The organism is Citrobacter sp. RHBSTW-00524 (assembly GCF_013747755.1).
Taxonomy (GTDB): Bacteria; Pseudomonadota; Gammaproteobacteria; order Enterobacterales; family Enterobacteriaceae; genus Citrobacter; species Citrobacter braakii.
In genome coordinates this window covers 4,254,526-4,312,196 of record NZ_CP056421.1, presented here as the reverse complement: position 1 = coordinate 4,312,196, position 57,671 = coordinate 4,254,526, and the positions used below count along the sequence as shown (strand labels likewise).

Annotated in this window: 52 protein-coding genes and 1 pseudogene (2 of these 53 only partly in view); 34 read left to right on the top strand and 19 right to left on the bottom strand. The window is 53.0% G+C overall.

What is annotated here, in order from left to right; genetic code table 11:
* Positions 1-617 carry the 3' end of a multicopper oxidase CueO gene (cueO, locus tag HV229_RS20815; protein ID WP_181546282.1) on the top strand. Its footprint begins 1,000 nt before the window's first position, so 617 of the gene's 1,617 nt are visible here — the last part of the coding sequence; the start codon falls outside the window, past its left edge; it ends in the stop codon at positions 615-617.
* A 121-nt stretch (positions 618-738) separates the two neighbouring features.
* On the top strand, positions 739-1,260 hold the full coding sequence (locus HV229_RS20810) for a hypothetical protein (RefSeq protein WP_016155709.1): 522 nt from the start codon (positions 739-741) through the stop codon (positions 1,258-1,260).
* Positions 1,261-1,294: 34 nt separating this feature from the next.
* Here the strand turns inward: HV229_RS20810 and HV229_RS20805 are convergent, their stop codons facing one another.
* The gene (locus HV229_RS20805; RefSeq protein ID WP_032931273.1) at positions 1,295-3,685 is read right to left on the bottom strand and encodes a glucose/quinate/shikimate family membrane-bound PQQ-dependent dehydrogenase; all 2,391 of its coding nucleotides are present in this window, start codon (positions 3,683-3,685) and stop codon (positions 1,295-1,297) included.
* 203 nt (positions 3,686-3,888) lie between these two features.
* Here HV229_RS20805 and hpt point away from each other — a divergent pair, with 203 nt between their 5' ends.
* Positions 3,889-4,425, top strand: coding sequence for a hypoxanthine phosphoribosyltransferase (hpt, locus tag HV229_RS20800; RefSeq protein ID WP_016151732.1), 537 nt, complete (start codon positions 3,889-3,891; stop codon positions 4,423-4,425).
* A gap of 70 nt (positions 4,426-4,495) precedes the next feature.
* Here the strand turns inward: hpt and can are convergent, their stop codons facing one another.
* Positions 4,496-5,185, bottom strand: a complete 690-nt coding sequence (gene can / locus HV229_RS20795) for a carbonate dehydratase (RefSeq protein WP_016151733.1) — start codon at positions 5,183-5,185, stop codon at positions 4,496-4,498.
* Between the two features lie 101 nt (positions 5,186-5,286).
* On the opposite strand from can, the gene HV229_RS20790 reads away from it, so the two are divergent.
* From HV229_RS20790 to HV229_RS20775, 4 genes are all read left to right on the top strand, one after another.
* On the top strand, positions 5,287-6,213 hold the full coding sequence (locus HV229_RS20790; RefSeq protein ID WP_046275357.1) for an ABC transporter ATP-binding protein: 927 nt from the start codon (positions 5,287-5,289) through the stop codon (positions 6,211-6,213).
* Positions 6,210-6,980 carry an ABC transporter permease gene (locus HV229_RS20785; protein ID WP_003829467.1) on the top strand — a complete coding sequence of 257 codons (771 nt, stop codon included), beginning with the start codon at positions 6,210-6,212 and terminating at the stop codon, positions 6,978-6,980. The genes HV229_RS20790 and HV229_RS20785 overlap by 4 nt, the downstream gene beginning before the upstream one ends.
* A gap of 103 nt (positions 6,981-7,083) precedes the next feature.
* The gene (locus tag HV229_RS20780) at positions 7,084-7,524 is read left to right on the top strand and encodes a PTS sugar transporter subunit IIA (RefSeq protein WP_016151735.1); all 441 of its coding nucleotides are present in this window, start codon (positions 7,084-7,086) and stop codon (positions 7,522-7,524) included.
* A gap of 61 nt (positions 7,525-7,585) precedes the next feature.
* Positions 7,586-8,815 (top strand): polysaccharide deacetylase family protein, encoded by a 1,230-nt coding sequence (locus HV229_RS20775; RefSeq protein ID WP_181546280.1) that lies wholly within the window; start codon positions 7,586-7,588, stop codon positions 8,813-8,815.
* Between the two features lie 6 nt (positions 8,816-8,821).
* Here HV229_RS20775 and panD read toward each other — a convergent pair whose 3' ends face one another.
* The 9 genes from panD to thpR form a co-directional block, all read right to left on the bottom strand.
* Positions 8,822-9,202 (bottom strand): aspartate 1-decarboxylase, encoded by a 381-nt coding sequence (gene panD, locus HV229_RS20770; RefSeq protein WP_000621526.1) that lies wholly within the window; start codon positions 9,200-9,202, stop codon positions 8,822-8,824.
* A gap of 95 nt (positions 9,203-9,297) precedes the next feature.
* Positions 9,298-10,152 (bottom strand): pantoate--beta-alanine ligase, encoded by an 855-nt coding sequence (gene panC / locus HV229_RS20765; RefSeq protein ID WP_016151737.1) that lies wholly within the window; start codon positions 10,150-10,152, stop codon positions 9,298-9,300.
* Positions 10,153-10,277: 125 nt separating this feature from the next.
* Positions 10,278-11,069: a 3-methyl-2-oxobutanoate hydroxymethyltransferase gene (panB, locus tag HV229_RS20760; RefSeq protein WP_003829230.1), complete on the bottom strand. Its 792-nt coding sequence runs from the start codon at positions 11,067-11,069 to the stop codon at positions 10,278-10,280.
* Between the two features lie 120 nt (positions 11,070-11,189).
* On the bottom strand, positions 11,190-11,669 hold the full coding sequence (folK, locus tag HV229_RS20755; protein WP_016151739.1) for a 2-amino-4-hydroxy-6-hydroxymethyldihydropteridine diphosphokinase: 480 nt from the start codon (positions 11,667-11,669) through the stop codon (positions 11,190-11,192).
* Positions 11,666-13,060, bottom strand: coding sequence for a polynucleotide adenylyltransferase PcnB (gene pcnB / locus HV229_RS20750; RefSeq protein ID WP_203457720.1), 1,395 nt, complete (start codon positions 13,058-13,060; stop codon positions 11,666-11,668). The genes folK and pcnB overlap by 4 nt, the downstream gene beginning before the upstream one ends.
* A gap of 71 nt (positions 13,061-13,131) precedes the next feature.
* Complete coding sequence (gene gluQRS, locus HV229_RS20745) at positions 13,132-14,028, bottom strand: tRNA glutamyl-Q(34) synthetase GluQRS (protein ID WP_181546278.1); 897 nt, start codon at positions 14,026-14,028, stop codon at positions 13,132-13,134.
* A gap of 70 nt (positions 14,029-14,098) precedes the next feature.
* The gene (gene dksA, locus HV229_RS20740) at positions 14,099-14,554 is read right to left on the bottom strand and encodes an RNA polymerase-binding protein DksA (RefSeq protein ID WP_003018625.1); all 456 of its coding nucleotides are present in this window, start codon (positions 14,552-14,554) and stop codon (positions 14,099-14,101) included.
* A 177-nt stretch (positions 14,555-14,731) separates the two neighbouring features.
* The gene (gene sfsA, locus HV229_RS20735; RefSeq protein WP_046275355.1) at positions 14,732-15,436 is read right to left on the bottom strand and encodes a DNA/RNA nuclease SfsA; all 705 of its coding nucleotides are present in this window, start codon (positions 15,434-15,436) and stop codon (positions 14,732-14,734) included.
* Positions 15,437-15,451: 15 nt separating this feature from the next.
* Positions 15,452-15,982, bottom strand: a complete 531-nt coding sequence (gene thpR, locus HV229_RS20730; protein ID WP_016151743.1) for an RNA 2',3'-cyclic phosphodiesterase — start codon at positions 15,980-15,982, stop codon at positions 15,452-15,454.
* A gap of 73 nt (positions 15,983-16,055) precedes the next feature.
* Here thpR and hrpB point away from each other — a divergent pair, with 73 nt between their 5' ends.
* The 6 genes from hrpB (at position 16,056) to fhuB (ending at position 27,342) form a co-directional block, all read left to right on the top strand.
* Positions 16,056-18,485 (top strand): ATP-dependent helicase HrpB, encoded by a 2,430-nt coding sequence (gene hrpB / locus HV229_RS20725; RefSeq protein ID WP_181546276.1) that lies wholly within the window; start codon positions 16,056-16,058, stop codon positions 18,483-18,485.
* Positions 18,486-18,620: 135 nt separating this feature from the next.
* Positions 18,621-21,161: a bifunctional glycosyl transferase/transpeptidase gene (gene mrcB, locus HV229_RS20720; protein WP_047358496.1), complete on the top strand. Its 2,541-nt coding sequence runs from the start codon at positions 18,621-18,623 to the stop codon at positions 21,159-21,161.
* Positions 21,162-21,393: 232 nt separating this feature from the next.
* Positions 21,394-23,628 carry a ferrichrome porin FhuA gene (fhuA, locus tag HV229_RS20715; protein ID WP_016155718.1) on the top strand — a complete coding sequence of 745 codons (2,235 nt, stop codon included), beginning with the start codon at positions 21,394-21,396 and terminating at the stop codon, positions 23,626-23,628.
* Positions 23,629-23,675: 47 nt separating this feature from the next.
* Entirely contained in the window at positions 23,676-24,473 is a 798-nt protein-coding gene (gene fhuC / locus HV229_RS20710; protein ID WP_053389224.1) for a Fe3+-hydroxamate ABC transporter ATP-binding protein FhuC, read from the top strand.
* Positions 24,473-25,363 carry a Fe(3+)-hydroxamate ABC transporter substrate-binding protein FhuD gene (gene fhuD / locus HV229_RS20705; RefSeq protein ID WP_049042714.1) on the top strand — a complete coding sequence of 297 codons (891 nt, stop codon included), beginning with the start codon at positions 24,473-24,475 and terminating at the stop codon, positions 25,361-25,363. The genes fhuC and fhuD overlap by 1 nt, the downstream gene beginning before the upstream one ends.
* On the top strand, positions 25,360-27,342 hold the full coding sequence (gene fhuB / locus HV229_RS20700) for a Fe(3+)-hydroxamate ABC transporter permease FhuB (protein WP_181546274.1): 1,983 nt from the start codon (positions 25,360-25,362) through the stop codon (positions 27,340-27,342). The genes fhuD and fhuB overlap by 4 nt, the downstream gene beginning before the upstream one ends.
* Before the next feature lie 100 nt (positions 27,343-27,442).
* Here the strand turns inward: fhuB and hemL are convergent, their stop codons facing one another.
* Positions 27,443-28,723, bottom strand: a complete 1,281-nt coding sequence (gene hemL / locus HV229_RS20695; protein WP_016155721.1) for a glutamate-1-semialdehyde 2,1-aminomutase — start codon at positions 28,721-28,723, stop codon at positions 27,443-27,445.
* A gap of 168 nt (positions 28,724-28,891) precedes the next feature.
* On the opposite strand from hemL, the gene clcA reads away from it, so the two are divergent.
* From clcA to erpA, 3 genes and pseudogenes are all read left to right on the top strand, one after another.
* Positions 28,892-30,313 (top strand): H(+)/Cl(-) exchange transporter ClcA, encoded by a 1,422-nt coding sequence (gene clcA / locus HV229_RS20690; RefSeq protein WP_181546272.1) that lies wholly within the window; start codon positions 28,892-28,894, stop codon positions 30,311-30,313.
* Between the two features lie 23 nt (positions 30,314-30,336).
* A pseudogene (gene yadW / locus HV229_RS26165) lies at positions 30,337-30,402 on the top strand (small protein YadW).
* The gene (erpA, locus tag HV229_RS20685) at positions 30,395-30,739 is read left to right on the top strand and encodes an iron-sulfur cluster insertion protein ErpA (protein ID WP_003018581.1); all 345 of its coding nucleotides are present in this window, start codon (positions 30,395-30,397) and stop codon (positions 30,737-30,739) included. Before yadW ends, erpA begins: the two are co-directional and overlap by 8 nt.
* A 119-nt stretch (positions 30,740-30,858) precedes the next feature.
* Here the strand turns inward: erpA and HV229_RS20680 are convergent, their stop codons facing one another.
* The 3 genes from HV229_RS20680 to mtnN are packed head-to-tail and all read right to left on the bottom strand — an operon-like array spanning position 30,859 to position 33,011.
* Positions 30,859-31,482, bottom strand: coding sequence for a TRIC cation channel family protein (locus tag HV229_RS20680; protein ID WP_006686772.1), 624 nt, complete (start codon positions 31,480-31,482; stop codon positions 30,859-30,861).
* Positions 31,483-31,519: 37 nt separating this feature from the next.
* Positions 31,520-32,320: a vitamin B12 ABC transporter substrate-binding protein BtuF gene (gene btuF / locus HV229_RS20675; protein WP_181546270.1), complete on the bottom strand. Its 801-nt coding sequence runs from the start codon at positions 32,318-32,320 to the stop codon at positions 31,520-31,522.
* Positions 32,313-33,011 carry a 5'-methylthioadenosine/S-adenosylhomocysteine nucleosidase gene (gene mtnN, locus HV229_RS20670; RefSeq protein WP_016151752.1) on the bottom strand — a complete coding sequence of 233 codons (699 nt, stop codon included), beginning with the start codon at positions 33,009-33,011 and terminating at the stop codon, positions 32,313-32,315. The genes btuF and mtnN overlap by 8 nt, the downstream gene beginning before the upstream one ends.
* Before the next feature lie 83 nt (positions 33,012-33,094).
* On the opposite strand from mtnN, the gene dgt reads away from it, so the two are divergent.
* The 3 genes from dgt to cdaR all read left to right on the top strand — a co-directional run bounded on the left by dgt (position 33,095) and on the right by cdaR (position 37,481).
* The gene (gene dgt, locus HV229_RS20665; RefSeq protein ID WP_181546268.1) at positions 33,095-34,612 is read left to right on the top strand and encodes a dGTPase; all 1,518 of its coding nucleotides are present in this window, start codon (positions 33,095-33,097) and stop codon (positions 34,610-34,612) included.
* Positions 34,613-34,741: 129 nt separating this feature from the next.
* Positions 34,742-36,175 (top strand): serine endoprotease DegP, encoded by a 1,434-nt coding sequence (gene degP / locus HV229_RS20660; RefSeq protein WP_016151754.1) that lies wholly within the window; start codon positions 34,742-34,744, stop codon positions 36,173-36,175.
* Between the two features lie 148 nt (positions 36,176-36,323).
* The gene (cdaR, locus tag HV229_RS20655) at positions 36,324-37,481 is read left to right on the top strand and encodes a DNA-binding transcriptional regulator CdaR (RefSeq protein WP_016151755.1); all 1,158 of its coding nucleotides are present in this window, start codon (positions 36,324-36,326) and stop codon (positions 37,479-37,481) included.
* A 42-nt stretch (positions 37,482-37,523) separates the two neighbouring features.
* Here cdaR and HV229_RS20650 read toward each other — a convergent pair whose 3' ends face one another.
* From HV229_RS20650 to map, 4 genes are all read right to left on the bottom strand, one after another.
* Positions 37,524-37,910, bottom strand: coding sequence for a DUF3461 family protein (locus HV229_RS20650; protein WP_003018562.1), 387 nt, complete (start codon positions 37,908-37,910; stop codon positions 37,524-37,526).
* A gap of 109 nt (positions 37,911-38,019) precedes the next feature.
* Positions 38,020-38,844 (bottom strand): 2,3,4,5-tetrahydropyridine-2,6-dicarboxylate N-succinyltransferase, encoded by an 825-nt coding sequence (dapD, locus tag HV229_RS20645; RefSeq protein WP_003829186.1) that lies wholly within the window; start codon positions 38,842-38,844, stop codon positions 38,020-38,022.
* Between the two features lie 31 nt (positions 38,845-38,875).
* The gene (gene glnD, locus HV229_RS20640; protein ID WP_016151756.1) at positions 38,876-41,548 is read right to left on the bottom strand and encodes a bifunctional uridylyltransferase/uridylyl-removing protein GlnD; all 2,673 of its coding nucleotides are present in this window, start codon (positions 41,546-41,548) and stop codon (positions 38,876-38,878) included.
* 114 nt (positions 41,549-41,662) lie between these two features.
* Positions 41,663-42,457, bottom strand: a complete 795-nt coding sequence (map, locus tag HV229_RS20635; RefSeq protein ID WP_181546266.1) for a type I methionyl aminopeptidase — start codon at positions 42,455-42,457, stop codon at positions 41,663-41,665.
* A 449-nt stretch (positions 42,458-42,906) separates the two neighbouring features.
* Between map and rpsB the strand changes: the two genes are divergently transcribed.
* The 15 genes from rpsB to rnhB form a co-directional block, all read left to right on the top strand.
* Positions 42,907-43,632, top strand: coding sequence for a 30S ribosomal protein S2 (gene rpsB / locus HV229_RS20630; protein WP_016151758.1), 726 nt, complete (start codon positions 42,907-42,909; stop codon positions 43,630-43,632).
* Between the two features lie 134 nt (positions 43,633-43,766).
* Positions 43,767-44,618 (top strand): translation elongation factor Ts, encoded by an 852-nt coding sequence (tsf, locus tag HV229_RS20625; protein ID WP_016151759.1) that lies wholly within the window; start codon positions 43,767-43,769, stop codon positions 44,616-44,618.
* Between the two features lie 145 nt (positions 44,619-44,763).
* Positions 44,764-45,489, top strand: a complete 726-nt coding sequence (gene pyrH / locus HV229_RS20620; RefSeq protein WP_005132114.1) for a UMP kinase — start codon at positions 44,764-44,766, stop codon at positions 45,487-45,489.
* A gap of 139 nt (positions 45,490-45,628) precedes the next feature.
* Complete coding sequence (gene frr / locus HV229_RS20615; RefSeq protein WP_016151760.1) at positions 45,629-46,186, top strand: ribosome recycling factor; 558 nt, start codon at positions 45,629-45,631, stop codon at positions 46,184-46,186.
* A gap of 218 nt (positions 46,187-46,404) precedes the next feature.
* On the top strand, positions 46,405-47,601 hold the full coding sequence (gene ispC, locus HV229_RS20610) for a 1-deoxy-D-xylulose-5-phosphate reductoisomerase (RefSeq protein WP_049281543.1): 1,197 nt from the start codon (positions 46,405-46,407) through the stop codon (positions 47,599-47,601).
* 311 nt (positions 47,602-47,912) lie between these two features.
* Positions 47,913-48,671 carry a (2E,6E)-farnesyl-diphosphate-specific ditrans,polycis-undecaprenyl-diphosphate synthase gene (gene ispU, locus HV229_RS20605; protein WP_003018543.1) on the top strand — a complete coding sequence of 253 codons (759 nt, stop codon included), beginning with the start codon at positions 47,913-47,915 and terminating at the stop codon, positions 48,669-48,671.
* 12 nt (positions 48,672-48,683) lie between these two features.
* Positions 48,684-49,541, top strand: coding sequence for a phosphatidate cytidylyltransferase (gene cdsA / locus HV229_RS20600; protein WP_181546264.1), 858 nt, complete (start codon positions 48,684-48,686; stop codon positions 49,539-49,541).
* 11 nt (positions 49,542-49,552) lie between these two features.
* On the top strand, positions 49,553-50,905 hold the full coding sequence (gene rseP, locus HV229_RS20595) for a sigma E protease regulator RseP (protein ID WP_046275344.1): 1,353 nt from the start codon (positions 49,553-49,555) through the stop codon (positions 50,903-50,905).
* Between the two features lie 29 nt (positions 50,906-50,934).
* A complete protein-coding gene (gene bamA, locus HV229_RS20590) occupies positions 50,935-53,349 on the top strand; it encodes an outer membrane protein assembly factor BamA (RefSeq protein ID WP_016151764.1) in 2,415 nt (804 codons plus the stop codon).
* A 122-nt stretch (positions 53,350-53,471) separates the two neighbouring features.
* Positions 53,472-53,957, top strand: coding sequence for a molecular chaperone Skp (gene skp / locus HV229_RS20585; RefSeq protein ID WP_016151765.1), 486 nt, complete (start codon positions 53,472-53,474; stop codon positions 53,955-53,957).
* Positions 53,958-53,960: 3 nt separating this feature from the next.
* Complete coding sequence (gene lpxD, locus HV229_RS20580; protein WP_003018531.1) at positions 53,961-54,986, top strand: UDP-3-O-(3-hydroxymyristoyl)glucosamine N-acyltransferase; 1,026 nt, start codon at positions 53,961-53,963, stop codon at positions 54,984-54,986.
* Between the two features lie 103 nt (positions 54,987-55,089).
* Positions 55,090-55,545, top strand: a complete 456-nt coding sequence (gene fabZ / locus HV229_RS20575) for a 3-hydroxyacyl-ACP dehydratase FabZ (protein WP_003018528.1) — start codon at positions 55,090-55,092, stop codon at positions 55,543-55,545.
* Positions 55,546-55,548: 3 nt separating this feature from the next.
* The gene (gene lpxA, locus HV229_RS20570) at positions 55,549-56,337 is read left to right on the top strand and encodes an acyl-ACP--UDP-N-acetylglucosamine O-acyltransferase (RefSeq protein WP_003018525.1); all 789 of its coding nucleotides are present in this window, start codon (positions 55,549-55,551) and stop codon (positions 56,335-56,337) included.
* Positions 56,337-57,485 carry a lipid-A-disaccharide synthase gene (gene lpxB, locus HV229_RS20565; protein WP_181546262.1) on the top strand — a complete coding sequence of 383 codons (1,149 nt, stop codon included), beginning with the start codon at positions 56,337-56,339 and terminating at the stop codon, positions 57,483-57,485. The genes lpxA and lpxB overlap by 1 nt, the downstream gene beginning before the upstream one ends.
* A protein-coding gene (rnhB, locus tag HV229_RS20560; protein ID WP_181546260.1) for a ribonuclease HII crosses the window boundary here: on the top strand, positions 57,482-57,671 show its beginning. Its footprint extends 407 nt past the window's final position; 190 of the gene's 597 nt are visible here — the first part of the coding sequence; its start codon is at positions 57,482-57,484; its stop codon lies beyond the right edge, outside the window. The genes lpxB and rnhB overlap by 4 nt, the downstream gene beginning before the upstream one ends.

Sequence of the window (57,671 nt, the reverse complement as noted above, 5' to 3'; positions counted from 1 at the left end):
TGACATCCATGCCGGCGCTGCCATCGCTTGAGGGGCTGACGGTGCGCAAACTGCAATTATCGATGGACCCAATGCTCGACATGATGGGCATGCAAATGTTGATGAAGAAGTACGGCGCTCAGGCTATGGCGGGTATGGATCATGGCAAGATGATGGGTCATATGAATAATGACAATATGGGCCACGGGAGCATGAAGCATGGCAATATGAACCACGGTGAGATGGGGAATATGCAGCATGGTGACATGGGCAACATGAAGCATGGAACATTCGATTTCCATAATGCCAACCGGATTAATGGTCAGGCGTTTGATATGAATAAACCGATGTTTGCCGCGGCGAAAGGTCAACACGAACGCTGGGTGATTTCCGGTCAGGGCGACATGATGCTGCATCCGTTCCACATTCACGGCACGCAGTTCCGTATTCTGTCTGAAAATGGCAAAGCGCCTGCTGCGCACCGCGCGGGATGGAAAGATACGGTGCGGGTAGAGGGCGGCGTGAGCGAGGTGCTGGTGAAATTTGACCACGACGCGCCAAAGGAACATGCCTATATGGCGCACTGCCATTTGTTAGAGCATGAGGATACCGGGATGATGCTCGGTTTTACCGTATAAACAGCGGCGGATAGCGGTGGCGCTATCCGCTAAATGTTTATTTCAAAAACGGATTATTACTCTATCGTCGAGTAAAAGCATTCATATACTGATGAGGTTAATCACTCATCACGAGGTATTCATGACCCTTTTGCGTAAAGTACTGACGGCATCTTTTATTATGCTTCTGGCGGTTTCGGCACAGGCTGCGATGAAGATGGAACGCCAACAGATTTCAAAACTGAATTTAAGTCTCGAAATTCCGCAGACGCTCACGCCGATGCCGGACGAAATGGCAAAAATCAAATACCCTTCTGAAAACCGTCCACAGGTGATTTACGGTGACGAACGCGGTAAAGCGTCTCTAGGTATTACCGCCGGGCGCAACGCGTTGCCTGCCGCTCAGTTGGATATGGCAAAGGATGCGACGCTGAAGATGCTGACCAACTTCAAGCCGCAGGCGGAACCTGTCACGGTTGATGGACATAAAGCGTGGCTGATTACTTTCCGTTCTCAAGCGCCGGATACTGAAATTCTCAATATGCTGCTGATTACCTCGCAAAACGAGAAAGCGGTGCAGGTCTCCTTCAATATGACCAAAGATCTTGTGGCTCAGTATCAGGAAGCCGCAAAAGCGTCGTTACTGTCACTGAAGTTTGAATAAAAAAACGCCCGCTGATTAGCGGGCGTTTTCCATTTTACTTCGCGTCGTCCGGCAACGCGTATGCCACGATATAATCGCCCATCTTGGTGCCAAATGAGCCGTGGCCCCCGGCGGATATCACCACATACTGCTTACCGTTAACTTCATACGTCATCGGCGTTGCCTGGCCGCCTGCCGGAAGCCGACCCTGCCACAGTTTTTCACCGTTGCTCATGTTGTATGCGCGCAGATAGTTATCGGCAGTCGCGGCTATAAACAGCACGTTACCCGCGGTGGAGATAGGTCCACCCAGCATCGGCATCCCCATATTGAACGGCACCGGAACCGGCATTGGGAATGGCATGCTGTCCTGTGGCGTACCAATGCGTTTTTTCCACACCACTTGATTGGTTTTCAGATCTACGGCGGAAATGTAGCCCCATGCTGGCTGTTTACACGGCAGGCCAAATGGTGAAAGGAATGGATTAAGCGTTACGCCGAATGGTACGCCGTACTGCGGCTGAATCCCGGACTCTGTGCCAGTACCTTTGGCATCTTTCGGCGGCTCCATCGGGTTGCCGGGACCGCGTGGGATCAGCTTAGAAACGAACGGCAGCGCCATCGGGTTGGCAATGGCTACCTGACGGTTGGGATCAACGGAAATACCGCCCCATTCGAACATGCCGAGGTTACCCGGGAACACCAGAGTGCCTTGCTCTGAAGGCGGGGTAAAAATGCCTTCATAGCGCAGCTGGTGGAACATTACGCGGCACACCAACTGGTCAAACATGGTTGCGCCCCACATATCCGCACCACTGAGATCTTTTTGCGGACGGAAACTGAGATCGGAGAACGGCTGGGTTTTGCTGACATAATCACCTTTGGCTGCACCTTGCGGCACCGGTTTTTCCGGTGCAGGCACCACCAGTTCACCATTACGGCGGTCGAGCACAAAGATATTACCGGTTTTTGCCGGGGCATAAATGACCGGAATTTTCTCTCCATTGACGTTGATATCCGCCAGGGTTGGCTGCGCCGGTAAGTCCATATCCCACAGATCGTGGTGAACGGTCTGATAGCTCCAGGCCAATTTCCCGGTCGTGGCATTTAACGCCAGAATGGCGCTGGCGTAACGTTCCTGTTCCGGTGTGCGGTTACCGCCCCAGATATCCGGCGTGGTAACGCCCATGGGCAGATACACCAGATCCAGCTTCGCGTCGTAGGCCGCAGGCGCCCAGGAGTTGGGTGAGTTAAAGGTGAAGGTATGTTCATCTGACGGGATGAAATTAGGATCCTTGGCACCGGGATCAAACGCCCACAGAAGCTTGCCGTTATTGACGTCAAAACCACGTATCACCCCGGATGTTTCGCGGGTTGAGTAGTTATCGGTTACCGACCCGGCAATAACGATAGTTTTATCGGTGATTATCGGGGGAGACGTCGGTTCGTACAGGCCCGGTGAGGTATCCGGCATATTGGTCTGCAGATTCAAAATACCTTTATTGGCGAAGGTTTCGCACAGCTTGCCGGTCTCGGCATTCAAGGCAAACAGTCGACCATCATTGACCGGCAAAAGGATGCGGCGCGGACAGTCGGCCATCACCTCTGCAGAAGCTGTATCCGGTCTGGCTTCATGATAAGAAACGCCGCGACAGGTTACGTGCTGGAAGCTGGTATTGGTATTGAGTTGGGGATCGAAATGCCACTTCTCTTTCCCGCTGGCCGCATCCAGGGCGAACAGCCGCTGGTGGGCGGTACACAGATAAAGAGTATCCCCTACTTTTATTGGCGTGACTTCATTGGTGATTTCGCCGGGATCGTTGGGTTGTTTTAAATCCCCGGTACGAAATACCCATGCTTCTTTCAACTGATGAACGTTGTCAGCGTTAATTTGTTTTAACGGTGAGTAGCGTTGACCCTCCTGATTGCGACCGTAAGCCGGCCAGTCCTCGTCGGCAACCGCTGAGATTGCATCGGCCTGAGAGGTATCTGCACTCAGCGTGCCGTGAACCTCTTGTGGGTCGTTGAAGCCAGCCCAGGTCAGGATACCGCCGCTAATCAGCAGGGCCACCACCAGCGCCGCTACTGCGCCACTGGAAGGGATAATCAGGCGATGCCAGACGAAAGGCAGGATAAGCCAGATACCAAAGAAGACCAGGATGTCGCTACGCGGCGTCAGCGCCCAGAAATCAAAGCCGACTTCCCAGACGCCCCAAATCATGGTGGCGAGAAGCAGGGCGGCATACAGCCAAAGGGCGGAGCGGTTACTGCGCCACAGCAGGAGAGCCACACCGAGCATGGCAAGGCCCGCGATCGGGTAATACCAGGAGCCACCGATGGCGACCAGCCAGCCTCCACCAATCAGGAGATATAGTCCACAAAGTGCCGCAAACAGGGCGCTCAGGGTCACGATAAGCCGTTGAGAACGTACGTTGTTATTTGCCATAAAAAATACCATCACAGGTGTTATTTCTTTAATAGCAGTTAATTATAGGAGCTAAAACGCGTGATAAACGTCACATTATGAACTTTATCAACAGATGCCGCGTATGAATGCTTTTGCTGGTATACTGCGTGCCTTGCGCTTAGATGCTGGCTTATTAAAAGTTAGCATTGAGTGATTTGTTTTTAAATCATATGGTTAGAGATATGAAACATACTGTTGAAGTCATGATCCCGGAAGCGGAGATCAAAGCGCGTATTGCTGAACTGGGACGTCAGATTAACGAACGTTACAAGGACAGCGGCAGCGATATGGTGCTGGTTGGTCTGTTACGCGGCTCATTTATGTTTATGGCCGACCTGTGCCGTGAAGTGCATGTCTCCCACGAAGTCGATTTCATGACTGCTTCCAGCTATGGCAGCGGAATGTCCACCACGCGCGATGTTAAAATCCTGAAAGACCTGGATGAAGACATTCGTGGCAAGGACGTGCTGATTGTCGAAGACATCATCGACTCCGGTAATACGTTGTCCAAAGTGCGTGAGATTCTGAGCCTGCGCGAGCCGAAATCCCTGGCTATTTGTACGCTGCTGGACAAACCTACCCGTCGTGAAGTGGATGTTCCGGTTGAGTTTATCGGATTCTCTATCCCAGATGAGTTTGTTGTCGGCTATGGCATTGACTATGCCCAGCGTTATCGCCATTTGCCGTACGTTGGCAAAGTGGTGCTGCTGGACGAGTAATGTCGGGAGCGCCTGATGGCGCTTTGCTTATTCGGCCTGCACGATACTTCCCCGCAGGCCGAAAAGCGACTTAAGCGTCGCTGCCGCTTGTTGGTATCTGCTTGTGATTGGTATGTTTCTGGCTGAGGTTAGACAGCCCCTGGCGATAGCGCTGCTCCAGCGTTTCGCGACTGGTGGCGGTGACGTCCAGATCGCGCAGCAGGCCATCATGAATACCGTAAGCCCAGCCGTGAATGGTAACTTTCTGACCGCGCTTCCAGGCTGAACGCATGATGGTTGAGTGGCCCAAGTTGTAGACCTGCTCCATTACATTCAGTTCGCACAGGGTGTCAATGCGACGTTCCTGCGGCATTTCGCCCAGCAGTGAACTGTGTTTAAACCAGATATCGCGAATATGCAGTAACCAGTTATCAATCAGCCCCTGTTCTTTATTTTCAATAGCCGCCTGTACGCCACCACATCCATAGTGGCCGCAAATAATAATATGTTCCACTTCCAGCACATCCACCGCATACTGAACCACTGAGAGACAGTTCAGGTCGGTGTGAATAACCAGATTGGCAACATTACGGTGAACAAATAATTCACCCGGCTCAAGACCGGTTAAACGTTCTGCGGGAACGCGACTGTCGGAACATCCAATCCATAAAAAGCGCGGATTTTGTGCGTGAGTCAGCGTTTCAAAAAATCCGGGATCCTCTTCTACCAGCATCTTTGACCATAGCGCGTTGTTGCTGATGAGTGTATCTATGTCTTTCATGGAGGCTGTAACCAATTGAATTGCGTTGCGCTAATATAGGTTAACTCCTGATTTATTAAAACCAAATATCAAGCATTAGAATGTAAGGTAAGTAAAAAACCATGACCATTGCTCTGGAACTTCAACAACTTAAAAAAACCTATCCCGGTGGCGTTCAGGCGTTACGCGGAATAGATTTGCAAGTCGAAGCGGGGGATTTTTATGCGCTTTTGGGTCCGAATGGCGCAGGCAAGTCCACCACCATCGGGATAATCAGCTCGCTGGTGAATAAAACCTCTGGGCGGGTGAGCGTCTTCGGATACGATCTTGAAAAAGATACCGTTAATGCGAAACGCCAGCTTGGTCTGGTACCGCAGGAGTTTAACTTTAACCCGTTTGAAACCGTGCAGCAGATCGTAGTCAACCAGGCGGGTTATTACGGCGTTGAGTATAAAGAGGCGGTCAAACGCAGCGAATTATATTTAAAGCAGCTCGATTTATGGGAAAAACGTAACGAGCGCGCGCGCATGCTCTCCGGCGGGATGAAACGCCGTCTGATGATTGCCCGCGCACTAATGCACGAGCCTAAATTACTCATCCTTGATGAACCGACGGCGGGGGTCGACATTGAGCTGCGTCGTTCAATGTGGGGTTTTTTAAAGGATTTAAACGACAAAGGCACCACGATTATTCTGACCACTCACTATCTCGAAGAAGCGGAAATGCTGTGTCGCAACATCGGCATTATTCAGCACGGCGAGCTGGTGGAAAACACCTCGATGAAGAGCCTGCTCTCTAAGCTGAAATCCGAGACCTTTATTCTCGATCTGGCGCCGAAAAGCCCGCTGCCAAAACTGGAGGGCTATCAATACCGGCTGGTGGATACCTCCACACTGGAAGTTGAAGTACTGCGTGAACAAGGGGTCAACAGCGTGTTCTCACAGCTGAGCGCCCAGGGCATTCAGGTATTGAGTATGCGAAACAAAGCGAACCGACTGGAAGAACTGTTTGTTTCTCTGGTGCATGAAAAACAAGGAGATCGCGCATGATGCAGCTTTATTGGGTTGCGCTGAAAAGCATCTGGGCGAAAGAGATCCACCGCTTTATGCGTATCTGGGTCCAGACTCTGGTTCCTCCCGTCATTACTATGACGCTCTATTTTATTATCTTTGGTAACCTGATCGGCTCGCGTATCGGCGAAATGCATGGTTTTAGCTACATGCAGTTTATCGTGCCAGGGCTGATTATGATGGCGGTAATTACCAACTCGTACGCCAACGTGGCATCGTCATTCTTCAGCGCCAAGTTTCAACGCAACATTGAAGAGCTACTGGTCGCTCCGGTACCGACGCACGTGATCATCGCCGGTTTTGTTGGCGGCGGCGTGGCGCGTGGCCTGTGCGTAGGGATCCTGGTAACAGCGATTTCGCTGTTCTTCGTGCCGTTCCAGGTGCATTCCTGGGTCTTTGTGGCGCTTACGCTGGTGTTAACAGCGGTGCTGTTTTCGCTGGCCGGTCTGTTGAACGCGGTTTTCGCTAAAACCTTTGACGATATCAGCCTGATCCCAACCTTCGTGCTGACTCCGCTGACCTATCTGGGCGGCGTTTTCTATTCGTTAACGCTGCTGCCGCCATTCTGGCAGGGACTGTCCCATCTGAACCCGATTGTCTACATGATTAGCGGTTTCCGTTACGGCTTCCTGGGGATCCACGATGTTCCGCTGGTCACCACCTTTGGCGTGCTGGTGGTGTTTATCGCAGCATTTTATTTGCTGTGCTGGTACCTGATTCAGCGCGGACGCGGCCTGCGCAGCTAAGTCTTTCTTCCTCTCCTTACCAGGGAGAGGAAGACTTTTGATGCTTATCACCATTACGGATTTATCACCCTGATAAACTACTTGCCTGCTAAGGAGGTAGGCAATGCTAGGTTGGGTAATTACCTGTCATGATGATAAGGCACAGGATATGCTGCATCGTCTGGAGAAAAAGTACGGCCCGTTGGTTCAATGCCAGGCGGTGAGTTTTTGGCGTGGGCTTAGCTCGAATATGCTAAGCCGCATGATGTGCCATGCCCTGCATGCTACAGACTCTGGCGAGGGTGTGATATTCCTGACGGATATGGCCGGGGCCGCGCCTTACCGCGTGGCTTCGTTAATGAGCCATAAACATCCCCAGTGTGAAGTGATTTCAGGTATCAGTTATCCATTGCTTGAGCGAATGCTTTCGTCGCGGGAATCGATGAGCAGTTCTGCGTTTCGTGATAGCATCGTTGCGCTTGGCGGGCCAGAAGTCTCTAGCCTCTGGCATCAACAACAGAAAAATCCCCCCTTCGTGTTGAAGCATGATTTGTATGAGTATTAATCATTGGTATTGATGGCGCTTTTGCTACAATAGCCGGGGTTTCTCGCCTCGGTTATCTCATATGGTGATGCGCGTTCTGCTTGTTTTATTGCTCCTGTTTTCTGGCAGCATAGCTGCGGCTTTGCCTGCTCGCTACATGCAAACCACCGAAGCAGCCGCCGTGTGGGCGCAGATTGGCAACAAGATGGTGACGGTAGGAAATATTCGCGCCGGGCAGATCCTCGCCGTTGAGCCAATTGCGGCAGACTATTACGAATTTACCTTTGGTTTTGGTACCGGGTTTATTGATAAAGGGCATCTGGAGCCTGTGCAGGGGCGGCAGAAAGTCGACGATGGTCTGGGCGATCTCAATAAACCCCTCAGCAACCAAAGCCTGATCACCTGGAAAGATACGCCGGTTTATAACGCTCCGGATGTTGGTAGCGCCCCGTTTGGCGTGCTGGCGGATAATCTGCGTTATCCGGTTATCAGCAAGCTTAAAGACCGTCTCAACCAAACCTGGTACCAGATCCGTATTGGCGGCAGACTGGCCTATATCAGCGCTCTGGATGCGCAGGAAGACAACGGTATCCCGGTGTTAACCTATCACCATATTCTGCGCGATGAAGAGAATACCCGTTTTCGCCACACCTCCACGACAACCTCCGTACGCGCCTTCAGCAACCAGATGGCCTGGCTACAGGACCGCGGCTACACCACGTTGACGATGTACCAACTGGAAGGCTATGTTCGCAACAATATGAATCTCCCGGCGCGGGCGGTGGTGCTGACTTTTGATGATGGTCTGAAGTCGGTGAGTCGTTATGCTTACCCGATTCTGAAGCAGCACGGCATGAAGGCAACGGCGTTTATTATCTCCTCACGTATCAAGCGCCACCCGCAGAAGTGGGATCCGAAATCACTGCAGTTTATGAGCATCGCGGAACTGAATGAGATCAGGGACGTGTTCGACTTCCTGTCGCATACCCATTTTTTACATCGGGTTGATGCGAATCACCGGCCAATCCTGCTGAGTCGCAGCTATCACAATATTCTGTTTGATTTTGCCCGTTCGCGTCGGGCGTTGTCTCAGTTTAACCCTCACGTTCTTTATCTTTCGTATCCGTTTGGCGGCTATAACGCCACGGCAGTAAAAGCGGCAGGCGACGCGGGATTCCACATGGCGGTCACCACGGTGAGAGGGAAGGTTAAACCGGGGGATAATCCGTTCTTATTGAAAAGACTTTATATTTTAAGAACGGATTCGCTGGAGACGATGTCGCGGCTGATAAGTAATCAGCCGCAAGGGTAAGGGCTGTCAGGCAACCTGTACCGGAATGGCTTTCGCGGTGCGCTTCATTTCGTTGTCGCCTTCAAAGTAGGCCACTTTCGGACGCCAGGTGCGGGCTTCTTCATCAGACATGGTGACGAAGCTGGCGATAATCACAATGTCGCCGACTTCAGCACAGTGCGCCGCTGCGCCGTTCACCGAGATGATTCTGGAGCCGCGTTCAGCCGCAATCGCATAGGTTGAGAAACGTTTACCGTTGGTCACGTTCCAGATATCAATAGCTTCGTTTTCCAGAATACCAGAGGCATCGAGGAAATCCTGGTCGATGGCGCAGGAGCCTTCGTAGTGCAGGTCCGCCTGCGTGACTTTTACGCGGTGGAGCTTGCCTTGCAGCATGGTGCGAATCATAACTTCTATACCCTGTCGTTTACCTTGGCTAAGCAGGCACTACTGGCCTGCTTTGAGAAATTCTCAGGCAGTATTGCCTGATTTTTAACCCCTGTCTACTGGGCTAATGTAACGCTTTGATTATCGATCAGACGTGCCTGACCCAGCCAGGCGGCGGCCAGAATCACCGCGCGTTTACTGGTTTCCGTCAGCTCCAGCAGCGTGTCGGCATCACGAATCTGAATATCGTCGGCACGGAAGCCTTTTTCATTCAGTTCCTGCTCGGCAATGGCAATAATCTCTTCCTGGTCACGATGGCCGGCAAGCAGCTTTTCAGCGATGCCGTTCATCACTTTGTGCAGACCCGGCGCAATTTTTCGCTGCTCTGCGGTCAGATAACCGTTACGTGAGCTAAGCGCCAGACCGTCTTTGGCGCGAATAATCGGCACGCCAACGATCTCAATGTCATAACCCAGATCCGCCACCATTTTGCGGATCAGTGCGAGCTGCTGGAAATCTTTCTCACCAAAGCAGGCGATATCTGGCTGGATCAGGTTAAACAGCTTGCTGACGATAGTGGAAACGCCACGGAAATGGCCTGGACGACTGGCGCCTTCCAGCATGGTGGAGAGACCGGGAACTTCAACGAACGTCTGGCCTTCCAGCCCCTGCGGGTAGATTTCCTCAACGGCAGGCGCAAAAACGTAATCGACTTTACGCTTGTTCAGCTTTTCACAATCTTCCTGCAGCGTGCGCGGATAGCGCACCAGATCGTCCGGTCGGTCAAACTGCATCGGGTTGACGAAAATGCTGACGATCACCACATCAGCCCGCGCTTTTGCCTCATCGACCAGCTTCATATGGCCGTCGTGCAGGTTGCCCATGGTGGGAACCAGAGCGACGCGTTTGCCTTCCTGACGCAGACGACGAATATGCTGGCGCAGCAGCGGCAGGGTTTCAATGATTAACACGACAAGACTCCTTGAGTTGCCTGAGGAACCGTAGGCCGGATAAGACGTTTACGCCGCCATCCGGCAATATGCAGCGAACCGCCTGATGGCGCTACGCTTTTCAGGCCGATATATGGCCTGAAAAATTAGTGGAAACTGTGTTCTTCGCCCGGATAAACGCCGGACTCCACTTCAGCCATATACTGCCGCACTGCGGCGCGCATGTCGCCTGCTTCATTGAGGAAATTCTTCGCAAATTTCGGGATGTGGCCACCGGTAATACCAAAGGCATCGTGCATGACGAGGATTTGTCCATCGGTGACGTTACCAGCGCCGATACCGATAACCGGAATCGACAGCGCTTCGGTGACGCGCTTCGCCAACTCAACCGGCACGCACTCCAGCACCAGCAACTGAGCGCCAGCGGCTTCTAAGGCCAGCGCGTCATCCAGCAATACCTGCCCGGCGTCGCCGCGGCCCTGAATTTTATAGCCGCCGAAAATATTCACCGACTGCGGTGTTAATCCCAGATGACCGCAAACCGGTACGGCGCGTTCGGTGAGCATTTTTACCGTATCCACCAGCCAGGCGCCGCCTTCAATTTTGACCATATTAGCGCCCGCCCGCATCACCACCGCGGCGTTTTCAAATGCTTGTTCCGGCGTGGCGTAAGCCATAAATGGCAGGTCGGAGAGTAGCAGACAGTTGGGGGCGCCACGACGTACGGCACGAGTGTGGTAAGCAATATCTTCAACGGTGACCGGTAAGGTGGAGTCATGCCCCTGAATCGTCATGCCCAGCGAGTCGCCAACCAGCATCACATTAATGCCTTCGTCGGCAAATAACTTAGCAAAGCTGTAGTCGTAGGCGGTAATGGTTGCGAAGCGTTTTTTCTCTTGCTTGCATTTCTGCAGCAGTGAAATGGTGGTGGGTTTCATAACATTTCCTGATGATGAAAGTCATATTTATCGGCATTCTAACAGTCACATTCAGGGGGGCAATTGTTTTAAGCAACCGTTTGGCACTAAAGTAGTAAACGCTGAAGGGGAGAGGATACTTTACCAGTGTGCAGGTTTTGCGGCACCAAGATGGGTGAGGTGCTGATGCAGGCTGATACCCTCCGGGAAGATAAGCTCAGGTGCAATTTCAGCGAGCGGCCACAGCATAAAACCACGGTTTTTCATGTCGTAGTGCGGTACGGTCAGACGTTCGGTGTTAATCACTTCATCGCCAAACAGCATAATATCGAGGTCCAGAGTGCGCGGCCCCCAGCGTTCGGCTTTACGTACGCGTCCCTGTTGCAGCTCAATGCGTTGGGTATGATTAAGCAATTCTTCGGGAGCGAGAGTGGTTTCCAGCGCCACGGCAGCGTTCAGGTAATCTGGCTGATCCTGTGGGCCTAATGGCGGTGTGCGGTAAAAGGAGGAAACAGCGACGATACGGCTGTCGGGAATGTCGCCAATCGCTTTTACGGCAGCATTAACCTGCTCCAGAGGAGAGGCCAGATTACTGCCGAGAGCGATATAGGCGATGGTCACGCGGAACCTTCACGGCGCGGGGCGCGTTTACGCGGGCGACGATGACGACGGCGTTCTGGTTCTTCGTCGAGTTCGTTGAGCATGCCTTTTTGTTCCGGCGGTGCTGAAACCTGGAATTCTCCCCACCACTGCGCCAGACGCTGCAGTTCAGCGTTGTTTTCCACTTCGGCACGCAGGGCCAGCAGATCGTAAGCGGCGCGGAACTTCGGATGCTCCATCAGCTTCCAGGCGCGTTTGCCCTGGCGACGAGACATGCGTAGTTGCAACTGCCAGATATCACGGGTCAGCGAGGTCAGACGTTTCGGGATCGCCAGCGAGCGGCAGGCTTCATCCAGTACGTCGTTCATCGCCAGTGCGAAGGCATCGTAGTAAGCCAGACCGCTTTCCTGGGCAATTTTCTGCGCAGCTTCCAGTAACGGATACCAGAACATGGCGGCGAATAAGAACGCCGGGTTAACGCGCATATCATTGTGGATGCGGTTATCGGTATTCTTCAGCACCTGAGCGATGATGCGTTCCATTGGGCTGTCACCGTCTTCGGTGAAATAGCGCGTAATGGTGGGGAACAGCGGCTGGAACAGGCTGTACTCACGCAATTTTTTATAGGTTTCATACCCATAGCCCGCCTGTAAGAGTTTGAGCGCTTCTTCAAACAGGCGTGCGGGGGGAATATCGTTAAGCAGTGTTGCCAGACGCGGGATTGGCTCAGCGGTTTCCGGGCTGATACGCATGTCGAGCTTGGCGGCAAAGCGCACGGCCCGCAGCATACGTACAGGGTCTTCGCGGTAGCGCGTTTCCGGATTACCGATCAGGCGAACGATGCCCTCTTCGAGATCCTGCATGCCACCAACGTAATCACGCACGGTGAAATCGGCCACGCTGTAATACAGGCTGTTAATCGTGAAATCGCGACGCTGGGCATCTTCTTCGATGGAACCGAAGATGTTGTCGCGCAGCAGCATACCGTTTTGTCCGCGCTGTGAGGTTGTGCGATCGGACTCGCTGCCTTCATGATGACCACGGAAAGTTGCCACTTCGATAATTTCCGGGCCAAACATGACATGGGCCAGACGGAAACGGCGACCAACCAGACGACAGTTACGAAACAGTTTTCGCACCTGATCTGGCGTGGCGTTAGTCGTGACATCAAAATCTTTCGGCTTTTTGCCCAGCAAAAGATCGCGTACGCCTCCGCCAACCAGCCATGCCTCGTATCCGGCCTTATTGAGCCTGTACATTACCTTCAGGGCATTTTCACTGATATCTTTGCGGGAGATAGAGTGCTGCTCACGCGGGATTACCGTCATATGTGGACGGGCGACGGCGAGCTCGGCCTCGCGCTCCTCGCGGCTTAGCACCTTGCGGCAAAAATTAGCGACTCGGGTAAAAATAGTGCACCTCGGTAGTGTCAAACTTCAATCAGAACAAGTGTTGCTGTGTAAAAATAGCGGCTAATCATAGCTCAGCATGATGCATTTGAGAATGGCGGATTTACGATCGCCGATTCTGGCACCGCTGTCAGACTCCAGTTTTCAATGGCAAACGTGAGAATCTGATCCACGCGCATCTCCTGCCACGGGATATCGGAGTGCTGGCCGAGAAAGCGCAGCGCAGCAACAATCACCGGGCGTGGATCGCCTTGCGGCAGTGCAGGTGCATGATTTTGTTTTGAAAGTTTAGCGCCTTGTTCGTTGAGCGCCAGCGGCAGATGAATATAGTCCGGCGCTTGCCAGCCGAACTGTTGATACAACGAAATTTGCCGTACCGTCGGTTCGATAAGATCGGCACCGCGCACAATTTCCGTCACGCCCTGGAAGTGGTCGTCTACCACCACCGCGAGGTTATAGGCAAACAGCCCGTCGCGACGGTGAATAATAAAATCTTCCTTTGCAAGCCGCGGATCAGCCTGAATCACACCGCGCAGTTGGTCCGTAAACTGCATCACCGGATGGCGTTGCTTAATGCGGACCGCCGCCTGTTCAGGCCCGTGGCGTAGCTCACGGCAATAACCGTCGTAAATGCCGCCGACGCTTTGAATACGCGCGCGCGTACAGGTGCAGTAATAGCTCAGTTCCTGCTGATGCAGCCAGGCCAGCGCCTCGCGGTAGGCGTCATGACGCTGGGATTGCCATAAAATATCGCCATCCCAGTGCAGTCCGTAATGTTCCAGCTGACGCAGAATCGTGTCTGCAGCACCGGGAACTTCACGAGGGGGGTCAATATCTTCAATGCGTACCCGCCAGATTCCGCGACGAGCACGGGCCTGCAGGTAACTCCCGAGGGCGGCAATCAGTGAACCAAAATGGAGTTCGCCAGAGGGGGAAGGGGCGAAGCGGCCAATATAATGTGAATCGCTCATTTTGCGGGCTAACAAATAATAAGGCGGGAGAAGCTCCCGCCTGTAGTAAACGTGGTAAAAATGACCGGAATTAACCTGCCATTTGTTTTTCGCGGATTTCTGCCAGCGTTTTACAGTCGATGCACAGATCGGCTGTCGGACGCGCTTCCAGACGGCGAATACCAATTTCTACGCCGCATGATTCGCAGTAGCCGAAATCTTCGTCTTCTACTTTCTTCAGCGTCTTCTCGATCTTTTTGATCAGTTTGCGCTCACGATCACGGTTACGCAGCTCAAGGCTGAATTCTTCTTCCTGTGCGGCGCGGTCCACCGGATCAGGGAAGTTAGCCGCTTCGTCTTGCATATGAGATACGGTGCGATCAACTTCATCCCTAAGTTGATTACGCCATGCCTCAAGAATACGCCTGAAGTGCGACAGCTGGGCTTCGTTCATATACTCTTCGCCCGGTTTCTCCTGGTACGGCTCCACCCCAGCGATGGCGAGAATACTCAGGGACGATGTTTTACGGTTTTGCCCTTCTTGCATGTTGCTTCTCCTTAACACGCACTATCGATCCCCATGTTCGGGGGAAAAATCAGGTCGCTATAAATAGCAGATGCTTTTCCGGATAGCAATTATCTAAACGTAACACTTGACAACCCTGTGAGGAAAAGCGTATTTGCCCACGCGCCCAGAATACTAATTAACCGAATATTTACACCATTACAAGGTAATGGGCAACGGCTCTTTAAGAGTCATACCATGGGCAGAAAGTTCCGCTTTATAAACCAGAATTTCTACCCCCTTAAGCTGTGCTTCAACTAATAATTGCGCATATTTTGCATCGATATGGCGCGCGGGTGAAAACCGTGTAATGGCTGAATGCAACACCGCGAAAAATATCACCGCGCGCTTGCCTTCGGCCGCTACGCTCATCAATTCCCGAAGATGTTTCTGACCTCGTTCAGTGATGGCATCGGGAAAATAACCCTGATCTTTTTCCGCCAACGTGACTGATTTCACTTCAATATAGCAGTCAGGTTGGGAATCCGCCTGTAACAAAAAGTCGATACGGCTCCCTTCGGCGCCGTATTTTACTTCACTTTTCAAGGTGCTGTAGTCTGAAACTTCCGAAATTAACGAACGCTGAATAGCCTCTTTCGTTAATCTATTGGCCCACAGCGTGTTAACACAAATAAGTGCACCGGATTGGGTTTGCGTTAATTCCCAGGTATGTGGATATTTTCGTTTAGTATTTTCTGATGTCGAATACCAGACAGTATCTCCCGGCGTTGCGCAGCCGGTCATGGCTCCCGTATTGGGGCAGTGTAGCGTTAACGTTGTGCCATCCGGTGTGATCACATCCGCTAAAAAACGCTTATAGCGCTGAATGAGCGTTGCTGGTTGTAAAGGTGGAGAAAATTGCATGAACAGTTCCTTTGATTATTCAGTCAGCGTCCAGCGTTGCAACTGCGTGTAACGCGTGCGTCCTCGCATGAATGAGGAGGAATAAAGCCCAAACTCTGTTACCGGAAACGACCAGCCAAACCCTGGCGGAGGGATAGATACCGCGTGACCGGCGTCACGCAGCAGCGTGATATGCGGGTGAAACGGCTGCGGGCTCTGGTGGCACCCACTGCGTGCGGCTTGTGCCCGCAACATGTTCGCCAACTGCAGCAGCCCGCGCGGCGGCTGACGCATTCCCAACCACACGACTCGCGAGCGCAGCCATTGCCCGGCATCGTCGAGTTTGAGCGTAAAACCCGGCTGGCGAATACGCCCTGCAAGCTGCATTAACGCATGCTGCTTCTCAGCGCTGACATCGCCCAAAAAGGCGAGCGTCAGATGCAGATTATCGGCGGCGACGGGACGACCCGCTTCAGGGGGGAACTGCGCGGCCCGCCAGTGGATTAACTGCTCCCGAACCTCGCCAGGCAATTCAATCGCAAAGAACAGCCTTTTTGGCTCAGACATGATGGATACTCGGTTATGAATTAACGCGATGCTACAATGCAGCGCGAAGAATGTTAACCCTCTGGAGTCATTTGTGACGTCGTTGCCCGTTGCCGCCGTAGTGCCTGAACTACTTACCGCCCTTGATGCCTCGTCGCAGGTTTTGCTGACGGCGCCGACCGGTGCCGGGAAATCAACCTGGCTGCCGTTGCGACTCCTTGAACATCGCGGTATCAAGGGACGGATTATTTTGCTGGAGCCGCGGCGTCTGGCAGCACGCAATGTGGCGCAGCGGTTGGCGGAATTGCTGAATGAAAAGCCTGGCGAGACCGTGGGGTATCGCATGCGTGCGCAAAGCTGCGTAGGGCCGCAGACCCGCCTTGAGGTGGTGACGGAGGGGGTTCTGACGCGCATGATCCAGCGCGACCCCGAATTGACGGGCGTTGGGCTGATCATCCTCGACGAATTTCACGAGCGGAGTTTGCAGGCCGACCTGGCGCTGGCGCTGTTGCTGGATGTGCAGCAAGGGCTGCGTGACGATCTGAAACTGTTGATCATGTCTGCCACTTTGGACAACGGGCGTTTGCAGCAGATGTTGCCTGATGCGCCGACGATCGTTTCTGAAGGCCGCGCTTTTCCCGTTGATCGACGATATCAGCCGTTGGCGGCGCATCTGCGTTTTGCTGAAGCGGTAGCGATAGCGACGGCAGAACTCCTGCGCCATGAAAGCGGGTCGCTGCTGCTGTTTTTACCGGGTGTAGGGGAAATCCAGCGCGTGCAGGAGCAACTGGCAACGCGTGTGGGCAGCGATGTGTTGTTGTGCCCACTGTACGGCGCGCTGACGCTTGCCGAGCAGCGCCAGGCGATTTTGCCCGCTCCGCAAGGCAAGCGCAAAGTGGTGCTGGCGACCAATATTGCCGAAACCAGCTTAACGATCGAAGGCATCCGGCTGGTGGTGGACTGCGCCCAGGAGCGCGTGGCGCGCTATGATGCGCGTACCGGTTTAACGCGACTGATTACCCAACGCATAAGCCAGGCCTCGATGACCCAGCGAGCGGGACGCGCGGGCCGTCTGGAACCCGGTATCTGCCTACATTTACTTGCCAAAGAGCAGGCGGAAAGAGCGGCGGCACAGGGAGAACCGGAGATTTTACAGAGCGACCTGTCCGGACTGCTGATGGAGTTACTGCAATGGGGATGCACCGACCCTGAGCAACTGAACTGGCTGGATACACCGCCCGCCATCAACCTGCAGGCGGCAAAGCGGCTGCTGCAGATGCTGGGGGCGCTTGAGGGTGACAGGCTCAGCTCCAGGGGGCAGAAAATGGCGACGTTGGGTAACGACCCCCGTTTAGCGGCTATGCTGGTTAGCGCCAACAATGACAATGAAGTGGCAACGGCGGCAAAACTGGCTGCGATTCTGGAAGAGCCGCCGCGCGGTGGCAGTACCGATCTGGCTGTAGCGTTTTCACGAAATCAGCCCGCCTGGCAGCAGCGCAGTCAACAATTACTGAAACGGCTTAACGTTCGCAGCGGACAGCCGGACAGCGCGCTGCTCCCCTCATTACTGGCGCAGGCGTTTGCCGATCGGATCGCGCGTCGGCGCGGGCAGGAAGGGCGCTATCAACTGGCGAATGGCATGGGGGCAATGCTGGATGCCGATGACGCCTCCGGACGCCATGAATGGCTGATTGTGCCGCTGTTACTGCAGGGCAGCGCTTCGCCGGATGCGCGTATTCTGCTGGCTCTGCCGCTGGATATCGAAGCGCTGATACAGGCATGCCCTGAACTGCTACAACAATCTGACACCATCGAATGGGATGAAACTCAGGGAACGTTAAAAGCATTGCGTCGGTCGCGCATTGGCCAGCTAACGGTAAAAGTACAGGCGCTGGCCAAACCCTCGGAAGAGGAGTTACACCTGGCGATGTTGAACGGCATTCGCGATAAAGGGCTAAGTGTGCTCAACTGGACGCCGGAAGCCGAGCAATTTCGCCTGCGTCTGCAATGTGCGGCAAACTGGTTGCCAGAGTATAACTGGCCCGCGGTAGATGAGGATTCTCTGCTGGCGACGCTGGAGAGCTGGCTGCTGCCGCACATGAGCGGTGTGCACTCGTTACGCGCGTTAAAAGCGCTAAATGTGGGTCAGGCATTGCGCGGTTTGCTGGATTGGTCAATGCTGCAACGTCTGGATAGTGAACTGCCAGCGCATTACACTGTGCCGACGGGAAGCCGGATTGCCATTCGCTATCATGAGGATAACCCTCCGGTATTGGCGGTTCGGATGCAGGAAATGTTTGGTGAAGCGAAGACCCCAACCATCGCCGAGGGGCGCGTGCCGCTGGTGCTGGAACTGCTGTCTCCGGCCCAACGACCGCTGCAGGTAACGAGTGATTTGAGCGCGTTCTGGCAGGGATCGTACCGTGAGGTGCAAAAAGAGATGAAAGGGCGCTATCCCAAACATGTCTGGCCGGACGATCCGGCGAATACCGCGCCAACGCGGCGAACAAAGAAGTATTCGTAATGAAACTGTAGGCCGGATAAAGCGAAGCCGTCATCCGGTATAAACACGGCAGTAAATTGAGAGATTTCTTCTTCTGTTAACTGACGGAAGAACAGAGAATCGGGCCTTTGCGCCTGAATGTTGCGGAGAAAAAGCATGGCGGGGAATGACCGCGAGCCAATTGGACGTAAAGGGAAACCCTCGCGTCCGGTGAAACAAAAGGTGAGCCGTCGTCAACTCAGAGATGAAGAGTATGACGACGATTATGATGATGATGACTATGAGGATGAAGAACCGATGCCGCGTAAGGGTAAAGGCAAAGGGCGTAAGCCTCGTGGTAAACGCGGCTGGTTCTGGCTGCTGGTAAAACTGTCGATTGTTTTTTTGGTGCTGATCGCCATTTACGGCGTTTATCTGGACCAAAAAATCCGCAGCCGTATAGATGGTAAAGTCTGGCAGCTTCCTGCGGCAGTATATGGCCGTATGGTTAACCTTGAGCCAGAAATGCCGATCGGCAAGAACGAGATGGTGAAACTGCTGGAGGCTACGCAGTATCGTCAGGTGACGAAAATGACGCGCCCTGGCGAATTCACCGTGCAGGCGAAAAGCATCGAGATGATCCGTCGTCCGTTTGATTTTCCGGACAGTAAAGAAGGGCAGGTGCGCGCGCGTCTGACCTTTGATGGCGACCATCTGGATACCATCGAGAATATGGATAACAACCGCCAGTTTGGTTTCTTCCGTCTCGATCCGCGACTGATTACCATGCTCTCTTCGCCTAACGGTGAGCAGCGCCTGTTTGTCCCGCGCAGTGGATTCCCGGATCTGCTGGTGGACACGCTGCTGGCGACCGAAGATCGTCACTTCTATGAGCATGACGGTATCAGCCTCTATTCCATTGGCCGTGCGGTGCTGGCGAACCTGACGGCGGGGCGCACGGTACAAGGGGCCAGTACGCTGACCCAGCAACTGGTGAAAAACCTGTTCCTGTCCAGCGAACGTTCCTACTGGCGTAAGGCCAACGAAGCCTATATGGCGCTGATCATGGATGCGCGTTACAGCAAAGACCGCATTCTTGAGCTGTACATGAACGAAGTCTATCTCGGTCAAAGCGGTGACAATGAGATCCGCGGCTTCCCGCTGGCGAGTCTCTACTACTTTGGCCGTCCGGTGGAAGAGCTGAGCCTCGACCAGCAGGCGCTGCTGGTAGGGATGGTTAAAGGGGCGTCAATCTATAACCCGTGGCGTAACCCGAAGCTGGCACTGGAGCGTCGTAACCTGGTGCTGCGTTTGCTGCAGCAGCAGCAGATTATCGACCAGGATCTTTATGACATGCTGAGCGCGCGTCCGTTAGGCGTACAGCCGCGTGGTGGGGTGATCTCACCGCAACCCGCCTTTATGCAGATGGTGCGCCAGGAGCTACAGGCAAAGCTGGGCGATAAAGTTAAAGACCTCTCCGGCGTGAAGATTTTCACCACCTTTGATTCCGTGGCGCAGGACGCTGCAGAAAAAGCGGCGGTGGAAGGTATTCCGGTGCTGAAGAAACAACGTAAGCTGAGCGATCTGGAAACCGCGATTGTGGTGGTCGACCGCTTCAGCGGCGAAGTGCGTGCCATGGTCGGGGGGGCAGAACCGCAGTTCGCTGGTTATAACCGTGCGATGCAGGCACGTCGTTCGATTGGTTCTTTGGCTAAACCAGCGACCTATCTGACCGCGCTCAGCCAGCCGAAGCTGTATCGTCTGAATACCTGGATTGCCGATGCCCCGATTGCGCTGCGCCAGCCTAACGGCCAGGTGTGGTCGCCGCAGAACGATGACCGTCGCTATAGCGAAAGCGGAAAAGTGATGCTGGTGGATGCGTTAACGCGCTCAATGAACGTGCCAACGGTAAATCTGGGGATGGCGCTGGGCCTGCCTGCCGTCACCGATACCTGGCTGAAGCTGGGTGCGCCGAAAGATCAGCTTAACCCGGTTCCGGCCATGCTGCTGGGGGCGTTGAACCTGACGCCGATCGAAGTGGCACAGGCGTTCCAGACTATCGCCAGCGGCGGGAACCGCGCGCCGTTGTCGGCGCTGCGTTCGGTGATTGCCGAAGATGGTACGGTGCTGTATCAGAGCTTCCCGCAGGCCGAGCGTGCCGTTCCGGCGCAGGCGGCGTATATGACGCTGTGGACCATGCAACAGGTGGTTCAGCGTGGTACGGGCCGCCAGCTTGGCGCGAAATATCCTGGGCTTCATCTGGCAGGGAAAACCGGGACCACTAACAACAACGTGGATACTTGGTTTGCCGGGATCGACGGCAGCCAGGTAACCATCACCTGGGTGGGCCGTGATAACAACCAGCCAACCAAGCTGTACGGTGCCAGCGGTGCGATGTCGATTTATCAGCGTTATCTTGCCAACCAGACGCCAACACCGCTGGTGCTGACGCCGCCGGAAGATGTGGTGGATATGGGCGTGGACTACGACGGTAACTTCGTTTGTAGCGGGGGGATGCGTACGCTTCCGGTATGGACTACCGATCCTGATTCACTGTGTCAGCAGGGTGAAATGATGCAACAGCCGACCGGGAATCCGTTCGATCAGTCAACGCCGCCGCAGCAGCCTCAACAGCAGCAGCAACAACCGGCGCAGCAGGAAAAGAAAGATAGCGACGGTGTCGCTGGCTGGATAAAGGATATGTTCGGCAGTAACTGATATTGCTCAAAACCCGCTTCGGCGGGTTTTTCTTCTTTGGTCCATTCTCAGGGCCGAATAACATTCCAGCCTAATTTATTAACCCTTTCTTTTTATCTGGTTATTTCTTAACCCCTCAGTTTTAGTAGGGACGCGTATTGCTTGCTATCTCGCCAGAGTTTCGAATATTATGCTGCCGTTATAATAATAATTCTCGTTTACGTTATCATTCACTTTCATCAGAGAAATACCAATGGCGCGTCTTAAAACTGCTCAGCCAAGTTCATCGCTGCGTAAAATCGCAGTAGTGGTAGCCACAGCGGTTAGCGGCATGTCTGTCTATGCACAGGCGGCGGTTGACCCGAAAGAAGAAACCATCACCGTAACTGCTGCACCTGCCGCACAAGAAAGCGCATGGGGGCCTTCGCCGACAATTGCCGCGAAGCGTTCCGCCACCGCTACCAAAACCGACACGCCGATCGAAAAGACGCCACAGTCTGTTTCGGTAGTGACAAACGAAGAGATGCAGATCCATCAGTCTCGTTCCGTCAAGGAAGCGCTGGGTTATACCCCAGGGGTTGTGGTCAGTAACCGTGGTGCTTCAAATACATACGATTTTGTCAGCATCCGTGGTTTTACCTCTGTCGGTTTAAGCCAGAACAACTATCTGGATGGTCTGAAGCTACAAGGGAACTTCTATAACGACGCGGTTATCGATCCTTACATGCTGGAGCGTGTAGAGTTGATGCGTGGGCCAACTTCCGTGTTGTACGGTAAGAGTAACCCTGGCGGTATTATTTCGATGGTCAGCAAACGTCCAACCACCGAGCCGCTAAAAGAAGTTCAGTTTAAAATGGGAACAAATAATCTGTTCCAGACAGGATTTGATTTTAGTGATGCATTGGACGATAACGGTGAATTCTCTTACCGTTTAACCGGTCTGGCTCGTTCCACAAATGAGCAGCAGCAAGGTTCTGAATCACAGCGTTATACCGTTGCTCCGTCCTTCTCATGGCGTCCTGACGACAAGACTAACTTTACATTCCTTTCTTATTTCCAGAATGAACCCGAAACGGGTTACTACGGTTGGTTGCCGAAGGAAGGTACGGTTGAACCGCTACCTAACGGCAAGCGTTTGCCGACTGATTTTAATGAAGGTGCTTCAAATAATACTTATTCCCGCAATCAGAAAATGGTGGGGTACAGCTTTGAACACGACTTTAATGACACCTTCACTGTCCGGCAGAATTTACGTTTTGCTGAAATGAAAACGTCGCAGCAGAGCGTGTACGGTACGGGTATCTGTACAACAAATGCGTTTAACGCGCCTTGCCAGGCAATTCCGGCCGATCAGCGCGACCATTATCTTGGTCGTGGCACGGTTGTCGATGATGAACGTTTGCAGAACTTCAGTGTTGATACCCAGTTGCAGAGCAATTTCGCGACAGGAACGGTGGACCATACGTTGCTGACAGGTGTTGACTTCATGCGTATGCGTAATGATATCAATGCTAAATTTGGCACAGCTCCTGTTCTGGATCTTTATAACCCACAGCCTCTGGAAGATTTTGATTTCGACTCTACCGAGCCTTATCAGATGAACGAAACCAAACAAACCGGTATCTACATCCAGGATCAGGCGGAATGGGATAAGTGGGTCTTTACACTGGGTGGTCGTTATGACTGGTCACAGCAAGCGACGACGATTCGTCAGAATTCAACCACTCCGCAAGCGGGTTATATTGAGCGTAACGATCATCAGTTCACATGGCGTGGCGGTGTAAACTACCTGTTTGATAATGGTATTTCTCCGTACGTTAGCTATAGCCAGTCATTTGAACCAAACGCATTCGATCTCTACAGCACTCCACGCATGGCTTTTGCGCCATCCAAGGGTGAACAGTATGAAGCGGGTGTAAAATATGTGCCGAAAGATCTGCCTGTGGTTATTACGGCTGCGGCATATCATCTGACGAAGACGAATACGCTGACAACCGATCCGACCAACTCGAATCTGCAAGTTCCGTCAGGCGAAGTACGTTCTCAGGGCTTTGAATTTGAAGCTAAAGCGGCCTTGAATGCCAATATCAATGTGACTGCTTCATATACTTACACTGATGCGGAGTACACTAAGGACACCAATCTCAAAGGGAACAACGTAGAACAAGTTCCTGAAAATATGGCATCACTCTGGGGCGACTATACCTTTAACGAAGGCGTTCTGTCGGGACTGACCCTAGGAACCGGTGGACGTTTTATCGGTTCAAGCTATGGCGATCCTGCAAACACATTTAAAGTGGGAAGTGCTGCTGTAATGGATGCTGTCGTGAAATACGATTTAGCGCGTTTTGGTATGGCTGGCTCTAGTGTTGCTGTCAACGTTACCAACCTGCTGGATCGTGAATACGTTTCTAGTTGCTTCCAAACCTATGGCTGCTTCTGGGGCGCAGAACGTCAGGTCGTTGCAACCGCAACCTTCCGTTTCTAATTTCTTTTTGGGCACGCTTTGCGTGCCCGTTTTACAAGTTGGCTGCTATGCAGGAAAACAGATCCCATCCCGACACCACTTTCGCGTTGCGTAATGTCTCCTTTCGTGTGCCTGGCCGCACGCTTTTGCATCCTCTCTCATTAACTTTTCCGGTGGGGAAAGTAACCGGCCTTATCGGCCACAACGGATCCGGAAAATCGACGTTATTGAAAATGCTGGGACGTCATCAGCCGCCGTCGGAAGGTGAAATCCTGCTCGACGAACAGCCGCTGGAGAACTGGGGCAGTAAAGCGTTTGCCCGCAAGGTCGCCTATCTGCCGCAGCAGTTGCCGCAGGCCGAAGGGATGACGGTGCGTGAACTGGTGGCGATTGGCCGCTATCCGTGGCACGGGGCGCTGGGACGTTTTGGCGTTGCCGACAGAGAGAAAGTAGAAGAAGCTATTTCGTTGGTCGGCTTAAAACCGCTGGCGCACCGCCTGGTGGATAGCCTGTCCGGCGGAGAACGCCAGCGTGCGTGGATTGCCATGCTGGTGGCGCAGGACAGCCGCTGTCTGCTGCTTGATGAGCCGACTTCCGCGCTGGATATCGCTCATCAGGTTGACGTGCTGGCGCTGGTGCATCGCTTAAGCCAGCAGCGTGGGCTAACGGTGATTGCGGTGCTGCATGACATCAACATGGCGGCCCGCTACTGCGATTACTTAGTTGCGCTGCGCGGTGGTGAAATGATTGCGCAAGGAACGCCTGCTGAACTGATGCGTAGTGAAACTCTGGAACAGATTTACGGTATCCCGATGGGCATTTTGCCGCATCCGGCCGGTGCCGCACCCGTGAGTTTTGTCTATTAATGATTGAATTACATCATATTACCCGTCGGCGTCTGCTTACGGCGATGGCGCTCTCGCCGCTGCTGTGGCGGATGAATACGGCGTCCGCCGCGGCGATTGATCCGCAGCGTATTGTGGCGCTGGAATGGCTGCCGGTAGAGCTGTTGCTGGCGCTGGGTATTACGCCGTATGGCATTGCGGATATCCCTAACTACAAGCTGTGGGTCAGTGAGCCACCTCTACCGGACTCGGTGATTGATGTCGGGCTACGCACGGAACCCAATCTTGAACTGCTGACCGAAATGAAACCCTCGTTTCTGCTCTGGTCGGCAGGCTATGGTCCTTCCCCGGAAAAGCTGGCACGTATTGCACCTGGTCGGGGATTTAACTTCAGCGACGGTAAAAAACCGCTGGTCGTTGCGCGACAATCGCTGCAGGAAATGGCGCAATTGTTCAATCTGCAGGACTCTGCTGAACGCCATCTGACTGAGTATGATCGTTTTATTGCCAGCCTGAAGCCGCGCTTCATTCAACGCGGTGCGCGCCCTGTGCTTCTCACCTCTCTGCTTGATTCGCGGCATATGCTGGTGTTTGGCCCAAACAGCCTGTTTCAGGACGTGCTGGACGAATATGGGATCCCCAACGCCTGGCAGGGAGAGACAAACTTTTGGGGCAGCACTGCCGTGAGTATTGACCGTCTGGCTGCTTTTCAGGATGTCGATGTATTGTGCTTTGATCACGGCAACGATAAAGAGATGGCTGCACTGATGTCTACGCCGTTGTGGCAGGCGATGCCCTTTGTTCGCAGCGGACGTTTTCAGCGCGTGCCGGCCGTCTGGTTCTATGGCGCAACGCTATCAGCCATGCATTTTGCCCGCATTCTGGATAATGCGCTGGGAGGCAAAGCATGAGTAAACGTATCGCGCTGTTCCCCATTCTCCTGCTGGCGGTTCTATTTGTTGCTGCCTGCTGGCTCACATGGGTTAACTTCTCCGTTGCGCTACCGCGCAACCAGTGGCAACAGGCTATCTGGTCACCGGATATCGATGCCATTAAACAGATGGTTTTCCACTACAGCCTGCTGCCGAGGCTGGCGATTTCGCTGTTGGTCGGTGCCGGGCTGGGACTGGTCGGCGTATTGTTTCAACAGGTGCTGCGTAACCCACTGGCGGAGCCAACCACGCTAGGTGTTGCGACCGGTGCGCAGTTGGGCATTACCGTCACGACGCTGTGGGCTATTCCCGGTGCGCTTACCACGCAATTTGCTGCGCTGGCAGGTGCTTGTGTCGTTGGGGCGCTGGTGTTTGGCGTCGCCTGGGGCAAACGTCTTTCTCCGGTGACGTTAATCCTCGCCGGACTGGTGGTCAGCCTGTACTGCGGGGCGATTAACCAGTTGATGGTTATCTTCCATCACGATCAACTGCAAAGCATGTTTTTATGGAGCAGCGGCACGCTAACCCAAACCGACTGGAGCGGCGTACAGCGACTGTGGCCACAGCTGCTGGGCGGCGTGATGCTGACTCTGCTGCTGTTGCGTCCAATGACGCTGATGGGACTGGATGACGGCGTGGCGCGTAACCTCGGTCTGGCGTTGTCGCTGGCGCGCCTGGCGGCCTTATCGCTGGCGATTGTCATCAGCGCCTTGCTGGTTAACGCGGTTGGGATTATCGGCTTTATTGGCCTCTTTGCACCGCTGCTGGCGAAAATGCTCGGCGCGCGGCGTCTGTTGGCGCGTCTGATGCTGGCCCCGCTGATTGGTGCGTTGATCCTCTGGCTCTCTGACCAAATCATTCTGTGGCTGACCCGCGTATGGATGGAGGTCTCCACCGGTTCGGTGACGGCGCTGATTGGCGCGCCATTGCTGCTGTGGTTGTTGCCGCGCCTTAGAAGTATGAGCGCACCGGATATGAATGCCAGCAACCGTATCGCCGCGGAGCGTCAGAATGTACTGATGTTTGCGCTGGCGGGCGGGGTGGTTTTGCTGCTGACTCTGGTGGTGGCGCTGTCGTTTGGCCGCGATGCGCACGGCTGGACATGGGCCAGCGGCGCGATGCTGGATGAACTGATGCCCTGGCGCTGGCCACGTATTCTGGCGGCGTTGATTGCCGGGGTGATGCTGGCGGTAGCGGGCTGTATTATTCAGCGTCTGACCGGAAACCCAATGGCGAGCCCGGAAGTTCTGGGCATTAGCTCCGGCGCGGCATTTGGCGTGGTGTTAATGCTGTTTCTGGTCCCCGGAAATGCCTTTGGCTGGCTGCTGCCCGCAGGGAGTCTCGGGGCTGCGGTCACCTTGCTTATCATTATGATTGCCGCCGGGCGCGGTGGTTTATCGCCGCACCGTATGCTGCTGGCAGGGATGGCGCTCAGTACGGCGTTTACTATGTTGTTGATGATGCTGCAGGCCAGCGGCGATCCGCGTATGGCGGGCGTGCTGACCTGGATCTCCGGCTCAACTTATAACGCGACGGGCGAACAGGTACTGCGCACCGGAATTGTGATGGTTATCCTGCTGGCGCTGACACCGCTGTGTCGTCGTTGGCTGACGATTTTACCGCTCGGCGGCGATACGGCGCGTGCGGTGGGTATGGCGATCACGCCGTCACGCGTGGGGTTACTGCTGTTGGCTGCGGGACTGACGGCGACAGCAACCATGACCATTGGACCGTTGAGTTTTGTCGGGCTGATGGCTCCGCATATTGCCCGAATGATGGGGTTTCGTCGGGCGATGCCGCATATGCTGATTTCGGCGCTGGCGGGAGGTGTGCTGCTGGTCTTTGCTGACTGGTGCGGCAGGATGGTGCTGTTTCCGTATCAGATCCCGGCGGGATTACTGTCGACGTTTATTGGCGCGCCGTACTTTATCTATCTGCTACGTAAGCAGAGTCGCTGAGGTTTATCCCTTCTATCTAGGTTGCGTCGCCATTCGGCAATAAAAAAGCCGGGTGGCGGCTTCGCCTTACCCGGCCTACGTTATTTCTGGACGTTCTCTTTTACAATTTCGCAAACACCCGGCGCGCGGCGTCGATGGTGTTATTGATATCGTCTTCACTGTGCGCGACGGACATAAAGCCCGCTTCGAAGGCGGACGGCGCCAGGTAAATCCCTTCATCCAGCATCATGTGGAAGAAACGCTTGAAGCGTTCAACGTCGCATGCCATCACATCCTGATAGCAGGTCACGGTTTCTGCATCGGTGAAGAAAATCCCGAACATCCCGCCCACATGGTTAACCACCAGCGGAATATTCGTCTCTTCGGCGGCTTCCAGCAGACCTTCCGCCAGACGCGTCGTCAGTTCGTTCAGCGTTTCATGAATACCTGGCTGGGCCACTTCGTTCAGACAAGCAAAACCTGCTGCCATCGCAATCGGGTTACCTGAAAGCGTACCCGCCTGATAAACCGGACCGGTCGGCGCCAGCGCGTCCATCACATCACGGCGACCGCCGAATGCGCCAACGGGCATCCCGCCACCGATGATTTTGCCAAGGCAGGTCAGATCCGGAACGACGCCGTAATAATCCTGCGCACCGGCTAGCGCCACGCGGAAACCGGTCATGACTTCATCGATGATCAACAGTGCGCCAAACTCATCACACAGGGCACGCAGGCCCGGCAGGAATTCTGGCAGCGGCGGGATGCAGTTCATGTTGCCTGCGACCGGCTCAACGATAATGCAGGCGATCTCCTGCGGATACTGTTCAAATGCCGCACGAACTGAAGAGAGATCGTTGTAGGTGCAGGTCAGGGTGTGTTTCGCGAAATCGGCTGGAACGCCCGGGGAGTTTGGCTGACCCAGCGTTAACGCGCCGGAACCAGCTTTAACCAGCAGGCAGTCGGCATGACCGTGATAGCAACCTTCAAATTTGATGATCTTATCGCGACCGGTGAAACCGCGCGCCAGACGGATGGCGCTCATCGTCGCTTCCGTACCGGAGTTCACCATACGCACCATATCCATGGTCGGCACAAGTTCAGTGACCAGCTCCGCCATTTTCACTTCCATCTCGGTCGGCGCGCCGAAGCTTAAACCGCGCTCCGCGGCTTCAATCACCGCATTGCGAATTGCCGGGTGGTTATGGCCCAGTACCATCGGTCCCCAGGAACCGACGTAATCGACATAGGCTTTACCATCGACATCGTACAGATACGCGCCGTCCGCTTTTTCGATAAACAGCGGAGTACCACCCACGCCAGTAAAGGCGCGAACGGGGGAGTTAACGCCGCCAGGGATAAGTTCGCGTGCTGCGCTGTAGAGATTTTCAGACTTACTCATGGATGGGGTCCTGGTTCGTAGAAAAAGTAAATGCCCGCTATTCTAGTTATTCAGAGAAGGTTATGAAAGTTTTACGCATTTGAAACAATGCGATTTGCAGGGGATTTTCGTGAAATGTGCGAGTAGAATGCCGATTCCGTATTTGTATTACCAATTAATGATCATCTGATGAAGACTGACTCTCCCTCTTTTGAAGCACAACAAATTGTGCGTTTACGCCGCAGGGATCAAATCCGTCGACTCCTGGAACGCGACAAAACGCCGATGGCGATCCTGTTGATGGCCGCCGTTGTCGGTACCGTGACGGGGCTTGTTGGCGTGGCATTTGAGAAAGCGGTGACCTGGGTGCAAAATCAGCGCATTGGCGCACTGGCCCAGGTTGCGGACCATGCCATTCTGCTGTGGCCGCTGGCGTTTATTCTCTCTGCATTGCTGGCGATGGTCGGCTATTTTCTGGTTCGTAAATTTGCGCCGGAAGCGGGAGGCTCGGGGATCCCTGAGATTGAAGGCGCGCTGGAAGAGCTACGACCTGTGCGCTGGTGGCGCGTTCTGCCGGTGAAATTTATTGGCGGCATGGGCACGCTGGGAGCCGGTATGGTGCTCGGGCGAGAAGGGCCGACCGTACAGATAGGCGGGAACATTGGGCGCATGGTGCTGGATATTTTCCGCATGCGCAGCGCCGAAGCGCGACATACCCTGCTGGCCACCGGTGCGGCTGCGGGTTTGTCGGCGGCTTTTAATGCGCCTCTGGCGGGGATCCTGTTCATTATTGAAGAGATGCGCCCGCAGTTTCGCTATAACCTCGTCTCGATCAAAGCCGTGTTTACCGGCGTTATTATGTCGAGCATTGTGTTTCGTGTGTTCAACGGTGAAGCACCGATTATTGAAGTCGGAAAGCTGTCTAATGCGCCGGTAAATACGCTGTGGCTGTATCTTGTGCTGGGGCTTATTTTTGGCTGTGTCGGGCCGTTGTTCAACACCATGGTGTTGCGTACCCAGGATATGTTCCAGCGCTTCCACGGCGGTGAAATTAAAAAATGGGTGCTGATGGGTGGCGCGATTGGTGGCCTGTGCGGGATCCTGGGATTAATTAAACCGGAAGCGGCAGGCGGCGGGTTTAACCTGATTCCTATCGCCGCGGCGGGTAATTTTAGCGTCGGTTTACTGCTGTTTATATTTATTACCCGGGTGATCACCACGCTGTTGTGCTTCTCGTCCGGCGCGCCCGGTGGGATTTTTGCCCCGATGCTGGCGTTGGGCACATTACTTGGCACCGCGTTCGGTATGGCCGCGGCGGCCTCTTTTCCACAGTATCATCTGGAGGCCGGAACCTTTGCCATTGCCGGAATGGGGGCTTTGCTGGCGGCTTCGGTACGTGCACCGCTAACCGGTATTGTACTGGTGCTGGAGATGACCGATAACTATCAGCTCATTTTGCCAATGATTATTACCTGTCTTGGCGCAACACTATTAGCCCAATTTATGGGTGGAAAGCCGCTATACTCGACTATCCTTGCCCGCACGCTGGCAAAACAGGAAGCGGAGCAAGCGGCAAAAAGCCAGAGTACCGCCGCTGGCGAGAATACTTGAACGAAATACCAGGGTATTAGATAATGGCCTTAACCATTGGGTTATAATTTGCCCAATTGCCAATGTCGTTTGGAGCAAAATATGAGTGATGACGTAGCGCTGCCACTGCAATTTACTGAAGCAGCAGCCAATAAAGTAAAAAGCCTGATCGCTGACGAAGATAACCCGAATCTGAAATTACGCGTGTATATCACCGGCGGTGGTTGCAGCGGTTTCCAGTACGGTTTCACCTTTGATGATCAGGTGAACGATGGTGATATGACCATTGAGAAACAAGGTGTGGGTCTGGTGGTTGATCCGATGAGTCTGCAATATCTGGTAGGCGGCGCGGTTGACTATACCGAAGGTCTGGAAGGTTCCCGCTTCGTTGTGACTAACCCCAATGCGAAAAGCACCTGCGGGTGTGGTTCTTCTTTCAGCATCTGATTGCTGCCTGTAATACCGATGGTCTGATGGTGTAGGCCCGGTAAGCGTAGCGCCACCGGGCAATGTGCCGGTTGGCGGCGTAAACGCCTTATCCGGCCTACATGTTCTGCATCATCACATCAGCGCCCGTTATCATCCAGTGCAAACGTCGGCAATTTCAAATGCCAGCGAATGGCGGCAAGCCTAATCAGCAGGGTGACGATCATCCCCATCATACTGGCGTTTTCCAGCGATACATTAAAGGTATAAAACGCTGTCGCATGCACGATCCCGCCGATAATACATGCCGTGGCGTAGATTTCGGTGCGCAGAATCATCGGGACTTCACGAGCTAACACGTCGCGAATGATCCCGCCGCCGACGCCGGTAATCACCCCCATACAGATCGCCACCAGGGGGCCCGTCCCGGCGAGAAATGCTTTATTGACGCCAATCCCCACGAACACAGCCAGGCCAACGGCATCCAGCACCGGAAGGATCCACTTCGGTAAACGTCGTGGCTGACGTACCAGCAGGATTGTCAGCATGCTGGTGATCATTGCCACCACCAGATCGGTGGGATCCTTAACCCAAAATACCGGCCCATGATCCAGCGCCATATCGCGGATCGTACCGCCGCCAACGGCGGTAACCACCCCGAGTACCAGGACGCCAAACGGGTCCATTCGCAATTTTCCGGCCAGTAAGACGCCAGAGATAGCAAATACCGCGGTACCGACAATATCCAGCCAATAGACGAGCATTTTTAAATCCTCACAACAGACCTGGTGGGGGCAGGCGCTAATTTATCTGTGAAAGCGCATTACAGAGTTGTTTTGCGGCGAGGATAATACGCGGGCTCGCGCGTTCGAACCAGTCACTATTAAGTGTAATAATGGGTATTTTTAGCTGGTTTCCCCAGTATTGTTCAATTTTCAGAGTTTCGCCTGGCCCTCCGGTTGCAACAATAGCCTGGGGCGCTCGTGCCAGGACCTGCTCACGGCTAACCTGTGGCCAAGGGACCCGACTGCCGGCAAAGATGTTTTCTCCACCGCATACCTCAAGAACTTCGTGCTGAATGGAGCCTTTTCCACTGGTAAACAGAGGATTTGCGCCAAACTGGAGAAACACGCGTTTTTTCGGTTTGTTGGCATACTGAGATTTTAGTAAAGCATAGTCATCAAGCATGGTTTGCGCCGCCTGTTTAGCCTGCTCAGGCTTTGGGCTCCACGCTGCCAGCTGGCGGAGCGCATCGGCGACCTGCTCGATGGTTACGGCGTCCACCCAGATGACCTTAATTCCCAGGGCGGTCAGCTGATTCACCTGCCGCTCAGCATTTCCCCCGCGCCAGGCGACGACTAAATCCGGTTTAAGCGCCACAATGCGTTCAAGGTTCATACCTTGCCAGGTGGAAACCTCCTCGATATTTTTGGCCGCTGGCGGGTAGTTTGAGTAGCTGCTGACGCCTACGGGTGTAATGCCGGCGGCAAAGGCGAGTTCGGTATTGGCAGGAGAAAGCGTCACAACACGCGGTGCGGCGTACAGGAACGCCGGAAGAGTGAAAAGCAGGGCGACCAGCGCCCTGGAGAGTAATTTAGCCATGCGCCAGTTTCTGTACCAGCGTTTCAACCATCAGGCTTGACTGTTTCGCGGCAACAACCAGGAACTCGTCAAAGCTGAGATGGGACTGCTGATCGGCGACGTCAGAGATGGCGCGAACCACGACAAACGGCACATTGAAGTTATGGCAAACATGCGCAATCGCGGTCGCTTCCATTTCAACGGCAATGGCCTGCGGGAAGTTATGCTTAATTTTAGCCAGACCCACGGAGCCATTAATGAAGGCATCGCCGCTGACGATTAGTCCGCGAACGGCGTTCAGATTGAGTTGCGCAATGCAGGATTCTGCTGCAGCAATCAGCGCAGGATCGGCTTTAAAACCAGCCGGGCAGCCCGGTAACTGACCAAATTCATAGCCAAAGGCGGTGACGTCGGCATCGTGATAGCGCGCTTCGTCAGAAACCACGATATCGCCGACTTTCAGCGTAGAAGCCAGGCCGCCCGCGGAACCGGTGTTAATGATGGCATCCGGCTTGCAGCGTTCAAGCAGCAGCGTAGCGCCCAGCGCCGCCGCCACTTTACCGATACCTGATTTCAGTAGCGCAACCTCTGTACCGTTCAGTTGGCCGGTGTAAATTTCACAACCGCCGAGAGAGAGGGTCTGACGGTTTTCGATTTTGTCACGCAGCAGCGTAACTTCTTCTTCCATTGCACCAATGATGCCGATTTTCATAGATTTACTCGCGATAAGCCAGATTTGAGGGCATAGTCTATCATGCGCTTAAGGGGTAGCGCATTTCTCAGGCGGGAGAGGATATGGTACAGATCGATTTCCGAAAAAAAATAAACTGGCATCGTCGTTACCGTTCGCCGCAGGGCGTGAAGACGGAGCATGAGATCCTGCGTATTTTCGAAAGCGATCGTGGACGTATTATCAATTCTCCGGCTATTCGCCGACTGCAACAAAAAACCCAGGTCTTTCCGCTGGAGCGTAACGCGGCGGTGCGCACGCGCCTGACGCACTCGATGGAAGTTCAGCAAGTTGGGCGCTATATCGCTAAAGAGATCCTCAGCCGACTGAAAGAACTAAAACTGCTGGAGCAGTATGGTCTGGATGAACTGACGGGACCGTTTGAGAGTATTGTCGAAATGTCGTGCCTGATGCATGACATTGGCAATCCGCCGTTTGGTCATTTTGGTGAAGCGGCGATTAATGACTGGTTCCGCCAGCGGCTGTATCCCGCCGACGCGGAAAGTCAGCCTCTCAGCGATGACCGCTGCCTGGTGGCGGCGTTACGTTTGCGCGAAGGCGAAGAGTCGCTGAATGATATTCGCCGTAAGGTGCGCCAGGACCTGTGCCATTTTGAAGGTAATGCCCAGGGGATTCGTCTGGTGCATACTTTGATGCGTATGAATCTTACCTGGGCTCAGGTTGGTGGTATTTTAAAATATACCCGTCCGGCGTGGTGGCGTGGAAGTACGCCTACGACGCATAACTATTTAATGAAGAAACCGGGCTATTACCTTTCTGAAGAACCGTATATTGAACGGTTACGTAAAGAATTATCATTAGCGCCCTACAGTCGCTTTCCATTAACCTGGATAATGGAAGCTGCCGATGATATCTCTTATTGCGTGGCCGACCTGGAAGATGCCGTTGAGAAAAGAATCTTTAGCGTCGAACAACTTTATCACCATCTGCATGAGGCGTGGGGGCATCACGAAAAAGGTTCCCTGTTTAGCCTGGTTGTTGAGAATGCCTGGGAGAAATCACGTTCAAATACATTAAGCCGGAGCACGGAAGATCAGTTCTTTATGTATTTACGCGTCAATACGCTGAATAAACTGGTGCCGTATGCAGCCCAGCGGTTTATTGATAATTTACCGCAGGTTTTTGACGGCAGCTTTAATCACGCCCTGTTAGAAGATGCCAGTAGCTTTAGTCAGTTGCTGGGGGTCTATAAAAATGTGGCGGTAAAACACGTATTTAGTCATCCGGACGTTGAGCAGTTGGAATTGCAGGGGTATCGGGTGATCAGCGGGTTGCTGGAGATCTATCAGCCTTTATTAAAAATGTCCCAGTCAGATTTTACTGAGCTGGTCGACAATGAAAGAGTTAAACGTTTTCCTATCGAATCACGATTATTTCAGAAGTTGTCTACTCGCCATCGCCTTGCTTATGTCGAGGCGGTTAGTAAAATATCAACGGGTTGCGCTGAGTTTTCGGTAATGGAATATTATTATCGCTGCCGGCTGATTCAGGATTATATCAGCGGGATGACCGATCTGTATGCCTGGGATGAATATCGTCGCTTGATGGCCGTAGAACAATAAATACTCATTTGTAAAGACGGCCAATAAAATTTTACTTTTTCCTTAAACTCAATTCTGGAACTTAGCGCTATAAAACGACTCTGACGTATACAGCAATTTTGCGTTACCTGTTAATCGAGAACGAAACACATGAAAAAAACCACATTAGCAATGAGTGCACTGGCTCTGAGTTTAGGTTTGGCGTTGTCCCCCCTGTCTGCCACAGCGGCTGAGACGTCGTCTTCAGCAATGACCGCCCAACAGATGCCAAGCCTGGCCCCGATGCTCGAAAAAGTGATGCCATCGGTGGTAAGTATTAACGTCGAGGGGAGCACGACGGTAAATACGCCGCGTATGCCGCGTAATTTCCAGCAGTTCTTCGGTGATAATTCACCATTCTGCCAGGACGGTTCACCGTTCCAGAGTTCACCGTTCTGCCAGGGCGGCGCGCCGGGCGCTGACAACGGCGGCGGCCAGCAGCAGAAATTTATGGCGCTGGGTTCCGGTGTAATTATTGATGCCGCGAAAGGGTATGTCGTGACCAACAACCACGTGGTGGATAACGCCACGGTGATTAAGGTTCAGTTGAGCGATGGCCGTAAATTTGATGCGAAGATTGTGGGTAAAGATCCGCGCTCCGATATCGCGCTGATCCAAATTCAGGATCCGAAAAACCTGACGGCGATTAAGCTGGCAGATTCCGACGCGCTGCGTGTGGGTGATTACACCGTAGCAATTGGTAACCCGTTTGGCCTCGGTGAGACCGTGACCTCCGGTATTGTTTCTGCGCTGGGCCGTAGCGGCCTGAACGCGGAAAACTACGAAAACTTTATTCAGACGGATGCCGCGATCAACCGGGGTAACTCCGGTGGCGCACTGGTTAACCTGAACGGTGAGCTGATCGGTATTAACACCGCGATCCTTGCGCCGGACGGCGGTAACATCGGTATCGGCTTTGCAATCCCGAGCAACATGGTGAAAAACCTGACGTCACAGATGGTTGAGTTTGGTCAGGTTAAACGCGGTGAGCTGGGTATTATGGGTACCGAGCTGAGCTCTGAGCTGGCGAAAGCGATGAAAGTTGATGCTCAGCGTGGCGCATTTGTCAGCCAGGTGATGCCGAACTCTTCCGCAGCGAAAGCAGGTATTAAAGCCGGGGATGTGATTACCTCCCTGAACGGTAAACCGATCAGCAGCTTCGCCGCCCTGCGTGCGCAGGTGGGTACGATGCCGGTAGGCAGCAAAATTAACCTTGGCCTGTTGCGTGACGGTAAGCCGGTCACTGTGAATCTGGAACTGCAGCAGAGCAGCCAGACTCAGGTTGATTCCAGCTCTATCTTCAAAGGCATTGAAGGGGCTGATATGAGCAACAAAGGCCAGGACAAAGGGGTCGTGGTCAGCGAGGTGAAAGCGAATTCTCCGGCTGCACGGATTGGCCTGAAGAAAGGGGATGTGATTATCGGTGCGAACCAGCAGCCGGTGAAAAATATCGCCGAACTGCGCAAAATCCTCGACAGCAAACCAGCTGTACTGGCGCTGAACATTCAGCGTGGTGACAGCTCCATCTATCTGTTGATGCAGTAATCTCCCTAAACCCCTTCCTGCACAGGAAGGGGTTTCTTTTTGTGATACTTCCCACAACTCCATACTTCTCCCTCTCGCTTTGTGCAGTTGCACAATGCCGCCGCTTATTATCTTCCCTATGCTTGAGCTCTGCTCACAGGAGGGGTTTATGGCTGGCTGGCATCTTGATACCAAAATGGCGCAGGATATCGTAGCGCGAACCATGCGCATCATTGATACCAATATCAACGTAATGGATGCCCGCGGGCGGATCATTGGCAGCGGCGATCGCGAACGAATTGGTGAATTGCACGAAGGCGCGCTGCTGGTGCTTTCGCAAGGTCGGGTGGTCGATATTGACGATGCGGTAGCCCGGCATTTACATGGAGTGCGTCAGGGGATAAACCTGCCGCTGCGTCTGGAAGGCGAAATCGTTGGCGTTATCGGTCTTACCGGCGAGCCGGAACATCTGCGCAAGTATGGCGAACTGGTGTGCATGACCGCCGAAATGATGCTGGAACAGTCGCGTCTGATGCATCTGTTAGCGCAGGATAGCCGTCTGCGTGAAGAGCTGGTGATGAACCTGATTCAGGCGGAAGAGAATACCCCGGCACTGATGGAATGGGCACAGCGATTGGGCATTGATTTGAACCAGCCGCGCGTGGTGGCGGTAGTGGAGGTCGACAGCGGTCAGCTTGGCGTTGATAGTGCGATGGCGGAGCTACAGCAATTGCAGAACGCGTTAACTACACCCGAACGTAATAATCTGATTGCGATTGTTTCTCTGACCGAGATGGTGGTGCTGAAACCAGCGCTCAATCAGTTTGGCCGCTGGGACGCTGAAGATCATCGCAAGCGCGTTGAGCAACTGATTGCCCGCATGAAAGAGAATGGACAACTGCGTTTTCGCGTGTCGCTGGGCAACTATTTTACCGGGCCCGGCAGCATTGCCCGTTCGTATCGTACGGCGCGCACCACCATGATGGTCGGCAAGCAGCGGATGCCGGAAAGCCGGAGCTATTTCTATCAGGACTTGATGCTGCCGGTGCTGCTGGACAGCCTGCGCGGCGGCTGGCAGGCCAATGAGCTGGCGCGCCCGCTGGTAAGGCTGAAAGCGATGGATAACAACGGTTTGCTGCGTCGAACATTATCGGCATGGTTTCGACATAACGTTCAGCCGCTGGCGACCTCAAAAGCATTGTTTATTCACCGCAATACGCTGGAGTATCGCCTGAACCGTATTTCAGAGCTGACCGGGCTGGATCTGGGGAATTTTGACGATCGACTGCTGCTGTATGTGGCGTTGCAGCTGGATGAGCAGCATTGATTAATTGCCTGATAAGCGTAGCGCTATCAGGCAACAATCTACTTATTTGCGCGTCAGTTTTTCCAGATCGGCTTCAATCTCGCTGATCTTGTTGGTCACGACGCTTTCCAGATGACGTAAATCATCGAGGATCTTGCGTTTAAGATCGACTTCGCTGCGATCTCGCTGGCAGATCTGATCCAGTTCGTCGATCACGTAGCGCAGGTTGGGACTGATCTCCTGCACTTCTTTGTAACCCTGACCGACGCCATCGGCGACAACCGTTTTACGCTGACGGGGATATTTGAACTTCACGCTCTTGGCAAAAAACTCGCCTTTATCCTTCTGGAAATAGATTTTCAGGATATCGTTGTTGGCTTCTTGCCGCAGGCTGTAACGATCGATCTCTTCAGGATTAGTAATGCCCAGACTTTTCAGATTGTCATACATAGCGGTACCCTTAAGCTCACTATAACCATTGAATAATTAACGAAAAGCCTTGTTTATGCCACTCGCAGATGTAAAAAAAGCGGGCTAAGCCCGCTTTTTCAAATCGCTGTTAGTCGATGGTGCGTAACAGTTCGTTGATTCCCACTTTGCCACGCGTTTTGGCATCGACTTTCTTCACAATCACCGCGCAGTACAGGCTGTATTTGCCATCTTTCGACGGCAGGTTGCCGGAGACGACCACGGAGCCCGCTGGAACGCGGCCGTAATGCACTTCGCCGGTTTCGCGATCGTAAATACGGGTGCTCTGGCCGATATACACACCCATGGAAATGACAGAGCCTTCTTCGACGATCACGCCTTCAACCACTTCAGAGCGCGCGCCGATGAAGCAGTTGTCTTCGATGATGGTCGGGTTAGCCTGCAACGGTTCCAGTACGCCACCAATACCAACGCCACCGGACAGGTGTACGTTCTTACCGATTTGCGCACAGGAACCCACGGTCGCCCAGGTATCAACCATCGTACCTTCATCAACATAAGCGCCGATGTTCACGTAAGACGGCATCAGCACGGTGTTACGGGCGATAAACGCGCCCTGACGCACTGCCGCAGGCGGAACCACGCGGAAACCTTCTTTCTGGAAGCGCGCTTCGTCGTAGTTGGCGAATTTCATCGGCACTTTATCGAAGTAACGGCTTTCCGCACCCTCGATAACCTGATTATCGTTAATACGGAAAGAGAGCAGGACCGCCTTTTTCAGCCACTGATGCGTGACCCACTGACCCTCAATCTTTTCTGCGACGCGCAGTGCACCGGAATCCAGTAAAGAAATAACCTGATTCACCGCTTCGCGGGTTACGGTATCTACATTTGCCGGAGTAATGTCGGCACGGCGCTCGAAAGCGGACTCAATAACGTTCTGTAACTGCTGCATTGTTAAACTCTTTCCATAATAAATAAAAACATTACCCTTTATCGTTTGGATTGAGGGCCTCTGTCAACCGTTGATGCACTTCCTGCTGCAGCTCATTATTAAGGGCGCGCCGGTCGGCGGTGGCGATTATGAATAAATCTTCTACTCGCTCGCCAATAGTTGTAATTCGGGCGCCATGCAGCGAAATTCCCAGATCGGCAAAAATCTGCCCGACCCGCGCCAGCAGCCCTGGCTGGTCGAGAGCGATAAGCTCAAGAAATGATTTTCGGTCGGTATGGGTCGGCAGAAAAGTGACCTCGGTATCGACGGTAAAGTGACGTAATTTTGCCGGCTGGCGACGCGGTTGCGGCGGCTGCCAGCTACGCTGGGTGATCGCCTGTTCAAGCCCAAAACGGATCGCTTCGTGTCGGTCTGACGACAGCGGGCTACCGTCTGGTTCCAGCACAATGAACGTATCCATCGCCATCCCATCGCGGGTGGTGAAAATCTGCGCATCGTGGACGCTAAGGTTGCGCCTGTCCAGTTCGGCGCAGACGGCAGCAAACAGGTAAGGGCGGTCAGGGCTCCAGATGAAAATTTCCGTCCCGCCTCGCGTAGCCTGCGGGCTGAGCAGGATCAGCGGCTTGCTGAGATCGTGTTGCAGCAGATGACGCGCATGCCAGGCCAGCTGATTTGGGCTGTGACGTACAAAATAGTTGGCGCGACAGCGCGACCAGATATGGTGTAGCGCTTCTTCATCAATGTTGTCCATGCGCAGTAGCGCCAGCGCCTGAAGCTGATGATGACGTACGCGCTCACGCATATCCGGCGTGTTTTGCATCCCGCGCCGTAACTGTTTTTCCGTCGCGAAGTACAGCTCGCGCAGCAAGCTTTGTTTCCAGCTATTCCACAACGTTTCGTTGGTGGCGCAAATATCTGCGACGGTCAGGCACACCAAAAAGCGCAGACGATGTTCCGTTTGCACCTCTTCGGCGAATTGCTTAATGACTTCGGGATCCTGAATATCGCGGCGCTGAGCGGTAACCGACATTAGCAAATGCTGGCGCACCAGCCACACGATCAGTTGCGTTTCGCGGGAGTTCAGACCGTGCAGTTCGGCGAATTTGAGCACATCCTGGGCGCCGAGAACCGAGTGATCGCCGCCGCGACCTTTGGCGATATCGTGGAACAGCGCGGCAATCAGAATCAGCTCCGGCTGTCGTAGACGCGGCCACAGATCCACGCACAGCGGATGGCGCTGACGGGTCTCTTCGTTAGCAAAACTTTCCAGCTTGAGCATTACGCGAATGGTGTGTTCATCCACCGTATAGGCATGAAACAGGTCAAACTGCATTTGGCCGACAATATGCGACCATTGCGGCATATAAGCCCACAACACGCTGTGGCGATGCATAGGCAGCAGGCCGCGACTCACCGCGCCCGGATGGCGCAACATACTGAGAAACAGCGAACGCGCTTCCGGGATGTAGCACAGTGGCTGCGTTAAATGACGGCGGGCATGACGTAAATGGCGCAGCGTAGTGGAGTAAATTCCGCTGATCGCGCTATTACGCACCATGATGTAAAACATCCGCAATATCGCTTCGGGTTTGCGAATAAACAGGTCGTCGTCGCGCAGATCAATCAACGTGCCGCGCAGTTGAAAGTCGTCATCAATCGGACGTGGTTTTTCATCGGCGGGCAGGGCGAGGATCGCCTCGTCGAACAGTTGCAACAGCATGTGGTTCAGTTCGCTGACCCGTCGTGTGACGCGGAAATAGTCTTTCATCATCCGCTCGATAGGCTCATTGCCTTCACCGCCGTAGTTCAGGCGTTGCGCCACGCTGAGCTGACGATCAAACAGCAGACGGTTGTCGTAACGACTAACGACCAGATGCAGGGCAAAGCGAATGCGCCACAGGATATGCAAACATTCATTCAGCTCGGCACGTTCTGCCTGCGTCAAAAAGCCGAAACCGACCATTTCATCCAGTGAGGTGGCGCCAAAATGGCGGCGGGCCACCCATTGCAGGGTATGAATATCGCGCAGGCCGCCGGGGCTACTTTTGATATCCGGCTCCAGGTTGTAGCTGGTGCCGTGATAGCGCTGGTGGCGCTGATTCTGTTCTTCAACTTTGGCTGCGTAAAACTTATCGGACGGCCAGAAACCTTCGCTAAAAATATGCTTTTGTAGCTCAAGAAACAGCGCCACATCACCAATCAGCAGGCGTGTTTCAATCAGGTTGGTGGCGACGGTTAAATCTGACAATCCTTCCAGCAGACACTCTTCCAGCGTGCGCACGCTGTGCCCAACCTCGAGCCTCACGTCCCATAGCAGCGTTAACAGTTCGCCAACTTTTTCGGCCTGCGCGTCTGGTAGCTTTTTACGACTCAGGATCAGCAGGTCAATATCGGAAAGCGGATGCAGTTCGCCGCGCCCGTAACCGCCAACGGCAACCAGCGCCAGGTCGGCAATTTGACCGAAACCGGCTTCAATCCACAGACGTTGCAGTAACTGGTCAATAAACTCGGTGCGGGCCTCAATCAGCTGCTCTGCGGAAATCCCGCTGTCAAACGCGTCACCTAACCAGTGCTGGAAAGTGTCGATATGCGCTTTAATGCCGGGGCAGTTGAGATCGTGCTGCGGCCAGGTTCCGGGGTTCTGCGGTTGGCCTGGCAGGGTGGGGAGGGCAGTATTTGCGTGTTGTTCAGGAAGAGTATTCATTATGCGCCACCCATTAAAAAAGCCGGATGACGGCGTGAACGCCTTACCCGGCCTACGAAGTAGTACAATTTGTAGGCCTGATAAGATGCGGGTGCATCGCCATCAGGCAAAACATTATTCGTCGTGTGTGATAATCGCCGGGATGGTGTCATCCTTGCGTAATGTCAGAATTTCACAGCCTTTTTCCGTCACCACAATAGTATGCTCGTACTGAGCAGACAAGCTCCGATCTTTGGTTTTCACCGTCCACCCGTCTTTCATGGTGCGGATGCGGCAATCACCGGCATTCAGCATGGGTTCTACGGTGAAGGTCATGCCCGGCTGCAGTACCACACCGCCGTCGTCTGCATCGTAGTGCAGAACCTGCGGCTCTTCATGGAAGCCGCGACCGATGCCGTGACCGCAATATTCACGAACCACAGAGAAGCCTTCGCCTTCCGCGTATTTCTGAATCGCAGCGCCCAGCGTGCGCAGGCGAATACCCGGTTTTACCATCCGCAGCGCCAGATACAGGCTTTCCTGCGTGACGCGGCACAAACGCTCGCCCAGAATGGTTGGTTTGCCGACGATGAACATTTTCGAGGTATCACCGTGGAACTCGTCTTTAATCACGGTTACGTCGATGTTGACGATATCGCCGTCTTTCAGGAGCTTGGCGTCGTCCGGGATCCCATGGCACACCACTTCATTAATAGAGATGCACACGGACTTCGGATAACCGTGATAGCCCAGGCAGGCGGAAATGGCCTGCTGCTCATTCACGATGTAGTCATTACAGATGCGATCCAGTTCGCCGGTGCTGACGCCAGGCTTAACAAACGGTTCGATCATTTCCAGTACATCGGCGGCCAGACGGCCAGCGACGCGCATTTTTTCGATTTCTTCAGGGGTCTTGATTGAGATAGCCATGAATTCTGTCCATCAGTGCCGATGATATCGGCAATAATTGTTTAAGTGGTGCCAATGGTATCAGTCCGGCATACATGCTGCCAAATTGAGAATCATTCTGAACTTCGCCTTTCGTGCCACAGGTGCGTTGGCCGTAATTTTTCACTCCAGCCGCTTACAGCATGTAGGCTCCCGGAGATGCAAAAATTGGCTGCCTCCCTGTAACACGAAATTCATCGTTCATTCAGCACGCACCGCCAACAATTATTGGTGTCGGTAGCGTATTTGTGGTATAAAGCGCGCCGGACTTCCGATCCATTTGAAGACTACACACGATGGACGGGAGCGACAAATCTCACTTTGTGTAACAACACACACGTATCGGCACATATTCCGGGGTGCCCTTTGGGGTCGGTAATATGGGATGCGTGGAGGCTTAACCCCAACTTTTATATATAGAGGTTTTAATCATGGCAACTGTTTCCATGCGCGACATGCTCAAGGCTGGTGTTCACTTCGGTCACCAGACCCGTTACTGGAACCCGAAAATGAAGCCGTTCATCTTCGGTGCGCGTAACAAAGTTCACATCATCAACCTTGAGAAAACTGTACCGATGTTCAACGAAGCTCTGGCTGAACTGAACAAGATCTCTGCTCGTAAAGGTAAAATCCTTTTCGTTGGTACTAAACGCGCTGCAAGCGAAGCGGTGAAAGAAGCTGCTAACAACTGCGACCAGTTCTTCGTGAACCATCGCTGGTTGGGCGGCATGCTGACTAACTGGAAAACCGTTCGTCAGTCCATCAAACGTCTGAAAGATCTGGAAACTCAGTCTCAGGACGGTACTTTCGAAAAGCTGACCAAGAAAGAAGCGCTGATGCGTACTCGTGAGCTTGAGAAACTGGAAAACAGCCTGGGCGGTATCAAAGACATGGGCGGTCTGCCGGACGCTCTGTTCGTAATCGATGCTGACCACGAGCACATTGCTATCAAAGAAGCAAACAACCTGGGTATCCCAGTATTTGCTATCGTTGATACCAACTCTGATCCGGACGGTGTTGACTTCGTTATCCCGGGTAACGACGACGCAATCCGTGCTGTGACCCTGTACCTGGGCGCTGTAGCTACTACCGTTCGTGAAGGCCGTTCTCAGGATCTGGCTTCCCAGGCGGAAGAAAGCTTCGTAGAAGCTGAATAATAAGGCACGCTCGTTCGAGCCCCCTTATAAACCAGGTAGTATCACGTTTGGTTAGGGGCCCTTTAGGCCCCTTTTTCACTTTTAAATCTGTGCGGTTTCATGCCGGGCAGATCAAATCTTCCGAGGATTTTAGAATGGCTGAAATTACCGCATCCCTGGTAAAAGAGCTGCGTGAGCGTACTGGCGCAGGCATGATGGATTGCAAAAAAGCACTGACTGAAGCTAATGGCGACATCGAGCTGGCAATCGAAAACATGCGTAAGTCCGGCGCAATCAAAGCGGCGAAAAAAGCAGGCAACGTTGCTGCTGACGGCGTAATCAAAACCAAAATCGACGGCAACATCGCTTTCATTCTGGAAGTTAACTGCCAGACTGACTTCGTTGCTAAAGATGCTGGTTTCCAGGCATTTGCTGACAAAGTACTGGACGCTGCCGTTGCTGGCAAAATCACTGACGTTGAAGTTCTGAAAGCGCAGTTCGAAGAAGAACGTGTTGCTCTGGTTGCTAAAATCGGTGAGAACATCAACATCCGTCGCGTTGCTTCCCTGGAAGGCGAAGTTCTGGGTAACTACCAGCACGGTGCTCGTATCGGTGTTCTGGTTGCTGCAACTGGCGCTGACGAAGAGCTGGTTAAACAGCTGGCAATGCACGTTGCTGCAAGCAAGCCAGAATTCGTTAAGCCGGAAGACGTTTCTGCTGAAGTGGTAGAGAAAGAATACCAGGTTCAGCTGGACATCGCGATGCAGTCTGGTAAGCCGAAAGAAATCGCAGAGAAAATGGTTGAAGGCCGCATGAAGAAATTCACCGGCGAAGTTTCTCTGACTGGTCAGCCTTTCGTTATGGATCCGAGCAAATCTGTTGGTCAGCTGCTGAAAGAGCACAACGCTGATGTAACAGGCTTCATCCGCTTTGAAGTGGGTGAAGGTATCGAGAAAGTTGAGACTGACTTTGCAGCAGAAGTTGCTGCGATGTCCAAGCAGTCTTAATTTTTAAAGGAGCCGCCTGAGGGCGGCTTCTTTTTGTGTCTGGCTTGTAAATTCAGCGAACCGCTATAGTGGTCATGCTGAAAAGCGACATACAATGTCGCCGGAATTAATTCATCTCATTCGTTGACAGTCTCAGGAAAGAAACATGGCTACCAATGCAAAACCCGTCTACAAACGTATTCTGCTTAAGTTAAGTGGCGAAGCTCTGCAAGGTTCAGAAGGCTTCGGTATTGATGCAAGCATCCTTGACCGTATGGCTCAGGAAATCAAAGAGCTGGTTGAGCTGGGTATCCAGGTTGGCGTAGTGATTGGTGGTGGTAACCTGTTCCGTGGCGCTGGTCTGGCGAAAGCAGGGATGAACCGCGTTGTGGGCGACCACATGGGCATGTTAGCCACCGTCATGAACGGTCTGGCGATGCGCGATGCGCTTCACCGCGCCTATGTGAACGCTCGCTTGATGTCCGCAATTCCTCTGAATGGCGTGTGTGATAACTACAGCTGGGCGGAAGCAATCAGCCTGCTGCGTAACAACCGCGTTGTTATTTTGTCTGCGGGTACTGGCAATCCGTTCTTCACTACCGACTCTGCGGCTTGCCTGCGTGGTATTGAAATTGAAGCGGATGTGGTACTGAAAGCCACCAAAGTCGATGGCGTATTTACTGCTGACCCGGCTAAAGATCCAACGGCGACTATGTACGAACAGTTGACCTATGCTGAAGTACTGGATAAAGAGCTGAAAGTGATGGATCTTGCGGCGTTTACACTGGCTCGTGACCACAAATTACCGATTCGTGTCTTTAACATGAACAAACCGGGTGCGCTGCGCCGTGTTGTTATGGGTGAAAAAGAAGGCACGTTAATCACGGAATAATTCCCGTTGCGGCTAAATGCAGGTAATATTCCGCTTTAATGTCGCGGGATACGTCCCTCAAAATTAATCAAGACTATACTTGTCACATCTTGCGTGGTGGGTATGGTCTGACTGAAACAAGCTTTCAAGGATTCGTAACGTGATCAACGATATCAGAAAAGATGCTGAAGTACGCATGGACAAATGCGTCGAAGCGTTCAAAAACCAAATCAGCAAAATTCGCACGGGCCGTGCTTCTCCTAGCCTGCTGGATGGTATTGTCGTGGAATATTACGGCACACCGACCCCGCTGCGCCAGCTGGCAAGCGTAACGGTTGAAGATTCCCGTACCCTGAAAATCAACGTGTTCGACCGTTCTATGGGGCCAGCCGTTGAGAAAGCAATTATGGCTTCCGACCTCGGTCTGAATCCAAGTTCTGCGGGTTCCGACATCCGCGTTCCGCTGCCGCCGCTGACTGAAGAACGTCGTAAAGATCTGACCAAGATCGTGCGTGGCGAAGCTGAAGGCGCGCGCGTTGCCGTACGTAACGTACGCCGCGATGCCAACGACAAAGTGAAAGCGTTGTTGAAAGAAAAAGAGATCAGCGAAGATGACGATCGCCGTTCTCAGGACGACGTACAGAAACTGACTGACGCAGCTATCAAGAAAGTTGATGCGGCGCTGGCAGAGAAAGAAACGGAACTGATGCAGTTCTGATTCGCCTGTACGCTAAAAACGCCGCTTAGAAGGCCTGAGAAGGCTGGATGGCGGCGTTTTGCTTTTTTCTGTCTATATACTCTAAATATTCGAGTTGCAGGAAGGCGGCGACGCAGGGCATCCCCGGGAGCGTACACCTGTGCGTGACAGGGGTGAACGAGGAGAGCCAACGTACATGCAACTTGAAGTATGACGAGTAAAATTCTTCTGGATGTCTGATGAAGCAATTAACCATCCTGGGATCAACCGGTTCCATTGGTTGCAGTACGCTGGATGTAGTACGCCATAACCCGGAAAAATTTCGTGTTGCTGCGTTGGTGGCGGGTAAAAATGTCGTCCGTATGGTTGAGCAATGTCTGGAATTTTCTCCTCGCTATGCGGTAATGGACGATGAAAAAAGCGCTGCGTTGGTAAAAGCAGCTCTGCTGGAGCAGGGCAGTCGTACTGAGGTTATGAGCGGGCAGCAGGCTGCCTGTGATATGGCTGCGCTGGATGATGTTGATCAGGTTATGGCGGCGATTGTCGGCGCGGCGGGCTTGCTACCGACGCTGGCGGCAATCCGTGCGGGCAAAAGCATTTTGCTGGCGAATAAAGAGTCACTGGTGACCTGCGGGCGTCTGTTTATGGACGACGTGCAACGCCACAAAGCACAGCTTTTGCCGGTAGATAGCGAACATAACGCGATTTTTCAGAGTTTACCGCAACCTATCCAACACAATCTGGGATACGCTGACCTTGAGCAAAATGGCGTCATATCAGTTTTGCTTACCGGGTCTGGTGGCCCTTTCCGTGAAACGGCATTGCGCGATCTGGTTTCTATGACCCCCGATCAGGCATGTCGTCATCCGAATTGGTCGATGGGACGAAAAATCTCTGTCGATTCAGCCACCATGATGAATAAAGGTCTGGAATACATTGAAGCGCGTTGGTTATTTAATGCCAATGCAGGCCAGATGGAAGTGCTGATTCACCCGCAGTCGGTTATTCATTCGATGGTGCGTTATCAGGATGGTAGCGTTCTGGCGCAGTTGGGGGAACCTGATATGCGTACACCTATTGCTCATACGATGGCATGGCCAGAACGAGTGACGTCCGGCGTTAAGCCTGTCGACTTTTGCAAACTCAGTGCGTTGACGTTTTCCGCACCTGATTACCAGCGTTATCCATGCCTGAAACTGGCGATGGACGCGTTTGAGCAAGGGCAGGCGGCGACGACCGCTTTGAACGCAGCGAATGAAATTACCGTGGCCGCATTCCTGGCGCAGCAGATCCGATTTACCGATATTGCTGACCTGAATTTATCCGTACTGGATAAGATGGATTTGCAGGAGCCACAGAGCGTTGATGACGTGCTGAAGGTTGATGCTATCGCGCGGGAAGTCGCCAGAAAAGAAGTGATGCGACGCTCAAGCTGATGATAATCCCTCCTCGGAGAATCGCGCTATTTGTTAGCGTTGGGCTTCAGTGATATAGTCTGCGCCACTCGATCGCGGGTATTTGTTTTTTTCGGTCGGGTAAGCCGTGGTTTGACACGGCTTTTTTGTGGATGCACAAAATCATTCAGGTTGCATCAAGGTGGCAAGTGGATTAGTCCCCTGGAGCATACAAAGAGTATGTGACTTGGGCGAAGATCACAGCCGACGAAGGAGCAGCCTGAAGGATGAAGCGCAAAAGGCTTCAGTATTCCTGAGTACCGTATAATCCTTTCAGGGACTAAAAACGCGTTATGTTGTCTGCAACTAAACCATTAAGCGAAAATTTGCCAGCACATGGTTGTCGCCATGTAGCAATTATCATGGATGGCAATGGCCGCTGGGCGAAAAAGCAAGGGAAGATTCGCGCCTTTGGACATAAGGCCGGAGCAAAGTCCGTCCGCCGGGCTGTCTCTTTTGCTGCCAATAACGGTATTGATGCGTTAACGCTGTATGCCTTTAGCAGTGAGAACTGGAACCGACCTGCGCAGGAAGTGAGCGCGTTAATGGAGCTGTTTGTGTGGGCGCTTGATAGCGAAGTGAAAAACCTGCACCGCCATAACGTACGTCTGCGTATTATCGGGGATATCAGTCGATTTAACTCACGTTTGCAAGAACGGATTCGCAAATCAGAAGCGATTACCGCCCAGAATACCGGGTTGACGCTAAATATTGCAGCGAATTACGGTGGACGGTGGGATATAGTCCAGGGAGTCAGACAACTGGCACAACAGGTGCAGGATGGTCTGCTGCGTCCAGAGCAAATCGATGAAGAGATGCTGGGGCAGCAAATTTGTATGCATGAACTGGCTCCTGTGGATTTAGTGATAAGGACTGGGGGAGAGCATCGAATTAGTAATTTTCTGTTGTGGCAAATTGCTTATGCCGAACTTTACTTTACGGATGTTCTCTGGCCCGATTTCGATGAACAAGACTTTGAAGGTGCGCTGCATGCCTTTGCTAATCGTGAGCGTCGTTTCGGCGGCACCGAGCCCGGTGATGAAAAAGCCTGATGGGGGTCGCTTTTGCTGAAGTATCGCCTGATTTCTGCTTTTGTTTTAATACCCGTTGTCATCGCGGCGCTGTTTTTGCTGCCGCCGGTGGGGTTCGCCATTGTTACGCTGGCCGTCTGTATGCTGGCCGCCTGGGAATGGGGACAGTTAAGCGGTTTTACCACGCGTACGCAGCGAGTCTGGCTGGCTGTTTTGTGCGGGCTATTGCTGGCACTGATGCTATTTTTGTTGCCGGAATACCATCGCAATATTCATCAGCCGCTGGTTGAAGTATCGCTGTGGGCGTCGCTGGGCTGGTGGGGCGTGGCGCTGTTACTGGTGCTGTTTTATCCCGGCTCTGCGTCGGTCTGGCGTAATTCCAAAACATTACGCATAATTTTCGGCGTGTTAACCATAGTCCCTTTCTTTTGGGGAATGCTGGCGCTACGTGCATGGCACTATGATGAGAATCATTATAGTGGCGCGTTATGGCTGCTGTATGTCATGATCCTCGTCTGGGGAGCGGACTCGGGTGCCTATATGTTTGGTAAGCTATTTGGCAAACATAAGCTGGCGCCGAAGGTTTCTCCTGGTAAAACCTGGCAGGGTTTTATTGGCGGACTCGCCACTGCGGCCGTGATCTCATGGGGTTATGGCATGTGGGCGAATCTTGAGGTTGCGCCTGTCACCTTGCTTATTTGCTCCATCGTAGCAGCCCTGGCCTCCGTGCTGGGTGACCTGACCGAGAGTATGTTTAAGCGTGAAGCAGGTATTAAGGACAGTGGTCACTTAATACCAGGACACGGCGGTATTTTGGATCGTATTGATAGCCTGACGGCTGCGGTACCGGTCTTTGCCTGCCTGTTGTTACTGGTATTCAGGACGCTCTAACGGATGGTCTTATGCTGAGTATTCTCTGGAATCTGGCTGCATTCATCGTTGCACTTGGTGTGCTTATCACCGTGCATGAATTTGGTCATTTCTGGGTTGCACGGCGCTGCGGAGTCCGCGTCGAACGCTTTTCCATTGGCTTTGGAAAAGCGCTTTGGCGGCGTACCGATAAATCAGGTACGGAATACGTCATCGCCCTGATTCCCCTCGGCGGTTACGTCAAGATGCTGGATGAGCGCGCTGAACCGGTCGCACCGGAGCTGCGCCATTACGCTTTCAACAATAAAACGGTTGGACAACGCGCAGCCATCATCGCCGCAGGTCCGATTGCCAACTTCCTTTTTGCTATTTTCGCGTATTGGCTGGTGTTTATCATCGGTGTCCCTGGCGTTCGTCCGGTTGTTGGTGAAATAACACCCAACTCGATTGCCGCACAGGCGCAAATTCAGCCGGGTACGGAACTAAAAGCGGTTGATGGTATCGAAACCCCTGATTGGGATGCCGTGCGATTACAACTGGTATCCAAAATTGGCGATGAACATACGACTCTCAGCGTGGCGCAGTTTGGCGGCAACCAGCGGCAGGACAAAACGCTGGATTTACGCCATTGGGCATTTGAGCCAGACAAAGAGGATCCTGTTTCCAGTTTAGGGATTCGCCCACGCGGTCCGCAGATTGAATCGGTGCTGTCAGAAGTGCAGGTAAACTCCGCTGCAAGTAAGGCGGGTTTGCAAGCTGGCGACAGGATCGTTAAAGTCAATGGTCAGCCGCTGACGCAATGGATGACGTTCGTGACGCTGGTGCGCGATAATCCGGATAAGCCGTTAGCGCTAGATATTGAAAGACAAGGAAGTTCCTTGTCTTTAACGTTAACCCCAGATTCAAAACAGGTTAACGGGAAGGCAGAGGGTTTTGCGGGCGTGGTGCCTAAAGTTATTCCTCTGCCTGATGAGTATAAGACTGTACGCCAGTATGGGCCATTCAGCGCCATCCTCGAAGCCTCGGATAAAACGTGGCAGTTGATGAAGCTGACGGTCAGTATGCTGGGAAAATTGATTACCGGTGATGTAAAACTGAACAACCTCAGTGGGCCGATTTCTATCGCCCAGGGGGCTGGGATGTCAGCGGAGTTCGGGGTTATTTATTACCTGATGTTCCTTGCGCTTATCAGCGTGAACTTAGGGATAATCAACCTGTTTCCGTTGCCCGTTCTTGACGGGGGGCATCTGCTGTTCCTGGCGATTGAAAAGCTGAAGGGCGGTCCGGTATCCGAGCGGGTTCAAGACTTTAGTTATCGCATTGGCTCTATCTTGCTGGTGTTGTTAATGGGGCTTGCACTTTTCAATGATTTCTCTCGGTTGTAAGAGAGTGTTAGGAAGAACGCATAATAACGATGGCGATGAAAAAGTTGCTCATAGCGTCGCTGCTGTTTAGCAGCGCCACCGTATACGGTGCTGAAGGGTTCGTAGTGAAGGACATTCATTTCGAAGGCCTACAGCGAGTCGCCGTTGGTGCGGCTCTCCTCAGTATGCCGGTGCGCACAGGCGACACGGTTAATGATGAAGACATCAGTAATACCATTCGTGCTCTGTTCGCCACCGGTAACTTTGAGGATGTCCGCGTCCTGCGCGATGGTGATACCCTTCTGGTTCAGGTAAAAGAACGTCCGACGATTGCCAGCATCACTTTCTCCGGTAACAAATCGGTGAAAGATGACATGCTCAAGCAAAACCTCGAGGCTTCTGGTGTGCGTGTTGGCGAGTCTCTGGATCGCACTACGCTAGCCGATATCGAAAAAGGGCTGGAAGATTTCTACTATAGCGTCGGTAAGTACAGCGCCAGTGTGAAAGCGGTGGTAACGCCGTTGCCGCGTAACCGCGTTGACCTCAAGCTGGTCTTCCAGGAAGGCGTTTCGGCGAAGATCCAACAGATCAATATCGTCGGCAACCATGCTTTCTCGACCGACGAACTGATCTCTCACTTCCAACTGCGTGATGAAGTGCCGTGGTGGAACGTGGTGGGCGATCGTAAATACCAGAAACAGAAACTGGCGGGCGATCTTGAAACCTTGCGCAGCTACTATCTGGATCGCGGTTATGCTCGCTTCAATATCGATTCCACCCAGGTTAGCCTGACGCCGGATAAAAAAGGTATCTACATTACCGTTAACATCACTGAAGGCGATCAATACAAGCTTTCAGGGGTACAGGTGAGCGGTAACCTGGCTGGGCACTCCGCCGAAATTGAGACCCTGACCAAAATCGAGCCAGGCGAACTCTATAACGGCACCAAAGTGACCAAAATGGAAGATGATATCAAGAAGCTTCTGGGTCGCTATGGCTATGCCTATCCGCGCGTACAGTCGCAACCTGAAATCAACGACGCCGACAAAACCGTTAAATTACGCGTAAACGTGGATGCAGGTAACCGTTTCTACGTGCGTAAGATTCGTTTTGAAGGTAACGACACCTCTAAAGATTCCGTTCTGCGTCGCGAAATGCGCCAGATGGAAGGTGCCTGGTTGGGTAGTGATCTGGTCGATCAGGGTAAAGAGCGTCTGAACCGTCTGGGTTACTTTGAAACTGTCGATACCGATACTCAGCGTGTACCGGGTAGCCCGGATCAGGTTGATGTGGTCTATAAGGTTAAAGAGCGTAACACCGGTAGCTTTAACTTCGGCGTTGGTTACGGTACTGAAAGCGGCGTGAGCTTCCAGGCTGGCGTTCAGCAAGATAACTGGTTAGGTACCGGTTATTCAGTCGGGATCAACGGCACCAAAAACGACTATCAGACCTATACTGAGTTGTCTGTCACCAACCCATATTTCACCGTTGATGGGGTGAGCCTTGGTGGTCGCGTTTTCTACAATGACTTTAAAGCGGATGATGCAGACCTGTCCGACTATACCAACAAAAGTTATGGTACTGACGCAACGCTCGGCTTCCCGATCAACGAATACAACACCTTACGTGCGGGTGTGGGTTATGTGCATAACTCCTTGTCTAACATGGATCCACAGGTTGCAATGCAACGTTATCTGGTTTCAATGGGTAAGGATCCTGACGCTGATAGCTTTAAATCAGACGATTTCACCTTCAACTATGGGTGGACATATAACAAGCTGGACCGTGGGTACTTCCCAACGGAAGGTACGCGTGTCAACCTGAACGGTAAAGTAACCATTCCGGGTTCTGACAACGAATACTACAAAGCGACGTTGGATACCGCGACCTATGTGCCGATCGATGACGATCACAAATGGGTTGTTCTGGGTCGCACGAAGTGGGGCTATGGTGACGGCATCGGCAGCAAAGAGATGCCGTTCTACGAGAACTTCTATGCCGGTGGTTCCAGCACCGTGCGTGGTTTCCAGTCCAACACCATCGGTCCAAAGGCTGTCTATTTACCGGCTAATCGTTATAACAACGATAGCGATTACGATAACGAATGTGACGCCACCAATACTTCACCGTGTAAATCGGATGATGCGGTGGGCGGTAACGCCATGGCTGTCGCCAGCCTGGAATTCATTACCCCGACGCCGTTTATCAGCGACAAGTATGCCAACTCGGTCCGTACCTCGTTCTTCTGGGATATGGGTACCGTTTGGGATACGAATTGGGATTCAGCTAAGTACTCTGGTTATCCGGACTACAGCGATCCGAACAATATCCGTATGTCAGCGGGTATCGCTTTACAATGGATGTCCCCATTGGGGCCGTTGGTTTTCTCCTACGCCCAGCCGTTCAAGAAGTACGATGGAGACAAAGCGGAACAATTCCAGTTTAACATTGGTAAAACCTGGTAATTGTTCTTCGCAAAGGAATGTAGTGGTAGTGTAGCGATGACTTTAGGCGATCTTGCATGGGATCGCCTGGCCACGCAAAGAACTGTACCTTCGGGTGCAAATGGGATGGTAAGGAGTTAATTGTGAAAAAGTGGTTATTAGCTGCAGGTCTCGGTTTAGCGATGGCAACGTCCGCACAGGCTGCTGACAAAATTGCAATCGTCAACATGGGTAGCTTGTTCCAACAGGTTGCACAGAAGACGGGCGTTTCTGCTACGCTGGAAAACGAGTTCAAAGGCCGTGCCAGCGAACTGCAGCGTATGGAATCTGATCTGCAATCTAAAATGCAGCGTCTGCAATCCATGAAAGCGGGTAGCGATCGTACTAAGCTGGAAAAAGACGTCATGGCTCAGCGTCAGACTTTCTCTCAGAAAGCTCAGGCTTTTGAGCAGGATCGTGCGCGTCGTTCCAACGAAGAACGTGGCAAACTGGTTACTCGTATCCAGACAGCTGTGAAATCTGTTGCTAACAGTCAGAGCATCGATCTGGTTGTTGACGCAAACACCGTTGCATACAACAGCAGCGATGTAAAAGACATCACCGCTGACGTACTGAAACAGGTTAAATAAGTAATGCCTTCAATTCGACTGGCTGATTTAGCAGAGCAGTTGGATGCAGAATTACACGGTGATGGCGATATCGTCATCACCGGCGTAGCGTCCATGCAATCTGCGCAAACTGGCAATATCACGTTCATGGTAAATCCTAAGTACCGTGAACACTTAGGCGTATGCCAGGCCTCTGCCGTTGTGATGACGCAGGACGATCTTCCTTTTGCTAAGAGTGCAGCGCTGGTAGTGAAGAATCCCTACCTGACCTATGCACGTATGGCGCAAATCTTAGATACCACGCCGCAGCCCGCACAAAACATTGCACCGAGTGCAGTGATCGATGCGACGGCGAAGCTGGGTAATAATGTTTCTGTGGGCGCAAATGCGGTCATTGAGTCTGGCGTAGAACTGGGCGATAACGTCGTTATCGGCGCAGGCTGCTTCGTCGGAAAAAATACTAAAATCGGCGCAGGTTCACGCTTGTGGGCGAATGTGACGATTTACCACGACATTCAGATCGGTGAGAATTGCCTGATCCAGTCCAGCACTGTCGTCGGATCTGATGGATTTGGTTACGCGAACGATCGCGGTAACTGGGTGAAGATCCCGCAGCTTGGTCGCGTGATTATCGGCGATCGCGTCGAGATCGGCGCTTGTACCACCATTGACCGTGGTGCGCTGGACGATACTGTGATCGGTAATGGTGTTATCATTGATAACCAGTGCCAGATTGCGCATAACGTTGTGATTGGCGACAATACGGCGGTAGCCGGTGGCGTCATTATGGCGGGTAGCCTGAAGATTGGCCGTTACTGCATGATTGGCGGCGCCAGCGTGATCAATGGGCATATGGAAATATGCGATAAAGTCACGGTTACTGGCATGGGTATGGTGATGCGTCCTATCACCGAACCTGGCGTCTATTCCTCAGGCATTCCGCTACAGCCCAATAAGGTATGGCGTAAAACAGCTGCACTGGTGATGAATATTGATGATATGAGCAAGCGTCTCAAAGCGATTGAGCGCAAGGTTAATCAACAAGACTAAAGCACCGTTTTTGCATGTCTGACTTTTCGGCCTGTCCCATTCATACGATTGCGACAGGCCGTGTTATTATTGCCTTTTAGTATATTTTGACAGGAAGAGTATTTTGACTACTAACACTCATACTCTGCATATTGAAGAGATTTTAGAACTTCTGCCGCACCGTTTTCCGTTTCTGCTGGTTGACCGCGTGCTGGATTTTGAAGAAGGTCGCTTTCTGCGCGCAGTGAAAAATGTATCTGTTAACGAGCCTTTCTTCCAGGGCCACTTCCCGGGTAAACCTATTTTCCCTGGCGTACTGATTCTGGAAGCAATGGCGCAGGCCACTGGTATCCTCGCGTTTAAAAGCGTAGGGAAACTGGAACCAGGTGAACTGTACTATTTTGCGGGTATTGACGAAGCGCGCTTTAAGCGTCCTGTCGTGCCAGGCGATCAGATGATCATGGAAGTGACTTTCGAGAAAACGCGCCGCGGCCTGACCCGTTTTAAAGGGGTTGCGCTGGTCGACGGTAAAGTTGTGTGCGAAGCAACGATGATGTGTGCCCGTAGCCGGGAGGCCTGATACGTGATTGATAAATCCGCCTTTATTCACCCAACTGCCATTGTGGAAGAAGGCGCCAGCATTGGCGCTAACGCTCACATTGGCCCATTTTGTATTGTTGGACCCCATGTTGAAATTGGTGAGGGTACCGTACTGAAGTCTCACGTTGTCGTGAATGGCCATACAAAAATTGGTCGCGATAACGAGATCTATCAGTTTGCCTCCATCGGTGAAGTTAACCAGGATCTGAAATATGCTGGCGAACCGACCCGCGTGGAAATTGGCGATCGCAACCGCATCCGCGAAAGCGTCACCATTCATCGTGGCACAGTGCAGGGCGGTGGAGTGACGAAGGTGGGCAGCGATAACTTACTGATGATTAATGCGCACGTCGCGCATGATTGTACGGTAGGCAACCGCTGTATTCTGGCGAATAACGCCACGCTTGCCGGGCATGTGTCGCTGGATGATTTTGTTATCATCGGCGGTATGACTGCGGTGCATCAGTTCTGCATCATCGGCGCGCATGTGATGGTTGGTGGCTGTTCTGGCGTTGCTCAGGACGTGCCTCCATACGTTATCGCCCAGGGCAACCACGCAACGCCATTTGGCGTCAATATCGAAGGTCTGAAGCGTCGTGGATTCACCCGCGAAGCGATTACCGCGATTCGTAATGCCTACAAAGCGTTGTACCGTAGCGGTAAAACGCTGGAAGAAGTGAAACCGGAAATCGCGGAACTGGCGAAACAGTACCCTGAAGTTCAGGCTTTCAGCGACTTCTTTGAGCGCTCAACGCGTGGTCTGATTCGTTAATGACTGAGCAGCGTCCTTTAACGATTGCCCTCGTCGCCGGAGAAACCTCCGGCGATATTCTTGGTGCAGGGTTAATCCGTGCACTCAAGGCTCGCGTTCCCAATGCGCGTTTTGTTGGCGTGGCGGGTCCGCTGATGCAGGCCGAAGGCTGTGAAGCCTGGTACGAAATGGAAGAGCTGGCGGTAATGGGCATTGTTGAAGTGCTCGGACGCCTGCGCCGTTTACTGCAAATACGCGCCGATCTCACTCGCCGATTCACCGACTTAAAGCCGGATGTTTTCGTCGGTATTGATGCGCCTGATTTCAATATTACCCTCGAAGGTAACTTAAAAAAGCAGGGCATTAAAACCATTCATTACGTCAGCCCCTCTGTGTGGGCCTGGCGACAGAAACGCGTTTTCAAAATAGGCAGATCCACCAATATGGTGCTGGCCTTTCTGCCTTTCGAAAAAGCGTTTTATGACAAATTTAACGTCCCGTGCCGCTTTATCGGTCATACCATGGCAGATGCCATGCCGTTGGACCCGGATAAAAACGCGGCTCGCGATGCTCTGGGTATTCCCCATGACGCTCACTGCCTGGCGCTATTGCCAGGAAGCCGTGGCGCAGAAGTGGAGATGCTCAGCGCCGATTTTCTGAAAACGGCGCAGTTGTTACGCCAGCATTATCCAGATCTCGAAGTGGTAGTGCCGTTGGTGAATGCCAAACGTCGCGAGCAGTTTGAGCGCATTAAAGCTGAAGTTGCACCGGAGCTTTCCGTACATCTGCTTAATGGGATGGGACGTGAAGCGATGGTTGCCAGCGATGCCGCACTGCTGGCTTCCGGCACCGCTGCGCTGGAATGTATGCTGGCAAAATGCCCGATGGTGGTTGGCTATCGTATGAAACCTTTCACCTTCTGGCTGGCAAAGCGTCTGGTGAAGACCGATTACGTTTCGCTACCTAACCTGCTGGCGGGAAGAGAACTGGTTAAAGAGCTGTTGCAGGAAGAGTGCGAACCGCAGGCGCTGTCGCAAGCGCTGTTGCCGTTGCTGGCGAATGGCAAAACCAGCCATGCAATGCACGACACATTCCGTGAACTGCATCAGCAGATCCGTTGCAACGCTGATGAGCAGGCGGCGGATGCGGTCCTGGAGTTAGCGCAATGATTGAATTTGTATATCCGCATACGCATTTAGTGGCGGGTGTAGATGAAGTTGGACGTGGTCCTTTAGTCGGCGCGGTCGTCACTGCCGCCGTCATTCTGGATCCGGCTCGCCCTATTATCGGTCTTAACGACTCAAAAAAACTGTCGGAAAAACGTCGCCTGGCGCTATTCGATGAGATTAAAGAAA

Coding starts and splice junctions, on each gene's coding strand:
- HV229_RS20810 (WP_016155709.1), top strand. CDS start 739: ATGACCCTTTTGCGTAAAGTACTGACGGCATCTTTTATTATGCTTCTG.
- HV229_RS20805 (WP_032931273.1), bottom strand. CDS start 3,685: ATGGCAAATAACAACGTACGTTCTCAACGGCTTATCGTGACCCTGAGC.
- hpt (WP_016151732.1), top strand. CDS start 3,889: ATGAAACATACTGTTGAAGTCATGATCCCGGAAGCGGAGATCAAAGCG.
- can (WP_016151733.1), bottom strand. CDS start 5,185: ATGAAAGACATAGATACACTCATCAGCAACAACGCGCTATGGTCAAAG.
- HV229_RS20790 (WP_046275357.1), top strand. CDS start 5,287: ATGACCATTGCTCTGGAACTTCAACAACTTAAAAAAACCTATCCCGGT.
- HV229_RS20785 (WP_003829467.1), top strand. CDS start 6,210: ATGATGCAGCTTTATTGGGTTGCGCTGAAAAGCATCTGGGCGAAAGAG.
- HV229_RS20780 (WP_016151735.1), top strand. CDS start 7,084: ATGCTAGGTTGGGTAATTACCTGTCATGATGATAAGGCACAGGATATG.
- HV229_RS20775 (WP_181546280.1), top strand. CDS start 7,586: ATGGTGATGCGCGTTCTGCTTGTTTTATTGCTCCTGTTTTCTGGCAGC.
- panD (WP_000621526.1), bottom strand. CDS start 9,202: ATGATTCGCACCATGCTGCAAGGCAAGCTCCACCGCGTAAAAGTCACG.
- panB (WP_003829230.1), bottom strand. CDS start 11,069: ATGAAACCCACCACCATTTCACTGCTGCAGAAATGCAAGCAAGAGAAA.
- gluQRS (WP_181546278.1), bottom strand. CDS start 14,028: ATGAGCGATTCACATTATATTGGCCGCTTCGCCCCTTCCCCCTCTGGC.
- dksA (WP_003018625.1), bottom strand. CDS start 14,554: ATGCAAGAAGGGCAAAACCGTAAAACATCGTCCCTGAGTATTCTCGCC.
- sfsA (WP_046275355.1), bottom strand. CDS start 15,436: ATGCAATTTTCTCCACCTTTACAACCAGCAACGCTCATTCAGCGCTAT.
- thpR (WP_016151743.1), bottom strand. CDS start 15,982: ATGTCTGAGCCAAAAAGGCTGTTCTTTGCGATTGAATTGCCTGGCGAG.
- mrcB (WP_047358496.1), top strand. CDS start 18,621: ATGGCGGGGAATGACCGCGAGCCAATTGGACGTAAAGGGAAACCCTCG.
- fhuA (WP_016155718.1), top strand. CDS start 21,394: ATGGCGCGTCTTAAAACTGCTCAGCCAAGTTCATCGCTGCGTAAAATC.
- fhuC (WP_053389224.1), top strand. CDS start 23,676: ATGCAGGAAAACAGATCCCATCCCGACACCACTTTCGCGTTGCGTAAT.
- fhuD (WP_049042714.1), top strand. CDS start 24,473: ATGATTGAATTACATCATATTACCCGTCGGCGTCTGCTTACGGCGATG.
- fhuB (WP_181546274.1), top strand. CDS start 25,360: ATGAGTAAACGTATCGCGCTGTTCCCCATTCTCCTGCTGGCGGTTCTA.
- hemL (WP_016155721.1), bottom strand. CDS start 28,723: ATGAGTAAGTCTGAAAATCTCTACAGCGCAGCACGCGAACTTATCCCT.
- clcA (WP_181546272.1), top strand. CDS start 28,892: ATGAAGACTGACTCTCCCTCTTTTGAAGCACAACAAATTGTGCGTTTA.
- erpA (WP_003018581.1), top strand. CDS start 30,395: ATGAGTGATGACGTAGCGCTGCCACTGCAATTTACTGAAGCAGCAGCC.
- HV229_RS20680 (WP_006686772.1), bottom strand. CDS start 31,482: ATGCTCGTCTATTGGCTGGATATTGTCGGTACCGCGGTATTTGCTATC.
- btuF (WP_181546270.1), bottom strand. CDS start 32,320: ATGGCTAAATTACTCTCCAGGGCGCTGGTCGCCCTGCTTTTCACTCTT.
- mtnN (WP_016151752.1), bottom strand. CDS start 33,011: ATGAAAATCGGCATCATTGGTGCAATGGAAGAAGAAGTTACGCTGCTG.
- dgt (WP_181546268.1), top strand. CDS start 33,095: ATGGTACAGATCGATTTCCGAAAAAAAATAAACTGGCATCGTCGTTAC.
- degP (WP_016151754.1), top strand. CDS start 34,742: ATGAAAAAAACCACATTAGCAATGAGTGCACTGGCTCTGAGTTTAGGT.
- cdaR (WP_016151755.1), top strand. CDS start 36,324: ATGGCTGGCTGGCATCTTGATACCAAAATGGCGCAGGATATCGTAGCG.
- HV229_RS20650 (WP_003018562.1), bottom strand. CDS start 37,910: ATGTATGACAATCTGAAAAGTCTGGGCATTACTAATCCTGAAGAGATC.
- dapD (WP_003829186.1), bottom strand. CDS start 38,844: ATGCAGCAGTTACAGAACGTTATTGAGTCCGCTTTCGAGCGCCGTGCC.
- glnD (WP_016151756.1), bottom strand. CDS start 41,548: ATGAATACTCTTCCTGAACAACACGCAAATACTGCCCTCCCCACCCTG.
- map (WP_181546266.1), bottom strand. CDS start 42,457: ATGGCTATCTCAATCAAGACCCCTGAAGAAATCGAAAAAATGCGCGTC.
- rpsB (WP_016151758.1), top strand. CDS start 42,907: ATGGCAACTGTTTCCATGCGCGACATGCTCAAGGCTGGTGTTCACTTC.
- tsf (WP_016151759.1), top strand. CDS start 43,767: ATGGCTGAAATTACCGCATCCCTGGTAAAAGAGCTGCGTGAGCGTACT.
- pyrH (WP_005132114.1), top strand. CDS start 44,764: ATGGCTACCAATGCAAAACCCGTCTACAAACGTATTCTGCTTAAGTTA.
- ispC (WP_049281543.1), top strand. CDS start 46,405: ATGAAGCAATTAACCATCCTGGGATCAACCGGTTCCATTGGTTGCAGT.
- ispU (WP_003018543.1), top strand. CDS start 47,913: ATGTTGTCTGCAACTAAACCATTAAGCGAAAATTTGCCAGCACATGGT.
- rseP (WP_046275344.1), top strand. CDS start 49,553: ATGCTGAGTATTCTCTGGAATCTGGCTGCATTCATCGTTGCACTTGGT.
- bamA (WP_016151764.1), top strand. CDS start 50,935: ATGGCGATGAAAAAGTTGCTCATAGCGTCGCTGCTGTTTAGCAGCGCC.
- lpxD (WP_003018531.1), top strand. CDS start 53,961: ATGCCTTCAATTCGACTGGCTGATTTAGCAGAGCAGTTGGATGCAGAA.
- lpxB (WP_181546262.1), top strand. CDS start 56,337: ATGACTGAGCAGCGTCCTTTAACGATTGCCCTCGTCGCCGGAGAAACC.